Annotated in this window: 50 protein-coding genes (2 of these 50 cut by a window edge); 18 read left to right on the forward strand and 32 right to left on the reverse strand. The window is 64.4% G+C overall.

Annotated features, from left to right (window positions below):
• On the reverse strand, positions 1-375 hold the 5' portion of the coding sequence (gene guaB / locus BN2476_RS17070) for an IMP dehydrogenase (protein WP_087735350.1). Its footprint begins 1,086 nt before the window's first position; only the first 375 of its 1,461 coding nucleotides appear in the window; its start codon is at positions 373-375; its stop codon lies beyond the left edge, outside the window.
• Positions 376-660: 285 nt separating this feature from the next.
• On the opposite strand from guaB, the gene BN2476_RS17075 reads away from it, so the two are divergent.
• Positions 661-1,647, forward strand: coding sequence for a DMT family transporter (locus BN2476_RS17075; RefSeq protein ID WP_087735351.1), 987 nt, complete (start codon positions 661-663; stop codon positions 1,645-1,647).
• Positions 1,648-1,777: 130 nt separating this feature from the next.
• Here the strand turns inward: BN2476_RS17075 and BN2476_RS17080 are convergent, their stop codons facing one another.
• Positions 1,778-2,110, reverse strand: a complete 333-nt coding sequence (locus BN2476_RS17080) for an RnfH family protein (protein ID WP_087735352.1) — start codon at positions 2,108-2,110, stop codon at positions 1,778-1,780.
• Positions 2,107-2,544: a type II toxin-antitoxin system RatA family toxin gene (locus BN2476_RS17085; RefSeq protein WP_087735353.1), complete on the reverse strand. Its 438-nt coding sequence runs from the start codon at positions 2,542-2,544 to the stop codon at positions 2,107-2,109. Before BN2476_RS17085 ends, BN2476_RS17080 begins: the two co-directional genes overlap by 4 nt.
• Positions 2,545-2,675: 131 nt before the next feature.
• On the opposite strand from BN2476_RS17085, the gene smpB reads away from it, so the two are divergent.
• A complete protein-coding gene (gene smpB, locus BN2476_RS17090) occupies positions 2,676-3,122 on the forward strand; it encodes an SsrA-binding protein SmpB (RefSeq protein WP_087735354.1) in 447 nt (148 codons plus the stop codon).
• 114 nt (positions 3,123-3,236) lie between these two features.
• Here the strand turns inward: smpB and BN2476_RS17095 are convergent, their stop codons facing one another.
• The 3 genes from BN2476_RS17095 to ppsA form a co-directional block, all read right to left on the reverse strand.
• Positions 3,237-4,163, reverse strand: coding sequence for an SPFH domain-containing protein (locus BN2476_RS17095; RefSeq protein WP_087735355.1), 927 nt, complete (start codon positions 4,161-4,163; stop codon positions 3,237-3,239).
• A 90-nt stretch (positions 4,164-4,253) separates the two neighbouring features.
• Positions 4,254-4,703 carry an NfeD family protein gene (locus tag BN2476_RS17100; protein WP_087735520.1) on the reverse strand — a complete coding sequence of 150 codons (450 nt, stop codon included), beginning with the start codon at positions 4,701-4,703 and terminating at the stop codon, positions 4,254-4,256.
• Positions 4,704-4,821: 118 nt separating this feature from the next.
• Positions 4,822-7,227 carry a phosphoenolpyruvate synthase gene (gene ppsA / locus BN2476_RS17105; protein ID WP_087735356.1) on the reverse strand — a complete coding sequence of 802 codons (2,406 nt, stop codon included), beginning with the start codon at positions 7,225-7,227 and terminating at the stop codon, positions 4,822-4,824.
• 14 nt (positions 7,228-7,241) lie between these two features.
• Here ppsA and BN2476_RS46500 point away from each other — a divergent pair, with 14 nt between their 5' ends.
• Positions 7,242-7,385, forward strand: coding sequence for a hypothetical protein (locus BN2476_RS46500; RefSeq protein WP_160111727.1), 144 nt, complete (start codon positions 7,242-7,244; stop codon positions 7,383-7,385).
• 269 nt (positions 7,386-7,654) lie between these two features.
• On the forward strand, positions 7,655-8,470 hold the full coding sequence (ppsR, locus tag BN2476_RS17110) for a posphoenolpyruvate synthetase regulatory kinase/phosphorylase PpsR (RefSeq protein WP_087735357.1): 816 nt from the start codon (positions 7,655-7,657) through the stop codon (positions 8,468-8,470).
• A 17-nt stretch (positions 8,471-8,487) separates the two neighbouring features.
• On the opposite strand, the gene BN2476_RS17115 is transcribed toward ppsR, so the two are convergent.
• The 16 genes from BN2476_RS17115 to rpsB form a co-directional block, all read right to left on the reverse strand.
• On the reverse strand, positions 8,488-9,288 hold the full coding sequence (locus BN2476_RS17115) for a TrmH family RNA methyltransferase (protein ID WP_087735358.1): 801 nt from the start codon (positions 9,286-9,288) through the stop codon (positions 8,488-8,490).
• An 84-nt stretch (positions 9,289-9,372) separates the two neighbouring features.
• A complete protein-coding gene (gene rnhB / locus BN2476_RS17120; RefSeq protein WP_087735359.1) occupies positions 9,373-10,122 on the reverse strand; it encodes a ribonuclease HII in 750 nt (249 codons plus the stop codon).
• Positions 10,119-11,288 carry a lipid-A-disaccharide synthase gene (gene lpxB, locus BN2476_RS17125; protein WP_087735360.1) on the reverse strand — a complete coding sequence of 390 codons (1,170 nt, stop codon included), beginning with the start codon at positions 11,286-11,288 and terminating at the stop codon, positions 10,119-10,121. The genes rnhB and lpxB overlap by 4 nt, the downstream gene beginning before the upstream one ends.
• Before the next feature lie 3 nt (positions 11,289-11,291).
• Positions 11,292-12,080 carry an acyl-ACP--UDP-N-acetylglucosamine O-acyltransferase gene (gene lpxA, locus BN2476_RS17130; protein ID WP_087735361.1) on the reverse strand — a complete coding sequence of 263 codons (789 nt, stop codon included), beginning with the start codon at positions 12,078-12,080 and terminating at the stop codon, positions 11,292-11,294.
• A 204-nt stretch (positions 12,081-12,284) separates the two neighbouring features.
• Positions 12,285-12,746: a 3-hydroxyacyl-ACP dehydratase FabZ gene (gene fabZ, locus BN2476_RS17135; RefSeq protein WP_087735362.1), complete on the reverse strand. Its 462-nt coding sequence runs from the start codon at positions 12,744-12,746 to the stop codon at positions 12,285-12,287.
• A 151-nt stretch (positions 12,747-12,897) separates the two neighbouring features.
• Positions 12,898-13,974, reverse strand: coding sequence for a UDP-3-O-(3-hydroxymyristoyl)glucosamine N-acyltransferase (gene lpxD, locus BN2476_RS17140; protein WP_087735363.1), 1,077 nt, complete (start codon positions 13,972-13,974; stop codon positions 12,898-12,900).
• 127 nt (positions 13,975-14,101) lie between these two features.
• The gene (locus tag BN2476_RS17145; RefSeq protein ID WP_173819631.1) at positions 14,102-14,653 is read right to left on the reverse strand and encodes an OmpH/Skp family outer membrane protein; all 552 of its coding nucleotides are present in this window, start codon (positions 14,651-14,653) and stop codon (positions 14,102-14,104) included.
• Positions 14,654-14,694: 41 nt separating this feature from the next.
• A complete protein-coding gene (bamA, locus tag BN2476_RS17150) occupies positions 14,695-17,007 on the reverse strand; it encodes an outer membrane protein assembly factor BamA (protein WP_087735365.1) in 2,313 nt (770 codons plus the stop codon).
• 65 nt (positions 17,008-17,072) lie between these two features.
• Positions 17,073-18,464, reverse strand: a complete 1,392-nt coding sequence (rseP, locus tag BN2476_RS17155; protein WP_087735366.1) for an RIP metalloprotease RseP — start codon at positions 18,462-18,464, stop codon at positions 17,073-17,075.
• A gap of 7 nt (positions 18,465-18,471) precedes the next feature.
• A complete protein-coding gene (locus BN2476_RS17160) occupies positions 18,472-19,677 on the reverse strand; it encodes a 1-deoxy-D-xylulose-5-phosphate reductoisomerase (RefSeq protein ID WP_087735367.1) in 1,206 nt (401 codons plus the stop codon).
• Between the two features lie 22 nt (positions 19,678-19,699).
• Positions 19,700-20,521 carry a phosphatidate cytidylyltransferase gene (locus tag BN2476_RS17165; RefSeq protein WP_087735368.1) on the reverse strand — a complete coding sequence of 274 codons (822 nt, stop codon included), beginning with the start codon at positions 20,519-20,521 and terminating at the stop codon, positions 19,700-19,702.
• Complete coding sequence (gene uppS, locus BN2476_RS17170) at positions 20,515-21,297, reverse strand: polyprenyl diphosphate synthase (RefSeq protein WP_087735369.1); 783 nt, start codon at positions 21,295-21,297, stop codon at positions 20,515-20,517. Before uppS ends, BN2476_RS17165 begins: the two co-directional genes overlap by 7 nt.
• Before the next feature lie 73 nt (positions 21,298-21,370).
• Positions 21,371-21,931, reverse strand: coding sequence for a ribosome recycling factor (gene frr / locus BN2476_RS17175; protein ID WP_087735370.1), 561 nt, complete (start codon positions 21,929-21,931; stop codon positions 21,371-21,373).
• A gap of 96 nt (positions 21,932-22,027) precedes the next feature.
• Entirely contained in the window at positions 22,028-22,741 is a 714-nt protein-coding gene (pyrH, locus tag BN2476_RS17180) for a UMP kinase (RefSeq protein WP_087735371.1), read from the reverse strand.
• A 250-nt stretch (positions 22,742-22,991) separates the two neighbouring features.
• Positions 22,992-23,873, reverse strand: a complete 882-nt coding sequence (gene tsf / locus BN2476_RS17185) for a translation elongation factor Ts (protein ID WP_087735372.1) — start codon at positions 23,871-23,873, stop codon at positions 22,992-22,994.
• Positions 23,874-24,064: 191 nt separating this feature from the next.
• Positions 24,065-24,817 (reverse strand): 30S ribosomal protein S2, encoded by a 753-nt coding sequence (gene rpsB / locus BN2476_RS17190; RefSeq protein WP_087735373.1) that lies wholly within the window; start codon positions 24,815-24,817, stop codon positions 24,065-24,067.
• A 425-nt stretch (positions 24,818-25,242) separates the two neighbouring features.
• On the opposite strand from rpsB, the gene map reads away from it, so the two are divergent.
• Genes map through BN2476_RS47225 form a run of 3 tightly spaced genes read left to right on the forward strand, consistent with a single transcriptional unit; the run spans position 25,243 to position 30,532 of the window.
• On the forward strand, positions 25,243-26,055 hold the full coding sequence (gene map / locus BN2476_RS17195; protein ID WP_087735374.1) for a type I methionyl aminopeptidase: 813 nt from the start codon (positions 25,243-25,245) through the stop codon (positions 26,053-26,055).
• Positions 26,056-26,074: 19 nt separating this feature from the next.
• A complete protein-coding gene (locus BN2476_RS17200) occupies positions 26,075-28,654 on the forward strand; it encodes a [protein-PII] uridylyltransferase (RefSeq protein WP_087735375.1) in 2,580 nt (859 codons plus the stop codon).
• A gap of 6 nt (positions 28,655-28,660) precedes the next feature.
• Positions 28,661-30,532 (forward strand): pseudouridine synthase, encoded by a 1,872-nt coding sequence (locus BN2476_RS47225; RefSeq protein WP_162849256.1) that lies wholly within the window; start codon positions 28,661-28,663, stop codon positions 30,530-30,532.
• A gap of 104 nt (positions 30,533-30,636) precedes the next feature.
• Here the strand turns inward: BN2476_RS47225 and def are convergent, their stop codons facing one another.
• Together def and ligA are read right to left on the reverse strand one after the other, a co-directional pair.
• Positions 30,637-31,170, reverse strand: a complete 534-nt coding sequence (gene def / locus BN2476_RS17210) for a peptide deformylase (protein ID WP_087735376.1) — start codon at positions 31,168-31,170, stop codon at positions 30,637-30,639.
• On the reverse strand, positions 31,167-33,218 hold the full coding sequence (gene ligA, locus BN2476_RS17215; RefSeq protein ID WP_087735377.1) for an NAD-dependent DNA ligase LigA: 2,052 nt from the start codon (positions 33,216-33,218) through the stop codon (positions 31,167-31,169). Before ligA ends, def begins: the two co-directional genes overlap by 4 nt.
• Positions 33,219-33,427: 209 nt before the next feature.
• Here ligA and BN2476_RS17220 point away from each other — a divergent pair, with 209 nt between their 5' ends.
• Complete coding sequence (locus tag BN2476_RS17220; protein ID WP_087735378.1) at positions 33,428-34,258, forward strand: hypothetical protein; 831 nt, start codon at positions 33,428-33,430, stop codon at positions 34,256-34,258.
• 190 nt (positions 34,259-34,448) lie between these two features.
• Here BN2476_RS17220 and BN2476_RS17225 read toward each other — a convergent pair whose 3' ends face one another.
• From BN2476_RS17225 to BN2476_RS17235, 3 genes are all read right to left on the reverse strand, one after another.
• Entirely contained in the window at positions 34,449-35,684 is a 1,236-nt protein-coding gene (locus BN2476_RS17225; RefSeq protein ID WP_087735379.1) for a cell division protein ZipA C-terminal FtsZ-binding domain-containing protein, read from the reverse strand.
• Between the two features lie 161 nt (positions 35,685-35,845).
• The gene (smc, locus tag BN2476_RS17230; protein WP_087735380.1) at positions 35,846-39,364 is read right to left on the reverse strand and encodes a chromosome segregation protein SMC; all 3,519 of its coding nucleotides are present in this window, start codon (positions 39,362-39,364) and stop codon (positions 35,846-35,848) included.
• Positions 39,365-39,534: 170 nt separating this feature from the next.
• Positions 39,535-40,500 carry a DMT family transporter gene (locus tag BN2476_RS17235; protein ID WP_087735381.1) on the reverse strand — a complete coding sequence of 322 codons (966 nt, stop codon included), beginning with the start codon at positions 40,498-40,500 and terminating at the stop codon, positions 39,535-39,537.
• Positions 40,501-41,008: 508 nt separating this feature from the next.
• Here BN2476_RS17235 and dapC point away from each other — a divergent pair.
• The 6 genes from dapC to BN2476_RS17270 all read left to right on the forward strand — a co-directional run bounded on the left by dapC (position 41,009) and on the right by BN2476_RS17270 (position 47,626).
• Positions 41,009-42,223 carry a succinyldiaminopimelate transaminase gene (gene dapC, locus BN2476_RS17245; protein WP_087735383.1) on the forward strand — a complete coding sequence of 405 codons (1,215 nt, stop codon included), beginning with the start codon at positions 41,009-41,011 and terminating at the stop codon, positions 42,221-42,223.
• Between the two features lie 103 nt (positions 42,224-42,326).
• Positions 42,327-43,154 (forward strand): 2,3,4,5-tetrahydropyridine-2,6-dicarboxylate N-succinyltransferase, encoded by an 828-nt coding sequence (gene dapD / locus BN2476_RS17250; RefSeq protein ID WP_087735384.1) that lies wholly within the window; start codon positions 42,327-42,329, stop codon positions 43,152-43,154.
• Positions 43,154-43,525: an ArsC family reductase gene (locus tag BN2476_RS17255; RefSeq protein ID WP_087735385.1), complete on the forward strand. Its 372-nt coding sequence runs from the start codon at positions 43,154-43,156 to the stop codon at positions 43,523-43,525. The genes dapD and BN2476_RS17255 overlap by 1 nt, the downstream gene beginning before the upstream one ends.
• 192 nt (positions 43,526-43,717) lie before the next feature.
• A complete protein-coding gene (gene dapE, locus BN2476_RS17260; RefSeq protein ID WP_087735386.1) occupies positions 43,718-44,857 on the forward strand; it encodes a succinyl-diaminopimelate desuccinylase in 1,140 nt (379 codons plus the stop codon).
• 15 nt (positions 44,858-44,872) lie between these two features.
• Positions 44,873-45,757 (forward strand): 50S ribosomal protein L3 N(5)-glutamine methyltransferase, encoded by an 885-nt coding sequence (gene prmB, locus BN2476_RS17265; protein WP_087735387.1) that lies wholly within the window; start codon positions 44,873-44,875, stop codon positions 45,755-45,757.
• Positions 45,758-46,093: 336 nt separating this feature from the next.
• Entirely contained in the window at positions 46,094-47,626 is a 1,533-nt protein-coding gene (locus BN2476_RS17270; RefSeq protein WP_087735388.1) for a cardiolipin synthase, read from the forward strand.
• A 74-nt stretch (positions 47,627-47,700) separates the two neighbouring features.
• On the opposite strand, the gene BN2476_RS17275 is transcribed toward BN2476_RS17270, so the two are convergent.
• A complete protein-coding gene (locus BN2476_RS17275; protein WP_087735389.1) occupies positions 47,701-48,192 on the reverse strand; it encodes a glutathione peroxidase in 492 nt (163 codons plus the stop codon).
• 127 nt (positions 48,193-48,319) lie between these two features.
• On the opposite strand from BN2476_RS17275, the gene BN2476_RS17280 reads away from it, so the two are divergent.
• Together BN2476_RS17280 and BN2476_RS17285 are read left to right on the forward strand one after the other, a co-directional pair.
• On the forward strand, positions 48,320-50,272 hold the full coding sequence (locus tag BN2476_RS17280; RefSeq protein WP_087735390.1) for an ATP-binding cassette domain-containing protein: 1,953 nt from the start codon (positions 48,320-48,322) through the stop codon (positions 50,270-50,272).
• 89 nt (positions 50,273-50,361) lie between these two features.
• The gene (locus BN2476_RS17285; protein WP_087735522.1) at positions 50,362-51,414 is read left to right on the forward strand and encodes a CaiB/BaiF CoA transferase family protein; all 1,053 of its coding nucleotides are present in this window, start codon (positions 50,362-50,364) and stop codon (positions 51,412-51,414) included.
• A gap of 100 nt (positions 51,415-51,514) precedes the next feature.
• Here the strand turns inward: BN2476_RS17285 and BN2476_RS17290 are convergent, their stop codons facing one another.
• The 3 genes from BN2476_RS17290 to alr form a co-directional block, all read right to left on the reverse strand.
• A complete protein-coding gene (locus tag BN2476_RS17290) occupies positions 51,515-51,778 on the reverse strand; it encodes a DUF2866 domain-containing protein (RefSeq protein ID WP_087735391.1) in 264 nt (87 codons plus the stop codon).
• Between the two features lie 140 nt (positions 51,779-51,918).
• Entirely contained in the window at positions 51,919-53,295 is a 1,377-nt protein-coding gene (gene radA, locus BN2476_RS17295; RefSeq protein ID WP_087735392.1) for a DNA repair protein RadA, read from the reverse strand.
• Between the two features lie 60 nt (positions 53,296-53,355).
• Positions 53,356-54,426, reverse strand: a complete 1,071-nt coding sequence (alr, locus tag BN2476_RS17300) for an alanine racemase (RefSeq protein ID WP_087735393.1) — start codon at positions 54,424-54,426, stop codon at positions 53,356-53,358.
• Positions 54,427-54,645: 219 nt separating this feature from the next.
• On the opposite strand from alr, the gene lplT reads away from it, so the two are divergent.
• Both lplT and thiD read left to right on the forward strand, forming a co-directional pair.
• Positions 54,646-55,953: a lysophospholipid transporter LplT gene (lplT, locus tag BN2476_RS17305; RefSeq protein ID WP_087735394.1), complete on the forward strand. Its 1,308-nt coding sequence runs from the start codon at positions 54,646-54,648 to the stop codon at positions 55,951-55,953.
• Positions 55,954-56,091: 138 nt separating this feature from the next.
• Entirely contained in the window at positions 56,092-56,898 is an 807-nt protein-coding gene (thiD, locus tag BN2476_RS17310; protein WP_087735395.1) for a bifunctional hydroxymethylpyrimidine kinase/phosphomethylpyrimidine kinase, read from the forward strand.
• A 40-nt stretch (positions 56,899-56,938) separates the two neighbouring features.
• On the opposite strand, the gene BN2476_RS17315 is transcribed toward thiD, so the two are convergent.
• Positions 56,939-57,503, reverse strand: the 3' portion of a protein-coding gene (locus BN2476_RS17315; RefSeq protein WP_087735396.1) for a DUF1853 family protein. The gene runs 419 nt beyond the window's last position; the window shows 565 of its 984 coding nt (coding positions 420-984); its start codon lies off the right edge, out of view; the stop codon is at positions 56,939-56,941.

A 57,503-nucleotide genomic window follows, 5' to 3' on the forward strand; every position in this document is an offset into this window, starting at 1 on the left:
CCCTTCGACGACCGGGAAGCCCGAAATGCCATGCTGGCGCGACAAGGCGATCACGTCGCTCACCTTCATCTGCGGCGGAATCGTGATCGGATCGCGCACGACGCCCGATTCGAAACGCTTGACCTTTGCGACTTCGCGAGCCTGCTCGGCCGCCGTGAGATTCTTGTGGATGATGCCGACGCCGCCCATCTGCGCCATCGCGATGGCGAGGCGCGCTTCCGTGACGGTGTCCATCGCGGCGGACACGAGCGGCATATTGAGGGATATCTTGCGGGTCAGCCGGGTTTTCAGGCTGGTGTCGCGCGGCAGAACATCGGAGAAGGCCGGGACGAGGAGCACGTCATCGAACGTGAGTGCTTTTTGGATCAGACGCATGGCAAATCCTATAGGCGCAAAAGCGAATTATACGCGATACATCCCCGGTTTTCACTGCGCGAACAGTCAGTTAGCGAAATTGTTCAACGTTTTTTCGCATCGAGCGGCGGCCGAATTTCGCTTCCGCGTTCGGCTCGCGTTCAATCGGGTTTCGTTTGCTCATTCGAGCGCGCGGGCTTTCATCAGCATAGTCGCCATGCCCGCAAAGTGCAGAATCGAACAAGACGCAGACGCTTGCGGCCCGTTATGCTTCGCACACTTTCAGTTTTCGATTCGAGGCAGGCAATGCAGCGCGGCGTGGCGTACGGGATGTTGGCGGGAGCGTTATGGGGCATGGTCTTTCTGGTGCCGCGCCTGCTGCCTGATTTTTCGCCCGTGCTGCTGAGCGCCGGCCGATACGTGATGTATGGCGTGGTGTCGCTCGTCGCCGCGTTGCCGTCGGCGCGCTCGCTGCTGCGCCGGCTCACCCGCGAAGACCTGCACGCGCTCGTCAAGCTCGCGCTTGCGGGCAATCTGCTCTACTACCTGCTGCTGACGGGCGCGGTTCACCTCGTCGGCATTGCGCCGTCTTCGTTGATCGTCGGCGTGCTGCCCGTCACGGTGACGCTGCTCGGCCGGCGCGATCACGGCGCAGTGCCGCTCACGCGGCTCGTGTGGCCGCTCGCGCTCGTCGTCGCGGGCATCGCGTGCATCAATGTCGACGTGTTCAGCGCGTCGGGCACGACGCCGGGGGCCGGTTCGATGTCGATCGTGACGAAGCTGGTGGGGATTGCCTGCGCGGTCGGCGCGCTCGTCTGCTGGACGTGGTTTGCCGTCGAAAACGCGCGCTATCTGCAGCGTCAGACGCATTTCAGCGGCAACGAATGGTCGGTGCTGTGGGGCGTCGTGACGGGCCTGCTCGGCGCGCTGCTGTGGCTCGTCGTCGCGCTGCTGCCGTCGGCGGCCGTCGATACATCGCACGTCGATACGCGCTGGCATCTGTTCTGGCTGCTGAATCTGGGCCTTGCGATCGGCGCGTCGTGGCTCGGCAACGGCCTGTGGAACGCGGCGTCCAAGCGTCTGCCGCTCACGCTGTCGGGTCAGTTGATCGTGTTCGAGACGCTGTTCGCACTGCTCTACGCGTTCATCTACGACCATCGCATGCCGCGTCCGCTCGAACTGGCGGCGATCGTGCTGCTGGTCGCGGGCGTCAGCTGGTCGGTGCGCCAGCATGCCGGCGACGATTCGGACCGCTCGACGCTCGAAGAAAAGGCCCAGGCGGCTGTGCACTGAACACGGCGCGCGGCACTCAGTCTTCGGCTTGGCACAAAAACGGCGCCCGGCGGTCGACGAGACAAAAAACGGCGCACCGTGTCATGCGGTGCGCCGTTCGACGTTCTTTCGCTGCGTCGATGGCTTTGTGTCAGCGCGAATCCTTGGGCAGCCATTTGCGGCCCTCGACCGACCCTTCCCTGCGCGACTTCTCGACGCGCCGCTGCCGCGACACCTTCGGATCGACGATCAGCGGCCGGTAGATCTCGACGCGATCATGATCCTCCAGCACGGCGTCGAGCGGCTTGAGCCTGCCGAACACGCCCGTCTTCTGCTTCGTCAGATCGATATCGGGATGCCGCGCGAGGATGCCGCTCGCGTCGATGGCCTGACGCAGCGTCGCGCCTTGCGGCAGTTCGAGCTGGATCAGCGTCTGCTCGTGAGGCAGTGCGTAGCAGACTTCGATGGTCAGATTCACGCTCATGCCTTGCCGTAGCGCTGATCGGCGCGCTTCACGAACGATTCGACGAAAGTGTTCGCGATATGATTGAACACCGGCCCGATGATCTTTTCCAGCAGGACGCTCGTGAACTCATAGTGCAGCGCGAATTCGATCTTGCATGCGTCCGCGCGCAGCGGCGTGAAGCGCCAGTAGCCGGTGAACTTGCGAAACGGACCGTCGGCGAACTCCATGTCGATGCGCGTGGGACGCTCCTGCGTGTTGTGCGTCGCGAAGTGCTGCTTGATGCCCTTGAAATTGATGTCGATCTTCGCCTCCATCAGATTATCTTCCTGGCGGCGGATCTCGACGCCGCCGCACCACGGAAGAAAATTGGGGTAGTCGGCGACATCGGTGACGAGGTCGAACATCTGTTCCGCCGAATGGCGTATCAACACGGTTTTCTGGACATCTGCCATAAATTGAACAGCGCGTGGCAACGGTGATTGGGAAATAGCGAACGCGTGACAACTGAGTGACACGGCGACGGGTTTTCGGCGGCCCGCTTTGCTAAAATCGTGATTTTAAACGAGTTGGGCCGTTTCCATTCATGAGCATCATCGACAACAGAAAAGCGTTCTTCGATTATTCGGTCGAGGAGCGTTACGAGGCGGGGCTCGTGCTGGAGGGCTGGGAAGTCAAGGCGCTGCGCGCCGGGCGCGGCCAGATCAAGGAAGGCTACGTGGTGATCAGGAACGCCGAGCTGTTTCTGATCGGCACGCACATCAGCCCGCTGCCCGAAGCGTCGACGCACATCAAGCCGGACCCCGTCCGCACGCGCAAGCTGCTGCTGCGCGCGGAAGAAATCAGCAAGCTGATCGGCAAGGTCGAGCAGCGCGGCTATACGCTCGTGCCGCTGAACTTTCACTACAAGAACGGTCGCGTCAAATGCGAGATCGGCCTCGCGAAAGGCAAGAAGCTGCACGACAAGCGCGAGACCGAGAAGAAGCGCGATTGGGAACGCGAAAAAGCGCGGCTGATGCGCACGCCGACCTGAGCCGGCACGCTCTTTTCAATCACCGGATAGACAATGGCCCGCAGTAACATGCGGGCTATTTTTTCCTCGTCGTGCTCTTGCGAAACGCGCGCTCATGTCGCGCTCGCCAAACGTTCAGGCAGTCGTCTTGCCCTGCTTCACGATCGTTAGCGCCGACGCGATCATCGAGCTCATGTCCGACATGTTGCCCGGCACGATCAGCGTATTGCCCGCCTTCGCCAGATTCGCAAACGCATTCACGTACTGCTCGGCGACCTTCAGATTCACGGCTTCCATGCCGCCCGTCGATTGAATCGCGGCCGCAATCTTCTGAATTGCCTGAGAGTTGGCCTCGGCGACAGCCAGAATCGCCGCCGCCTGACCTTGCGCCTGGTTGATCGCCGCCTGACGCTCGCCTTCGGACTTCTGAATGGCCGCCTCGCGTCCGCCCGACGCGATATTGATCTGCTCCTGCTTGCGCCCTTCCGACGCTGCGATCAGCGCGCGCTTCTCCCGTTCGGCCGTGATCTGCGCCTGCATCGCGTGGAGGATTTCCTTCGGTGGCGTCAGATCCTTGATCTCGTAGCGCAGTACCTTGACGCCCCAGTTCGAAGCCGCTTCGTCGAGCGCCGACACGATCGAATGGTTGATGAAGTCGCGCTCCTCGAAGGTTTTGTCCAGTTCGAGCTTGCCGATCACCGAACGCAGCGTGGTCTGCGACAGTTGCGTGATCGCGAACACGAAATTGCTCGATCCGTATGACGCCTTCATTGGATCGGTGACCTGAAAATACAGCACGCCGTCGACCTGCAACTGTGTGTTGTCGCGCGTGATGCAGACCTGGCTCGGGACGTCGAGCGGAATTTCCTTGAGCACGTGCTTGTACGCGATCCGGTCGATGAACGGCAGCACGAACGTCAGGCCTGGCGTCAACGTCGCGTGATAGCGCCCGAGCCGCTCCAGCACCCACGCGTGCTGCTGCGGCACGATCTTGATCGTCTTCGCGGCAGTCACGATCACGACGATCAGCAACACGAGCCCAACGATGCTCGACGGTTCCATTCCCGCACCCCCAATCTGTTTTTGAATTGTTGTGCGCATCCTGATGCGCGTGAGTTGCGTCCGAACGACGCTTGAATCAGATCCCGTTATTCAAGTTCGAGCCGCGTGCTTTCTTGCGACAACGACCAGGCAGTTGCCACGCAGCGCAGTGATTTCGTAGAGGTTCGCGTCTTCCGGCTCGCCGGGTGAGAGTTCGACTTCCCATGACGCGCCGCGATAGCTGGTCCGAGCGCGCCCGTCGTGCCACGCGGGCACGGTCAGTGTCGAGCCGATGTCGAGATTGACGTCGGGATTGCGCGCGGCCTCGGCGCGCGTTTTCGTCTTGCGTCCATAGCGCGACTTGCGCAGAACGATCACCGCGCCAAGCGCGACAACGGCTGCAACGCCGAACTGCAACGGCAAGTCGGCGCCTGCCAGACGCGCAAGGGCCGCCGCGATAAAACCCAGCGCCACCATCAGCAGATAGAACGTGCCGTGCATCAGTTCGAGCACGATCAGCACGCCTGCGCCAATCCACCAGAACAGCCCGCTATGCATCACGTTGGCCTCCACAAAGCAAAACACCCCGGATCTACCGGGGTGTTTATAGCATGAAGCGTCGACGTTTTATCGTTCGCTGAAGTACGTTTTACATACCTCTACAAACGATGCGCAATGCTTACTTCGCCATCGTTTTCGCCAGCGCCTGCCACGTATCGATGATCGTGTCCGGGTTCAGCGAGATCGACGCAATGCCTTCGTCCGTCAGCCATTGCGCGAAATCCGGATGATCCGACGGGCCCTGGCCGCAGATGCCGACGTACTTGTTCAGGCGCAGGCACGTGTCGATCGCGCGCTTCAACATGAACTTGACGGCGGGATCGCGCTCGTCGAAGTCGACGGCGAGCAGTTCCATGCCCGAGTCGCGGTCGAGGCCGAGCGTGAGCTGCGTCAGGTCGTTCGAGCCGATCGAGAAGCCGTCGAAGAACTGCAGGAACTCTTCGGCGAGGATCGCGTTCGACGGCACTTCGCACATCATGATCAGGCGCAGGCCGTTTTCGCCGCGCTTCAGGCCGTACTTCGCGAGCAGGTTCACCACGCGCTCCGCCTGCTTCAGCGTACGCACGAACGGCACCATGATCTCGACATTGTCGAGGCCCATCTCTTCGCGCACGCGCTTGAGCGCCATGCATTCCATTTCGAACGCCTGCGCGAAGTCTTCGGCGATATAACGCGATGCGCCGCGGAAGCCCAGCATCGGGTTTTCCTCGTCCGGCTCATAGCGCGAGCCGCCGATCAGCTTCTTGTACTCGTTCGACTTGAAGTCCGACAGACGCACGATCACGGGCTTCGGATAGAACGCCGCGCCGATCGTCGCGATGCCTTCCGTCAGCTTGTCGACGTAGAACGCACGCGGCGATGCATGACCGCGCGCGACGCTTTCGACGGCCTTCTTCAGGTCCTGATCGACGTTCGGATACTCGAGAATCGCCTTCGGATGAACGCCGATGTTGTTGTTGATGATGAATTCCAGCCGTGCGAGACCCACGCCCTTGTTCGGCAGTTGCGCGAAGTCGAACGCGAGCTGCGGATTGCCGACGTTCATCATGATCTTCACGGGGATTTCCGGCAGTTCGCCACGCTGGATTTCCGTCACCTCCGTTTCGAGCAGACCGTCGTAGATCTTGCCTTCGTCGCCTTCCGAGCACGACACCGTAACGAGCGAGCCGTCCTTCAGCACGTCGGTCGCATCGCCGCAGCCCACTACGGCGGGCACGCCCAGCTCGCGCGCGATGATCGCCGCATGGCAGGTGCGGCCGCCACGGTTCGTGACGATGGCCGCCGCGCGCTTCATCACCGGCTCCCAGTTCGGATCGGTCATGTCCGCGACCAGCACGTCGCCCGGCTGCACGCGCTCCATCTCCGACGGATCATGGATCACGCGCACAGGACCCGCGCCGATCTTCTGGCCGATCGCGCGGCCCGTCGCCAGCACCTGCGACTGGCCCTTCAGCTTGAAGCGCTGCTCAGCCTTGTTGTGACCCTGGCTCTTCACCGTTTCAGGACGCGCCTGCAGGATGAAGATCTTGCCGTCGCGACCGTCCTTGCCCCACTCGATGTCCATCGGACGCTCGTAGTGCTTCTCGATGATAACCGCGTATTTCGCGAGCTCAATCACGTCGTCGTCGGTGATCGAGAAACGGTTGCGCTGCTCGTGCGACACGTCGACGGTCTTCACGCGGCCTTCTTCGCCTGCCTTCGTGAACTCCATCTTGATGAGCTTCGAGCCGATCGAGCGGCGGATGATCGGGTATTTGTTCTGCGCGAGCGTGGTCTTGAAGACGTAGAACTCGTCCGGATTCACCGCGCCTTGCACGACGGTTTCACCCAAGCCGTAGCTCGACGTGATGAAGACGGCGTCCTTGAAGCCCGATTCGGTGTCGAGCGTGAACATCACGCCCGCTGCGCCGACGTCCGAGCGCACCATGCGCTGCACGCCCGCCGACAACGCGACTTCCGCGTGCGTAAAGCCCTTGTGAACGCGATAGGAGATGGCGCGGTCGTTGTACAGCGACGCGAACACGTGCTTCATGCGATCGAGCACGTCTTCGATGCCGACCACGTTCAGGTAGCTTTCCTGCTGGCCCGCGAACGATGCGTCCGGCAGGTCTTCCGCCGTTGCCGACGAACGGACCGCGAACGACAGTTCCTCAGGCGAGCTCTTCGAGAGCGTTTCGAACGCCGCGCGAATTTCCTGCTCGAGACGCGGCTGCATCGGGGCGTCGACGATCCATTGACGGATCTCCTTGCCCGCAGCGGCAAGCGCCTTCACGTCGTCGACGTCGAGCGTCTCCAGACGTTGCGCGATGCGTTCGGTCAGGTTGTTGTGATGCAGGAACTCGCGGAATGCGAGCGCCGTCGTCGCAAAGCCGGTCGGCACGCGCACACCTGCTTCCGCGAGCTGACTGATCATCTCGCCGAGCGATGCATTCTTGCCGCCGACGATGTCCACGTCGGTCATTCGCAACTGCTCGAATGGAACTACATACGCCTGATCCTTAGCAACGTTAACTGCGTTAGTCATACAAGCCCCTAAGTGTGAAAAAAATGCTCGATTGCGCAAGTGGGCTTGAACACGAGGCGCTCATTGGAAGCGTGGCTCGTGCCTTGCGCAACCTGTTGGAAAAGCAATCGCTGAAGAACCAGACGTTCGACACGAAGCCCGACGAAGCAGGAGATTGAACGAACTTGCGGCGTAGCCGTGCAAGATACGAACAAATCGCGACGCAATCCAAGTGCGATAACAGATAGTTACGCGATTTGGCTGCAATTGCTTATCCAACAGGTTGCCGCTATTCTACCGTGCCGACTCTCGAAATGTGACGGTCGGACAAGAATTGCGCCTCGAGCGGCGCCGCTGCAAGGTTTCCGGCCAGCCACCGGGCAGCGGGTGCCACGCGGCGATGTCTCATTTGAGCGGATTTTGACGCTCGCGTTCCCTGTCCCCACTGATGCCGCCCACCGTATTCATCGTCTCCGACGGTACCGGGATTACTGCCGAAACCTTCGCGCATTCGATCCTCTCCCAGTTCGACCAGAAATTTCGCCTGGTCCGTGTGCCATTCGTCGATTCGACGGAAAAGGCGTACGCCACGCTCGAAAAGATCAACGAATCCGCCCATCACGAAGGCCGTCGCCCGATCGTCTTCACGACGCTCGTGAACAGCGCGTCGAACCAGATCGTGAAGGACTCGAACGCGCTCGTGCTGGACATGTTCCAGACCTTCGTCGAGCCGCTCGAACAGGAACTGGAGCTGAAGTCGAGCCACGCGATGGGCCGCGGCCACCAGAACGCCGATACCGAGGAGTACAAGAACCGGATCGAGGCGATCAACTTCTCGCTCGCCCACGACGACGGACAATCGAATCGCAATCTCGAAGAAGCGGACGTGATCCTCGTCGGCGTGTCGCGCAGCGGCAAGACGCCGACGAGCCTTTATCTGGCGATGCAGTACGGCGTGAAGGCCGCGAACTATCCGCTGATTCCCGAAGACTTCGAGCGCGGCAAGCTGCCGACGCCGCTGCTCGCGCATCGCACGAAGATGTTCGGGCTGTCGATCGATCCGCAACGGCTTTCGGAGATTCGAAACGAGCGGCGCCCCGGCAGCAAGTACGCCGCGCTGGAAAACTGCCGGTACGAAATCAACGAAGCCGAGACGATGATGCGGCGCGAAGGCATCAAGTGGCTGTCGTCGACGCACAAGTCGATCGAGGAAATCGCGACGACCATCCTGCAGGAAATCAGGCTCGACCGGTCGTCGTATTGATGCAGCCGGCGTGAAGGTTAGCTGGAAGCGCGCGGCTCGTGCCCGCGCTGCTGCCGGCACTGCTCGAAAAGACACACGGCCGCGGCCGCCGCGACATTCAGCGATTCCATCCCGCCCGGCTGCGGAATCGTCACGCGATACGTCACCGCGTCGCGCCATGCCCGCGACACGCCCGCCCCTTCGTTGCCGAACACCCACACGACCGGGCCCGACAAATCGGTGTCGTAAATCGCCTGCGCGCCGTGCGAGTCGGTGATCGCGACGGGCACGTCGAGCCGCTCGATTAGCGTCTGCGGTTCGACATCCTCATGAATGCGCAGCAGGAAATGCGCGCCCATGCCGGAGCGCAGCACTTTCGACGACCACGCGTACGCGGTGCCCGGCGCGCAGAACACATGGCCGATGCCCGCCGCCGCCGCGCTGCGCAGAATCGAGCCGACATTGCCCGCGTCTTGCACGCCATCGAGCACGATGCAGCCTTGCGTCACGCGATCCGGCAGCGCCTCGTCGAGCTTCTCGACGAGCAGCAGCATGCCCACGCCGTTCACGACATTCGACAGTTGCCCGAAGAGCGTATCGGGCAGCGTGACGATGCGCCGCTCATCGATGCGCGCGACGATGGCCTGCGCTTCGTCGTGGCGCAGCGCGCCTTCCGTGACGACGCACGTCTCGGGCTGCCCCGCGACATCGAGATAGGCGCCCGCCAGATGAAACCCTTCGAGCAGCGCATGGCCGCTCCTGCGCTGTTGATGCGTCGAGCCGGCCAATGCCTTCAGACGTTTGTAGAGCGGATTGTCCCGCGAGGTAATGGCTTTCACTGGCAGCGAAGACCGTATCGGTACGATAAGAAAAGCGGTGAAAAGAAAAGCGCCCGAAGGCGCTTGAGTCGTTTCCGTGAGACGTCAGAACGGAGCGCTGTCGTCGGCGATGAGCACGTCGTCGTCTGCGACGGGCGGCACGATTACGACGTTCTCAGGCAAATCGACAGCCATGCCGAGCCGCAGATACGCGTCGCGCACGGGCGCAAACGAGCGCCGGTGATGCTCGCACGGACCATGATCGCGTAGCGCCAGCAGATGCTGCGGCGTGCCGTAGCCCGCGTGCGCGTCGAAGCCGTACATCGGGAACGTCTGATGCAGTTCGAGCAGCATCCGGTCGCGTGTGACCTTCGCGAGAATCGACGCCGCCGAGATGCACGGCACGAGCGCATCGCCGCTGACGATCGCCTCGCTGCGAATGCTCAGCGTCGGGCAACGGTTGCCGTCGATCTTCGCGAGCGTCGGCGCGACGTTCAGCCCTTCGACGGCGCGCTTCATCGCGAGCATCGTCGCGTGCAGGATGTTCAGCGTGTCGATCTCTTCCACCGACGCCGACGCGACGCAATACGCAAGCGACCGTTCGATGATCTTGTCGTACAGCTCTTCGCGCTTTTTCGCCGTCAGCGCCTTCGAATCGCCGAGTCCACGGATGCGCGGTTTCGTCGGATCGAGAATGACGGCGGCGGCCACCACGGGGCCCGCGAGCGGACCGCGCCCTGCTTCGTCGACGCCGCAAATGACGTCTTCCGGCGATGAAAAATCGAGGCCGGCCTGTTTCGCGATCGTCGCAGGCGCCTTGCGGCGCGGCGCGGCCTTGCCCGTCGCGCCCGTCATGGACGCCCCCGGCGCGCTTCGATGACGCCGACGACCGCTTCCGCGGCACGCTGCGCTGTGTTCTGCTTCAGCACGTGATGCATCTCGGTGAAGATTTCCGTCAGCGTGCGCCGGTTTGCATCGTCGCGCAACTGAGTCAGCGTGGCGTCGGCCAACGCTTCGGGCGTCGCGAAGTGCTGCAGGATTTCGGGCACGACGAAACGCCCGGCCAGAATGTTCGGCAGGCCCACGTACGGCAAATACCCCTGACGGCGCATGATCTGCCCCGTCAGCCAGGGCACCTTGTACGAAATCACCATCGGCTTCTTCAGCAGCGCCGCTTCCAGCGTGACCGTGCCGCTTTTCACGAGAATCGCGTCAGCGGCCGTCATCGCAAGCTGAGCGTTGCCGTCCGTCAGCGTCAGCGGCAGCTTCGGGTGCGCGTCGACGAACGGCTTCAGCAGTTCGCGCAGCGCAGGCGTCGCTGCCGGCATCACGAAGCGCACGCCCGGCTCGCGCTGCAACATCAGTTCCATCGCGTCGAAGAACGTCGGTCCGATCAGCGAGATTTCCGAGCGGCGGCTGCCCGGCAGCACGGCGATCACTGGGCCGCTTTCGGGCAGCCCGAGCACGCGGCGCGCGCCCGCCATGTCCGGTTCGAGCGGGATTTCATCGGCGAGCGGATGCCCGACATAGGTCGCCGCGACGCCCGATTTCTCGAGCAGCACCTTTTCGAACGGGAATACGCACAGCATGTGATCGACGGCCTTGACGATCTTCTTGATCCGGCCGCCGCGCCATGCCCAGATCGACGGACAGACGAAGTGAATGGTCGGAATGCCCGCGTCGCGCAACGCATGCTCGAGGCCGAAGTTGAAGTCCGGCGCATCGACGCCGATGAACGCCGAAGGCGGCTCCGCCAGCAACTGGCGCTTCAGCTCGTTGCGGATGCCGAGAATCTCGGGAATATGCTTCAGCGCTTCGACGTAGCCGCGCACCGACAGCTTTTCCATCGGAAAGTGCGCGTCGAAGCCCTTCGCGGTCATGCGCGGGCCGCCGATGCCGAAGTACTGCGTCCCTTGCGGCAGACGGGCCGCGAGCCCGTCCAGCAGCGACGCCGCAAGCAGGTCGCCCGACGGCTCGCCGGCCACCAATGCGAGCCGCAGCGGACTGGTAGGCAACGGCATCGGTTAGCGGATGATGCCGCGCTGCGACTGCTCGACGAATTCGACGAGCGCGCTCACGGGCTCGTCGCCGTCGCCGCCCGCCGTCGCGAGTTCGCGCAATTGCACCTTCGCTTCTTCGAGCGACAGGCTGTTCTTGTACAGCAGCCGATAGGCCGAGCGCAGCGCCGAAATGGCGTCCGCCGAGAAGCCGCGGCGGCGCAGCCCTTCGACGTTGATGCCGTGCGGCTCGGCCTTGTTGCCCGCTGCGATCACGAACGGCGGGATGTCCTGCACGAGCGCTGACGCGCCGCCCAGCATCGAATGCGCGCCGATGCGCACGAACTGGTGCACGCCCGACATGCCGCCGACAATCGCGTAATCGCCGATGATCACGTGGCCCGCCATCTGCGCATTGCTCGACAGGATCACGTTGCTGCCGATCTGGCAGTCGTGGCCGATATGCACGTAGGCCATGATCCAGTTGTCGTCGCCGAGCGTCGTGATGCCCTGGTCCTGCACGGTGCCCGTGTGGATCGTCGTGAATTCGCGGATCGTGTTGCGGTTGCCGATCACGAGCTTCGTGGGCTCGTCCCTGTACTTCATGTCCTGCGGCCGGCCGCCGACCGATGCGTAATGGCCGATGCGGTTGTCTTCGCCGATCGTCGTATGTCCTTCGATCACGCTGTGCGAACCGACCGTGGTGCGCGCACCGATCGTGACGTTCGCGCCGACGATTGCGTACGGTCCGATCTCGACCGATTCGTCGAGCTGCGCGCCCGATTCGATGATCGCAGTAGGATGAATCCTGCTCATGCGCCCTCGCTGTATTTCCCGCTGTATTTCAGTTACACGGCGCGGATGACGCTGCTGCGCCATCCAGCGCGTTCAAGCCGTCACGATGCAATCCATCTTGTGACAGCCCGAGGTTTCGATCGTTCTGCCGCCGGCGTTACGGGACGTGACGGGGCATGAGCCCCGTCCGTCCGCTGTCCGCCCGTCACGGCCAGTTGCTTTCCGTCACTCGCTGTCCGTCTGGCGCACGGCGCACATCAGATCGGCTTCGGCCGCCACCTGGCCGTCCACTTCGGCGCGCGCCTTGAACTTCCAGATGCCGCGCATATGACGCTCGAACGTGGCGTTCAGGATCAGCTGGTCGCCCGGTTCGACGACGCGCTTGAAGCGCGCGTTGTCAATGCCGACGAACAGGTACAGCGTGTTGTCGGGATCATGTGGCTCTTCCGAGAACGTCAGGAGCGCAGCCGTCTGCGCGAGCGCTTCCAGAATCAGCACGCCCGGCATCACGGGGCGCTTCGGGAAGTGGCCCATGAAGAACGGTTCGTTGACCGTCACGTTCTTCAGCGCCTTGATGCTCTTGTGCGGCTCGAGTTCGAGCACCCGATCGACGAGGAGGATCGGATAGCGATGCGGCAGCAGCGTGAGGATCTTGTGAATGTCGAGATTGATTTTTTCGGTGCTCATGGTGTTTCTGCTCACGCATTGGTTGCGCGATGATGACTGCGAATGCTGGGTGCTGGCGCATGGAAGACGAACCGCGCCCTGCCGCCCGTTCCTGTGCCGGTCGCGCGCCGCCTGTCGGCCGCGCGCGCCGGCGCTTCCCGCCGGCCGGCGCTTACGCCTTGTCTCCGGAGGCGCTGGCGACGGCGGCTTCGAGTGCCTTGATACGGTCTCGCAGCTTGTCGAGATTGCGCATCAACGCGGCGCTTTTGTTCCAGTCGGCGTGATTCACGGCCGGGAACGCGCTCGTGTACATGCCGGGTTTCAACAGCGACTTCGACACGCCCGACTGGGCCGTGACGATCACGTAGTCGGCCAGGGTGACGTGGCCGGCAATGCCGACCGCGCCGCCGATCATGCAGTGACGGCCGATCGTCGTGCTGCCAGCGACGCCTGCGCAACCCGCGATCACCGTATAGGCGCCGATCTTGCAGTTATGGCCGATCTGCACGAGGTTGTCGATTTTCACGCATTCTTCGATCACGGTATCGGCCATTGCGCCGCGGTCGATCGTCGTATTTGCGCCGATTTCGACGTCGGGCCCGATCGATACGCCGCCGACTTGCGGAATCTTCACCCAGCTGCCCGTACGGGCGTCGCCTTCGCCGACGAAGTCCGGTGCAAAGCCGAAGCCGTCCGAGCCGATCACGGCGCCTGCATGAATGATCACGCGCTCGCCGACAGTGCAGCCGTGATAGACGGCGACGTTCGGGTACAGATGCGAGCCTGCGCCGATTTTCGTGCCGCGCCCGATGAACACATTCGCGTCGAGCCGCACGTTATCGCCGATCACGACGCCCGCTTCGACCGTCACGTTCGGGCCGATCACGGCGCTCGCGGCGATCTGCGCGGAGGGGTCGATGGCCGCGCTGGCGTGCGCGCCCGGCTGCACCTTTGGCGCGGCCATGTCGATGAAGGCCTGCGCGAGACGCGCGAAATAAGCGTAGGGATTCGGCGTGACGATGAAGTTACGGCCGTCGCGCGAAGCGAGCTTCGCGAGATCAGCCGCGTTGATCAGTACCGCGCCCGCGCGCGTCGTTTCGACCTGCGCCAGATACTTCGGGTTGGCGAGGAACGCCAGTTGATCCGGGCCAGCCTGGTCGAGCGGCGCCAGATTGCCGACGCGGTGCGCGCGATCGCCGACGACTTCGCCGCCAAACCGCTGCACGATCTCCTCGAGCGTGAATGCCATGCGTGTACTGCTCCTGCTGTTCAGTTGCCTGCCTTGCACGCGAACCGCGCGCCGGTAGTGTTTCGCGGGACGGTCTTACGCCGCGTTTTCACCGCGTTCGCGCTGTGCTTATGCGCCCCTGCGCTTATCAGTTGCCGCTGCCGCCGTTGCCCGCCGATGCCAGCGCCTTCAGCACCTGGTCGGTGATATCGATGCGCGGGCTGACGTAGACCGCTTCCTGCACGATCAGGTCGTAGTGCTGCTGCTCGGCGATCTGCTTGATCACCTTGTTCGCGCGGTCGAGCACGGCTGCAAGCTCTTCGTTGCGGCGCTGGTTCAGGTCTTCGCGGAACTCGCGCTGCTTGCGCTGGAAGTCCGTGTCGAGCTGCGACAGGTCGCGCTGCTTCTGCGCGCGATCGACGGGCGACATCGACGCGCCGTTCTTGTCGAGCGAGTCGGACATCGACTTGAGACGCTGCGCCATGTCCTGCAGATCCTTGTCGCGCTTCGCGAACTCCGCTTCCAGCTTGGTCTGCGCCGCCTTCGCCGCCGACGACTCACGCAGGATGCGATCCGAATTCACCGCGGCGATCCGCGCTTCCTGCGCCTGCGCGGCATTCGCCCCGCCTACGCCGAGCGTCATGGCCAGGGCCATTGCGCACGCCACACGTTTCGAAAACATACCAGTTAGCAAAGTCATCCTCTCGATGCTGTAAGGGGTTCCGGTTCTCGAGCGCGCGATCAGAACGCCGTCCCGATCTGGAACTGGAACTTCTGATACTGGTCGCCCGCGTGTTTCTGCAACGGGAAGCCCAACGACAGCTTGAGCGGCCCGATCGGCGAAATCCACGCGAGACCGACACCGTAACCGTAGCGCAAGCCGTTCGAACCGACCGTCGTATTGCCGCCCTGACGCGAATCGCCCCACACGTTACCGGCGTCGAGGAACGTGAACACCCGCAGCGTACGGTCATAGCCCGTGCCCGGCAGCGGGAACGTGAGTTCGACGTTGGTCACGAACATCTTGTTGCCGCCGATCGGGTCATGCGTAACCGTGTCGCGCGGACCCAGAGAGCTCGGTTCATAGCCGCGGACCGAGCCGATACCGCCCGCGTAGTAGTTCTTGAAGATCGGGTACGGGTTGCCGATGCCGTTGCCGTAGCCGCCCTGGATGTTGAAACCCAGCACGAAGCCGCGAGCAAACGAATAATAGTACTGCGCCTGCAAGTCGGCCTTGTAATACTCGGTGCCGCCGATCGGCGTGCCGTATTCGGCATTCGCCTGCGTGAAGTAGCCGCGGCTCGGCACCAGCGCGCTGTCACGCGCGTCGCGCGACCAGCCGACCGTCAACGGCACGTTGTTCGACACGCGGCCGAAGTCCTGCACGTAGTTCTTGTAGGCCTGCGGCGTATTTGCGTCGACGTCCAGCGTGTTCTGCTCGAAGCCCGCGCCGAAGTACACCGTATCCACTTCCGAGAACGGGATGCCGAACTTCAGGTCGCCGCCCATCGTGACGATGCGGAAGCTCGAATCGGTCGAGTAGTACAGCGGCTCGTACGTGCGGTAGTAGACGTCGGTAATGCGCTTGATGCCGTCGACCGTGAAGTACGGGTCGACCTGCGAGACCGTCAGCGTACGGTACGTCTTCGCGGTGTTCACGTTCACCGAAAGGCTCGTGCCCGAACCGAACACGTTGTCCTGCGACACGCCCGCCGACAGCACCACCTTGTCCGTCGACGAAAAACCCGCGCCCAGCGTGATCGCGCCCGTCGGCTTTTCGGCGACCTTCACGTCGACGTCCACCTGGTCCGGCGTGCCTTCGACGGGCACCGTCGTCACGTCGACATCCGTGAAGTAGCCGAGACGGTTGATGCGGTCCTTCGACAGCGCGAGGCGGTTCGAATCGAACCACGAGCTTTCGAGCTGGCGCATCTCGCGGCGCACCACTTCGTCGCGCGTGCGCGTGTTGCCGTTCACGTTGATACGGCGCACGTACACACGGCGGCTCGGATCGACCTGCAGCGTCAGGTCGACCTTGTGATGCTCCTGGTCGATTTGCGGCAGCGCGTTCACGGTCGCGAACGCGTAGCCGTATTCGCCGAGCTTGTCGACGATCGACTTCGTCGTGGCCTGCAGCTTTTCCGCCGAGAAACGGTCGCCCGGCTTGATCTTGATCAGCTTGTTCAGTTCGGCTTCGCGGTCGAGCAGATTGCCCGCGAGCTTGATGCTGTTGATCGTGTACGGCTCGCCTTCGTGCAGCGTCACCGTCAGATACATGTCCTTCTTGTCCGGCGTGATCGACACCTGGGTCGACTCGATGTTGAACTCGAGGTAGCCGCGGTTCAAGTAATACGAGCGGACGTTCTCGAGGTCGCCGGTGAGCTTTTCCTTCGAATACAGATCGTTCTTCGTGTACCAGGAGAACCAGTTCGGCGTGGACAGCTGCATTTCGTCGCGCAGCGTGCCCGTGCTGAACGCCTTGTTGCCGATGAAGTTGATCTGGCGGATCTTCGCGCTGGGACCTTCGATCACGGCGAACAGGACCGCAACACGGTTGCGATCGATCGGCGTGATCGTAGTCGTGACTTCGGCGGCGTAGAAGCCGCGCGTCAGATACTGGCGCTTCAGTTCCTGCTCGGCCTTGTCGACGAGTGCCTTGTCGTAATACCGGCCCTGCGACAGACCGACCGCGCGCAGCGCCTTGACCAGGTTGTCCTTCTCAAATTCATGCAGGCCGGAGAAATCAATCGTGCCGATGGCGGGACGCTCCAGCACCTGCACCACCACGACGTCGCCTTCCGTGGCGATCTTCACGTCGTTGAAGAAGCCCGTCGCGTACAGCGCGCGGATGGCTTCGGAAGCCTTTTCGTCGGAAAACGTATCGCCTTGCTTGATGGGGAGATAGGAGAACACCGTGCCGGGTTCTACCCGTTGCAGCCCTTCGATCCGAATGTCTTTCACCACGAAGGGTGTCGTCGCATGAGCTACCAGCCCATGCGCGGCGAATGCCGCGGCTACAACCGTCTTTGGAACAAAGCGATGAGGTTTAAACAACGTGCTTCCCCAGTGTGTATAGCTGCATCAGGTCAGGCGGGCGCCATCGTACGCCGCCAGACACTTTAAAAATGGATTAAACGAGCAAGATCGTTGAACAGCGCAATCGCCGACAAGGCGACGATACAAGCCAGTCCCGCTCTTTGAAGAACGAGCTGCCAGCGATCCGATACGGCTTTGCCGGTAACAGCTTCAACCAGATAATATAACAGATGCCCCCCGTCCAATACCGGTATTGGTAAAAGGTTGAGGACGCCGAGGCTTATGCTGACAAGCGCGAGGAACGACAGGAATGCTGATGGACCGAGTCGCGCGCTCTTGCCCGCGTAGTCCGCGATGGTCACGGGACCGGACAGATTTTTGAGCGAAGCCTCGCCGACGATCATCCGGCCAAACATCCGCACCGAGTACACAGCAAGGTCCCATGTGCGACGCGCGCCCAGGCGCACGCTCTCGACGGGACCGTAGCGCACATCGATCGAAGGCACTTGCGTCGCGAGCTCGGCGCCGATGCGGCCGACCTGCTGGCCCGTCATCTCGTCGCGCTGCACGCCCGGCACGATGGTCAGATTCTGCAACGCCCCTGGCTGCGGGTTCTTCGCGCCGCGCTCGACTTGCAGCACGACAGGCTTGCCCGCGTGCGACTTGATGTAGTTGATGAAGGTCGTGGCGTTATCGGCGGGACGTCCGTCGACGGCGCGGATCCGGTCGCCCGCGAGCAGGCCCGCGCGCAACGCCGCGCTGCCCGGCTGCACGCCCGCCACCGACAACGTGCCGCCGCCGGGCTCGAAGCCGAGCCGCGACATGAAGTCGTCGTCGACTTCCTTGTCGCTGAGACCTTGCAAATCGAGCGGGAAATCGAAGGTGCCGTGCCCGCCGTCCTTCGCGCTCAATATGACGCGCTTGTGATCGAACGCGGCGCCCAGGAGCTTCCAGCGCAAATCCGACCACGAGCGAACGCGCTCGGAGTCGCCGCCGTCAGCGTCACGCACGCCGACCACGGTCTCGCCGCCCTCGAAGCCGGCGCGCGCCGCGACGGTATCGGCAACGGGCGCTGCGACGATTGCGGCCGGCTCGGTGACGCCCGTCGCGAACACAGCCGCGAACAGCACGATGGCCAGAATGAAGTTGGCGATGGGGCCCGCTGCGACGATCGCGATGCGCTTGCCGACCGACTGGCGGTTGAACGCGCGCGGCAGATCGGCGGGAGGAATCGGCGCGCCCTCTTCGCGCTCGTCGAGCATCTTCACGTAGCCACCGAGCGGCAGCGACGCGATGGTCCACTCGGTGCCCGTCTTCGCGCTGACCCAGCGCGCAAGGGGCTTGCCGAAGCCGATCGAAAATCGCAGTACCTTGACGCCGCACAGGCGCGCGATGCTGTAGTGGCCAAACTCATGGACGACCACCAGTACGCCGATCGCGACTGCGAAGGCGACCAGTTCGATCAGCACGTTCATAAACGCCTCACTGGACGGCGCGTTCCGTGCGGCGAGCGCCCGCCGGCAGACCGTCGATCAAAGCGTGGGCGGCGCGGCGCGCAGCGGCGTCCGCGTCGACCACGTCCGCGAGGCTCGACGCCTCGCGATTGGGCAATGTGTTCAGCACGGCTTCGACGACCTGGGCAATCGCCATGAAGCCGATGCGGCGCGACAGGAACGCCTCGACGGCGATCTCGTTCGCCGCGTTCAGCGCGGCGCTGGCGACGCCGCCTTCGGCCAGCGCCTGCATCGCGAGCGCGAGGCACGGGAAGCGCGTGTAATCGGGCTTCTCGAACGACAGCGACGCGATCTGCGCGAGATCGAGCTGCGCGACGCCTGAATCGACACGATCCGGGAAAGCCAGCGCGTGCGCGATCGGCGTGCGCATGTCCGGGTTGCCTAGTTGCGCGAGCACCGATCCGTCCGCGTACGACACGAGCGAGTGAATCACGCTCTGCGGGTGAATCAGCACATCGATGCGCTCGCCGGGCAGGCCGAACAGCCAATGGGCCTCGATGACTTCGAGGCCCTTGTTCATCATCGTTGCGGAGTCGACGGAAATCTTGCGGCCCATCACCCAGTTCGGATGCTTGCACGCTTCTTCCGGCGTGACGTCGACGAGCGTCGACGGCTCGCGCGTGCGGAACGGGCCGCCCGACGCCGTCAGAATGATCTTCGACACGCCGCCATGCAGCGCTGATTCGCGCGGCAGGCACTGGAAGATCGCGTTGTGCTCGCTGTCGACGGGCAGCAGGATCGCGCCGTTATCACGCACCGCGTCCATGAAGATCGCGCCCGACATCACGAGCGCCTCCTTGTTCGCGAGCAGAATGCGCTTGCCGGCGCGCGCCGCAGCAAGGCTCGGCTCGAGACCCGCCGCGCCGACGATCGCCGCGACAACAGTGTCGCAGCCGTCGCTCTTCGATACATCGACGAGCGCCTGCGGACCGTACGCGACTTCCGTCCTGCAACCCGCGGCGCGCAGTTTCGCGGCGACGCTCGCGGCCGTGTCGGCATCGCCGACGACGGCCACTTCGGGTTTGAAGCGCAGGCATTGGTCGACGAGCTTGTCGCCGTTGCGATGCGCGGTCAGCGCATACACCGAGAAACGCTCGGGATGACGCGCGACGACGTCGAGCGTGCTGTCTCCGATCGAGCCCGTGGAACCGAGCAAAGTGAGTCGTTTTTGCATATCTCTTTCTCTAGCCGATGGGCTACGACAATACGAGCATCGCGAGCGGCAGCACCGGCAACAAGGCGTCGATGCGGTCGAGCACGCCGCCATGTCCGGGCAGCAGGTTGCTCGAATCCTTCACGCCGGCCTGGCGCTTGAGCATCGACTCGAACAGGTCGCCCACCACGCTGAACACGACCAGCAGCGTCAGCGTGGCAAACGCGCGCGCGGCGCCGAGATGGTCGAGCAGCGCGGAAAACAGGGTCGGCGCGAACGCGTGAGTAACGACGGCGACTGCCGCGACGATCATCACCGCGAGCCAGCCGCCGACGGCCCCCTCCCAGGTCTTGCCGGGGCTGATCGACGGCGCGAGTTTGTGTTTTCCGAAGGCCTTCCCCGTAAAGTATGCGCCGATATCGGCCAACCAGACCACGAGGAGCAGGGAAAGCACGAACGGCACGCCCTCGATGCGGGCCGCGACGAGGGCATGCCAGCAGGCCGCGAACATGACGATGCCCGCCAGCAGCAGGAACGGCCGCCACGCGCCCTGCGCGAGCGCCGGCTTGCGCAACAGCACGAACGGCCCCGCGAATACCCAGAAGATCGACGAAGCCTGGAAGAGCGGCCGTGGCGCCGCGAAGCCCGTGCCGAGCTTCGTGCTGGCGACCAGCGCCAGCGCGGCAATAATCGCGTAGATCACGGGACCGGCGCCCGGAAGCTTCAGGAGCCGCGCCCATTCCCATGCGGCGAACACGACGACGAACGCGATCAGCGCGCCGAAGCCGCCGATCGGCGCCCACAGCGTGACGGGGAGAAGAATGGCCAGCAGGACGATCGCCGTGATGACACGGGTTTTTAGCATGGAAGCGAATCGGCGTTTTGCGATTGCGGCTCGAGCTGGGCGCTCGTGCGGCCGAAGCGGCGCTCGCGCTCGGTGTACGACTCGATCGCGCGGCCGAGCGCGTCGGCGTCGAAATCCGGCCAGTAGGTGTCGGTGAAATAGAACTCTGTGTACGCGAGCTGCCACAGCAGGAAGTTGCTGATGCGCTGCTCGCCGCCTGTGCGGATGAAAAGATCCGGCTCAGGCGCGTAAGCCATGGCAAGGTGTTGGGCGAACGAGTCTTCGTTGACCTCGACGGGATGGCCCGCCGCCGCCGACTGCTCGACCAGCTTGCGCGTGGCCTGCATGATGTCCCAGCGTCCGCCGTAGTTCGCGGCGATGGTCAGCGTGAGACGCGTGTTCTTCGCCGTCTTGGTTTCGGCACGGGTGATCAGATCCTGGATCTTCTTGTCGAACATCGACAGGTCGCCGACCACGCGCAAACGGATGCCGTTTGCGTGCAGCTTGCCGATCTCGCGCTCGAGCGCGGTGACGAACAGGCGCATCAGGAACGACACCTCGTCGATCGGGCGGCGCCAGTTTTCGGAACTGAATGCGAACAGCGTCAGATACTGGACGCCGCGTCGAGCGCAGGCGTCGACGGCCGCGCGCACGGCGTCGAGGCCACGCGTATGGCCCGCCACGCGCGGCAGGCGGCGTTGAGTCGCCCAACGGCCATTGCCGTCCATGATGATCGCGATGTGACGCGGTACGGCTGAGACGTCAGGGACGCGAACGGTTGAGCTTGTATAGGTCATGGCCGTCGGGTAAAGCAGCAAATAAAGAAGGAATGATCAGTGAAAGTTCTCGTGTCTGGTGTGCGCCAGACCATCAAACCGTCATGATCTCGCCTTCCTTGGTTTGCACGAGCTTGTCGATTTCCGCGACGAACTTGTCCGTCAGCTTCTGAACATCGTCGCCGGCGCGGCGCTCGTCGTCTTCGGAGATTTCCTTGTCCTTCACGAGCTTCTTCAGTTGCTCGTTCGCGTCGCGGCGCAGGTTGCGCACGGCCACCTTCGCCGTCTCGCCTTCGCTCTTGACGACCTTCGTCAACTCGCGGCGGCGCTCTTCCGTCAGCGGGGGCATCGGCACACGGATCAGATCGCCGTGCGTGGCCGGGTTCAGGCCCAGATCCGATTCGCGGATCGCCTTTTCGATCACGGCGACCATCTTCTTTTCCCACGGCTGCACGCCGATCGTGCGGGCATCGACGAGCGTCAGGTTTGCGACCTGCGAGATCGGCACGGGCGAGCCGTAGTAGTCGACCTGGATGTGATCGAGCAGGCCCGTGTGCGCACGGCCCGTGCGGATTTTCGACAGATCGTTCTTGAACGCGTCGAGCGAGCGCTGCATTTTTTGCTCAGCGCCTTTCTTGATGTCAGCCACAGACATGATTAAACCTCCGAACCTTCAAAACGATGCGGGCCCGACAGCGCGCGCGAGGCGGCGCCCAAGCCCGCGTTCAAGCCCACAGACGTGAAAGAGAGTTTACACGTGGACGAGGGTGCCTTCGTCCTCGCCCTGCACGATGCGCTTCAGCGCGCCCGGCTTCACGATCGAAAACACGCGGATCGGCAGCTTCTGGTCGCGGCACAGCGCAAACGCGGTGGCGTCCATCACCTGCAGGTTGCGGCCGATCGCCTCGTCGAAACTGATCGTCGAATAGCGCGTCGCAGACGGGTCCTTCTTCGGATCGGCCGAATAGACGCCGTCCACCTTGGTCGCCTTCAGCACGACTTCGGCGCCGACCTCCGAGCCGCGCAGCGCAGCCGCCGTGTCGGTCGTGAAGAACGGGTTGCCCGTGCCGGCCGCGAAGATCACCACCTTGCCCTCTTCCAGCTGACGGATGGCGCGGGGACGGATGTACGGCTCGACGACCTGATCCATGCGCAGCGCCGACTGCACGCGCGCTTCGATACCGGCGTGGCGCATCGCGTCCTGCAACGCCAGTGCGTTCATCATCGTAGCCAGCATGCCCATGTAGTCGGCCGTCGCACGGTCCATACCCGCCGCGCCGCCCGCCACACCGCGAAAAATGTTGCCGCCGCCGATCACCACCGCCAGTTGCGTACCGAGCCGCACCACCTCGGCCACATCCGCCACCATTCTTTCGATCGTTGCACGATTGATGCCGAATGCATCATCGCCCATCAGGGCTTCGCCAGAGAGTTTGAGGAGGACGCGTTTATAGGCAGAGGGCATAGAGATATCCAGATTGCGCTGAGCAGGGCCAAAAAGCCGCCAAACAACACGGAACTAACTGTAGGGGTGAAATACGAATTCGGGCAAGCGCCGCCAAATTGATGCTGATGCGCCTCAACAACCGACCGAGGCGAGTCGACATCCGGCCACCGTGCGCCTTGCGCACGCGCAACCCCGGCGGCGCTGCCGGCCGCGGCGAGGTCCAGCCCCGCCGCGGGTCAAACGGTACAGCGTAAAACTTAAACGAAGCTTATTGCTGCTTCGCAGCAGCAACTTGCGCCGCGACTTCAGCCGCGAAGTCGTCCTGGCGCTTTTCGATGCCCTCGCCCACGACGAACAGCGCAAACTTCTGCACGCTCGAGCTCGCAGCCTTCAGCATCTGTTCGATCGTCTGCTTGTCGTTCTTCACGAACGGCTGGTTCAGCAGCGACACTTCCTTCAGGTACTTCTGCACCGAGCCGTCGACCATCTTCGCGACGATCTCAGCCGGCTTGCCCGATTCGGCCGCCTTCTGCTCGGCGATGCTGCGCTCCTTGGCGATCAGGTCGGCGGGAACGTCGTCCGACGACAGCGAGACCGGCTTCATCGCCGCGATGTGCATCGCGACGTCCTTGCCGACCTGCTCGTCCGCGCCCGTGTACTCGACCAGCACGCCGATGCGGGTGCCGTGCAGGTATGCAGCCAGCTTGTTCGACGTTTCGAAGCGCGCGAAACGGCGGATCGACAGGTTTTCGCCGATCTTGCCGACCAGCGCCGAACGCACTGCGTCGACCGTCGAGCCGTCCAGCGGCAGCGCCGACAGAGCAGCGACGTCAGCGGGGTTCTGCTTGACGACGAGCTCGGCAACCTTCTTCGAGAAGCCGATGAAATCGTCGTTCTTCGAAACGAAGTCGGTTTCGCAGTTCAGCTCGACGATCGCGCCGACGCCGCCTTCGATGAACGATGCGATCACGCCTTCAGCCGTGACGCGCGACGCCGCCTTCGACGCCTTGTTGCCGAGCTTAACGCGCAGCAGCTCTTCGGCGCGCGCCATATCGCCGTCAGCTTCCGTCAGCGCCTTCTTGCATTCCATCATCGGCGCGTCGGTCTTCGCGCGCAGTTCTGCCACCATGCTTGCGGTAATTGCCGCCATCATTCGCTCCTTGAGTCTGTCTGTCACACGCCGCCCGCATTCGATGCCGGCGGCAGAATTTCGTTTCCGCGCAGCGCACATTTATTTCCGGCGCTGCCGCGTGCGAGTTGCCGCACGCTCACTGCAGATCGTCGCGGCTTAAAAAAAGGGGGCCTATCGAGAGCCCCCTTTTTTGCCGGACACAGGGTGCTTTACGCTTCCCCGTTGACCTCGACGAACTCGTCGCCGTCGCCGCCGCGAGCTGCCTGCACGACTTCGTTGACCGCGTTCGCGCGACCTTCGAGGATCGCGTCAGCCACGCCTTGTGCGTACAGCGTGACGGCCTTGCTCGCGTCGTCGTTGCCCGGGATCACGTAGTCCACACCTTCCGGCGAGTGGTTCGTATCGACCACGGCGATGACGGGCACGCCCAGCTTGTTCGCTTCCGTGACGGCAATCTTGTGGTAGCCGACGTCGACCACGAAGATCGCATCCGGAATGCCGCCCATGTCCTTCACGCCGCCGATCGACTTTTGCAGCTTGGCGATTTCGCGTTCGAACAGCAGCGCTTCCTTCTTGCTCATCTTCTCGAGCTCGCCTGCCTCGACCGCCGCTTCCATGTCCTTCAGGCGCTTGATCGAAACCTTCAGCGTCTTGAAGTTGGTCAGCATGCCGCCGAGCCAGCGTGCGTTGACATACGGCATGCCAGCGCGCTGAGCCGCTTCAGCGATCGTGTCACGCGACTGACGCTTCGTGCCGACGAACAGGATCGTGCCGCGGTTCGCTGCCAGTTGACGCACGTACTTCAGCGCGTCGTTGTACATCGGCAGCGTCTTTTCGAGGTTGATGATGTGAATCTTGTTGCGATGGCCGAAAATGAAGGGGGCCATCTTCGGGTTCCAGAAGCGCGTCTGGTGACCGAAGTGGACACCGGCTTCCAGCATTTGACGCATGGTAACTGCCATGAATATCTCCGCTAGGGTTGGGTCTTAAGCCGGCTGCCGTATCCGCCGCGCCGCCTTCCGCGCTCTTCGGGAAGACCTGACGCCGCGAACACCCTGGGTGCGCCGGCTTGCGAATCTCGCGAATTGCGCCATAGGGGTCTTGCACCTTATGGCCAGCTCGCGAGGAAAGTCCGCCGCCGATATGAATATTCTGAATATTCGAACTGGCGACTGACTTAGCCGAAGAGTATAGCACGCGAGCATTGCAGGACTCAACCTACGCGGTAGCACGTGCGATTGCCGCGGGTTGCACCCGCCGCCGGGCAGCACGTCACGGACATGCGCTGCGGCGCGCGCCGCACGTGGCCATTCCGACCAGCAAAAGCCAGCGATCACGGAGATAAGGTGCGATAATTACGCGATACACCGCTTTTCAGGCCCGACTCATGGCTATTACGCTCAAAAACGAAGACGATATCGCCCAGATGCGCGTCGCTGGACGGCTCGGGAGCGAAGTCCTCGACTACATCACGCCGTTCGTGAAGCCCGGCGTCACGACGGGCGAGCTCGACCGCCTCTGTCACGAATACATGACGAACGTGCAAGGCACGATTCCGGCGCCGCTGAACTATCAGCCGCCCGGCTATCCGCCGTTTCCGAAGGCCGTCTGCACGTCCGTGAACGACGTGATCTGCCACGGCATTCCCGGCGACAAGACGCTGAAAAACGGCGACGTGCTCAATATCGACGTCACCGTGATCAAGAACGGCTACTACGGCGACACGAGCCGCATGTTCATCGTCGGCGAGGGCTCGATCATGGCGAGGCGCCTCATCCAGACGACCTACGAATGCATGTGGCTCGGCATCGAGCAGGTGCGCCCGGGCGCGCATCTCGGCGACATCGGCTACGCGATCCAGAAGCACGCGGAAGGCCAGGGCTACAGCGTGGTGCGCGAATATTGCGGCCACGGCATCGGCCAGGTTTTCCACGACGAGCCGCAAGTCCTGCACTACGGCCGTCCCGGCACGGGCATCGAATTGCAGCCCGGCATGATCTTCACGATCGAGCCGATGATCAATGCCGGCCGCCGCGAGATCCGCACGATGCCCGACCAGTGGACCGTCAAGACGAAGGACCGTAGCCTGTCCGCGCAGTGGGAGCACACGATTCTCGTCACGCCGACGGGCTACGAAGTGCTGACCGTCTCGGCCGGCACGCCCGCGCGCCCGCAAATCGTGGCCGCCGCCACTGCCTGATTTCCTCGTTCCTTCGCCTATGAGCAGCGTTTCCGCCGTCGCCCTTTCCGATGCCACGTCGCTCAAGGCGGACTACAAGGTGGCCAAGACCCCGCTGATCGATCGCTTCCGGACGGCATCCAATGTCGACACGCTGATGCGCTCGCTCGCGCGCATCACCGACGATGCGCTGCGCGGCGCGTGGGCCACGTGCGATCTGCCCGCGTCGCTGGCGCTGCTCGCCGTCGGCGGCTATGGGCGCGGAGAACTGGCCCCGCATTCCGACATCGACATTCTCGTTCTGCTGCCCGACGAGCCTGTCCCGCACCTCGAAGCCAGCATCGAGCGCTTTATCGGACTGGCGTGGGATCTGGGGCTGGAACTCGGTAGCAGCGTGCGCACGGTGTCGCAGTGCATCGAAGAAGCCGCGAACGACGTAACCGTGCAGACGTCGCTGCTCGAAGCGCGGCGCATTGTCGGCAGCACGACGCTGTTCGAAAGCTTTTCGCTGCGCTACCGCGACGCGCTCGATCCGCGCGCGTTCTTCCAGGCGAAAGTGCTGGAAATGCGCCAGCGGCATGCGAAGTTCCAGGACACGCCTTACGCGCTCGAACCCAACATCAAGGAAAGCCCAGGCGGATTGCGCGATCTCCAGCTGATTCTGTGGGTCACGCAGGCGGCCGGATTCGGCAGTAGCTGGCGCGAACTGGACACGCGCGGCCTCATCACCGATCGCGAAGCGCGCGAACTGCGCCGCAACGAAGGTTTTCTGAAGACGTTGCGCGCACGCCTGCACGTGCTCGCGGGGCGCCGCCAGGACATTCTTGTCTTCGATCTGCAGACTCCGCTCGCAGAGAGCTTCGGCTTCAAGGCCACAGCCACGCGCCGCGCCAGCGAGCAGCTGATGCGCCGTTACTACTGGGCCGCCAAAGCCGTCACGCAGCTCTCGACCATTCTGATCCAGAACATCGAAGCCCAGCTCTTTCCGAACACGAGCGGCATCACGCGCGTTTTGTCCGATCGTTTCGTCGAAAAACAGGGCATGCTGGAAATCGCCAGCGACGACGTGTTCGAACGCGAGCCGAATGCGATCCTCGAAGCGTTCCTGTTGTACGAAAAAACGCCAGGCGTCAAAGGGCTGTCGGCGCGCACGCTGCGCGCGCTCTACAACGCGCGCGACAAGATGGACCACCGCTGGCGCCGCGATCCGGAAAACCGCCGGCTTTTCCTGGAAATTCTGAAGCAGCCGCAAGGCATCACGCATGCACTGCGTCTGATGAACCAGACGAGCGTGCTGGGGCGTTATCTGCTGAACTTCCGCCGTATCGTCGGACAGATGCAGCACGATCTGTATCACGTCTATACCGTCGATCAGCACATCCTGATGGTGCTGCGGAACATGCGGCGTTTCGCCGTCGCCGAGCATGCGCACGAATACCCGTTCTGCAGCCAGCTGATCGCGAACTTCGAGCGTCCGTATCTGCTGTACGTGGCCGCCCTCTTTCACGACATCGCCAAGGGCCGCGGCGGCGATCACTCGACGCTCGGCATGGCCGACGCCCGACGCTTCTGCCGCGAGCACGGCATTTCTGCCGACGACGCGGCGCTCGTCGTATGGCTGGTCCAGCATCACCTGACGATGAGCCAGGTCGCGCAGAAGCAGGACACGAGCGACCCGGAGGTGATCAAGCGTTTCGCCGATCTGGTCGGCACCGAGCGGCGCCTGACGGCGCTGTATCTGCTGACGGTCGCCGATATTCGCGGCACCAGCCCGAAAGTCTGGAACACGTGGAAGGGCAAGCTGCTCGAAGACCTGTACCGTGCGACGCTTGCCGTGCTCGGCGGCGCCCGTCCCGACGCGCATTCTGAACTGAAGCAGCGTCAGGAGGAGGCGCTCGCGCTGCTGCGGCTCGAGACCGTGCCCGAGAACGCACACTGCGCGCTGTGGGACAAGCTCGACGTCGGCTACTTCCTGCGGCACGACGCCGCCGATATCGCCTGGCAGACACGCGTGCTGTACCGGCACGTCGAGACCGCGACCCCGATCGTGCGCGCGCGTCCGTCACCCATCGGCGAGGCGCTGCAGGTGCTGGTCTACGTGAAGGACCGCCCCGATCTGTTCGCGGGCATCTGCGCGTACTTCGACCGCAACGCGCTGTCCGTGCTGGATGCGCGCGTGAGCACCACGAAGCACGGCTACGCACTCGACAACTTCCTCGTCGCGCATACCGAGCGAGATGTCCACTATCGCGATATCGCCAACCTCGTCGAGCAGGAACTGGCGGAGCGCCTCGCGGCTGAAGGCACGCTGCTGCCGGAGCCGTCGAAGGGCCGTCTGTCGCGCCTGTCACGTACGTTCCCCGTCACGCCGCGCGTCGACCTGCGGGCCGACGAGCGCGGCCAATACTACATCCTGTCCGTGTCGGCAAACGACCGGCCGGGTCTTCTTTATTCGATCGCGCGCGTGCTGGCCGAGCACCGGGTCGGCGTCCACGCGGCGCGGATCAATACGCTCGGCGAACGCGTCGAGGACGTGTTCCTACTCGATGGACACGGCCTCTCGGACAACCGACGACAAATCCAGGTCGAAACCGAGCTGCTGCGCGCGATCGCAGTGTGAGATTTCATGCGAGTCAAACTGACAGCCAAGCATCCGCGGCCGGCTTCGTCCGAACGCGCCCCCGTCCGTCCGGGCAGCACAACTGCGCGCAAGCCGGCACGGCCGGCCGCGCCAGCGGCCAAGGCCGCTCCGTCCAAGGGGCCGCGCGGCGGCTCCGGTTCTTCGACGTCGGCGGCCGCGCGCCGCAGCGAGACAGGTTCGCCGACGCCCGAGAAGCGCTCGTTCGGCAAGACAGCGGGCGCGGCGGGTGAACGCCGCAACTCGTCCACGGCGACGCGGAGCGGCGCCGGCGCGCGCTCCGGCGACCGTCCCGCGCGTGCGACGGACGCACCGGCACGCGGACGCAGCGAATCCGGCTCATTTGAACGTCGCTCGACGGGCGACTGGCCCGCGCGGCCGACGGGCGCACCGACGCGCGCACGAGGCGAATCCGGCTCATTTGAACGTCGCTCGACGGGCGACCGGCCGGCGCGTGCGACGCGCGCACGAGGCGAATCCGGCTCATTTGAACGCCGTTCCGCGGACGACCGGCCGCCGCGCAAGCAAGGCGCGTCCGCAAGCGGTGGTTTCCGCCGTAATGCGGAGGCGCCCGCCGATCGACGCTTTTCGTCTGATCGCCCGTCGCGCGGCGCCTCAGCGGGCGAACGCGCGCCGCGCTTTTCGCGCGACGATGACGCACCCCGCGCGCGTCGCGCTCCACGCGACAACGACGAGCGCCGCAGCGCGCCGCGTACGGCCCGCGCTTCGGATAGCGAATCGCCGCGCGAACGCACCTATGCACGGCCCATCAAAGCCGTCTATGAAGGTCGCGACGCGTCGCAAGATCGCCGCCCTCGGAGCGAAGGCCCCGCACGCCGTGCAAGCGGCGACGAAACCTCGGCCCGCAGCGAACGCACCTACGCAAAACCCGTCAAGAGCGCCTATGCGGACCGCGGCGAAGTCGCGCCGCCCAAGCCGGCACCCGCGCCACGCACCAACAAGGCAAAGCGCGACATCCGCTCGATCGAAGACAGCTTCGACCGTCCCGCGATGTTCGATCGCCCCGCCGCGAAACCGGCGCGCAAACCGCGCCCTGTCGTAGAGCCGCGCCGCCGCGACGAGGGCGAGTACAACGACGTACCGGGCAATCTGCGCCTGTCGAAGCTGATGTCCGAGCTTGGCCTGTGCTCGCGCCGCGAAGCCGACGAGTGGATCGAAAAAGGCTGGGTGACGGTCGACGGCGTCGTCGTCGATACGCTCGGCACGAAGGTCCGCCCCGACGCCGACATCCAGATCGACCCCGCCGCCCAGGCCGCGCAGCTCAAGCAGGTTACGATCCTCGTGCACAAGCCGGTGGGCTACGTCTCGGGCCAGGCGGAAGAAGGCTATGAACCCGCTGTGACGCTCGTCAAGCCCGAAAACCGCTGGGACGGCGATCGCACCGACATCCGCTTCTCGGCCGCGCATCTGCGTCAGCTCGCGCCGGCAGGCCGCCTCGATATCGATTCGACCGGGCTGCTGGTGCTGACCCAGGACGGGCGCGTCGCCAAACAGCTGATCGGCGGGAATTCACAGATCGACAAGGAATATCTCGTGCGCGTCACGTACGGCGACGTCGAAACGGATGTCGAGCACCATTTCCCCGCGGAGAGCCTCGCGAAGCTGCGCCACGGGCTCGAACTCGACGGCGTGCCGCTCAAGCCTGCGATGGTCAGCTGGCAGAACGGCGAACAATTGCGCTTCGTGCTGCGTGAAGGCAAGAAGCGCCAGATTCGCCGCATGTGCGAACTGGTCGGCCTGCATGTCGTGGGCCTGAAGCGTGTGCGGATGGGCCACGTGATGCTCGGCGCACTGCCGCCCGGACAATGGCGCTATTTGGGCCCTGACGAGTCGTTCTGAGGCCCGCCGCTCGCTATCGTCTGTATGAAAAAACCCGCGCATGCGGGTTTTTTCTTTTCCGGCAACGGGCCAAAGCTACTGCTCGCTGTGGCCCTGTCGTCCGCTCATTCGTCGGATTCCGGATCGAGGTCGGGAAACAGCACCTCGGTATAGCCGAACTTGGCGAAATCCGTAATCCGCATCGGATACAGCTTGCCGATCAGGTGATCGCACTCGTGCTGAACCACACGCGCGTGAAAGCCTTCCGCGACGCGATCGATCGGTTTGCCGAACTGATCGAAGCCGTGATAGCGGATCATCGACAGGCGGGTCACGGCGCCGCGCAGCCCCGGCACGGAGAGACACCCTTCCCACCCCTCCTCCGTATCCAGCGACACGGGCGTGATCGTCGGGTTGATCAGCACCGTCTCCGGCACGGACGGCGCGTCCGGATAGCGCTCGTTATGGCCGAACCCGAAAATCACGACCTGCAGATCGACGCCGATCTGCGGCGCGGCGAGCCCTGCGCCGTTCGCATCGTGCATCGTCTCGAACATGTCCCGGACGAGGTCATGCAACTCGGGCGTGTCGAAGTGATCGACGGGCTTGGCGATGCGCAACAGACGCGGATCGCCCATCTTGAGGATTTCGTGAATCATGTTGTGTGCCCCTCCAGGAGCTTACGCATACCATCTTCGTCGAGCACGGGGATGCCGAGTTCCTCGGCTTTCGCAAGCTTGCTGCCCGCTTCCGCACCGGCCACCACGTAATCGGTCTTCTTCGACACCGAACCGGCCACCTTCGCGCCGGCCGCCTCCAGCAACTCCTTCGCGTCGTCGCGGCCCATGTTCGGCAGCGTGCCCGTCAGCACGACCGTCTTGCCCGCCAGCACGCCCTGCGGCGCTTTCGGCGCGGGCGGGCCTTCCGTCCATGTCACCTTGCCGGGCGCGCGCAACTGATCGATGACCGTGCGGTTGTGCTCCTCGGCGAAGAACTGATGAATCGCTTCGGCGACGATGGGCCCGACGTCGTTGACCTCCAGCAGCTCTTCGACGGTCGCGTTCATGATGGGCTCGAGCGAGCCGAAATGTTTGGCCAGGTCCTTCGCCGTCGATTCGCCAACGTGCCGGATGCCGAGTGCGTAAATGAAGCGAGCGAGCGTCGTGTGCTTGGCTTTTTCGAGCGAGTCGAGCAGGTTCTGCGCGGACTTTTCCGCGAAGCGGTCGAGCTCGGCGAGCGTCGCGAAACCCAGATTGAAGAGATCCGCGGGCGTGCGCACGAGATTCAGTTCGACCAGTTGATCGATGATCTTTTCGCCCAGGCCGTCGATGTCCAGCGCGCGGCGTTGTGCGAAATGCCACAACGCCTGCTTGCGCTGCGCCGGACAGAAGAGGCCGCCCGTGCAGCGCGCAATCGCTTCGTCCGGCAGACGTTCGATGGCCGAGCCGCACACGGGGCACTCGGTCGGCATCACGAACTCGCGCACGTCGGCTGGCCTGCGATCGAGCATCGCGCTCACCACTTCGGGGATCACGTCGCCCGCGCGCCGCACGACCACTGTATCGCCGATGCGGATGTCCTTGCGGCGAATCTCGTCCTCGTTGTGCAGCGTCGCATTCGTCACCGTCGCACCGCCGACGAACACGGGCTCGAGCCGCGCGACAGGCGTGATCGCGCCCGTGCGGCCGACCTGAACGTCGATGGCGACGAGCTTCGTGAGCGCTTCCTGCGCCGGGAACTTGTGCGCGAGCGCAAAGCGCGGCGCGCGCGAAACAAAGCCCAACGTGTCCTGCTGATCGCGCCGGTCGACCTTGTAGACGACGCCGTCGATGTCGTACGGCAGCTTCTCCCGCTTCTCGCCGACCTTATGGAAGAAGCCGAGCAGCCCTTCGGCGCCCTGAACGACGGCCCGCTCGCTGTTCACGGGCAAGCCCATCTCGTGATACCAGTCGAGCAATTCGCTGTGCGTCGCCGGCATCTCGACGCCATCGAGCACGCCGATGCCATACGCGAAGAACGACAGCGGACGCTGTGCGGTCATCTTCGGATCGAGCTGCCGCAAGCTGCCCGCCGCCGCGTTGCGCGGGTTCGCAAACTCGCGCTGGCCCGCGTCGCGCTGACGCTGGTTCAGGCGATCGAAGTCGCGCTTGAACATCAGCACTTCGCCGCGCACGTCGATGAGCCTCGGCACACGCTTGCCTTTCAGCTTGAGCGGAATCGAGCGGATGGTGCGGACGTTTTCGGTGACGTCCTCGCCCGTTGCGCCGTCGCCGCGCGTGGCCGCCTGCGTGAACTTGCCGTCCTCGTAGCGCAAGGAGATCGCAAGGCCGTCGAACTTCAGTTCACACGCGTAATCGACGGGCGAATGATGCAGCGTGTCCGATATGCGCTTGTCGAAGGCCGCGATGTCCTCGTCCGAAAAGCCGTTGTTCAGCGACAGCATCGGCATGTCGTGCACGACGGGCCTGAAGCCGCTCGCTGCTTCGCCACCGACCCGCTGCGTAGGAGAATCCGGCGTGATCAGATCCGGATGCTCGCTTTCGATCTGCTGCAGTTCCTTGAACAGCTTGTCGTACTCCGCGTCGGGCAGATCCGGCTGGTCGAGCACGTAGTACGCGTGGTTCGCGCGTTCGAGTTCGGCGCGCAGCCACAAGGCCCGCTCGGCGGGTGCGCTGGTTGCAGGATCAGGGACTTTGGTTCGGGCCATGCTGTCGGCGTTTCGGCGTATGTAATGGATGTCAGATTATCTCAGGAAGCGCTTCCCGTGGCATCGGCCGAATGGCCAGTTTGGTGCGCGCGCAAACCCAACATGGGCCTGCCGATCCTGGCCGATCGGCCAATCGATGCGCAAGCCGTTGACAGCGCGCCAGCCGCAATGCGAACTTGTCGCGTGCCGTTCATCGCGTAACCGTCAACATGCCTGCATCCATTGCCCGCCTCATACGCTGTCTCTTCATCGTGCTGGCCACGCTCGCCGCATGCCATGCGCGCGGCGCGATGGCGAGCGAACAGGTGGTCGACGTGCCGCTCGGTCAAGGCGCATCGATCTCCTATCTGCTGACCCAACAGGACGGCAGCCAGCCGCAGTGGGTGCTCGTGATGTTTCCGGGCAGCGAAGGCGATCTCAAGCTCTCGCAGCAGCCGGGCGGCACGATCCATATACGCGAGAAGAACAACTTCCTGATCCGTGCGCGCAACCTGTTCGTGGATTCGTTGTTCGCGACGGCCATTGTCGATGCGCCGTCGGATCAGCCGGGCGGTTATCCGGATGCGTTTCGTGCGTCGCCGCGTTCCGCGCAGGATCTCGCACAGGTCGCGGCGAACCTGCGTGCGCGCTTTCCACTGGCGAAGCTCGTGCTGGTGGGCACGAGCCGCGGCACGATATCGTCGGCTTACGTGGGACGCGCCTTGCCCGATGTATGGAACGCCGTCGTGCATATGTCGACGCTCAGCAGTCCCGCGCGCGGCCAGGCCACGCCGTTGATCGGCTTCGACTACGGTGCGATTCGTGCGCGCCAGCTGTTCGTCCAGCACGCGGACGACGGCTGCTATCTTTGTTCCTATGAAGCGCTAAAGCGCATCGCCGACAGCGGTCAATTTGCTCTGGTCACCGTGCACGGCGGCGACGCGCGCAGCAAGCCCTGCGAGGCGATGTCGCATCACGGGTTCTATGGAAGGGAAGAGGCCGTCGTCGCCGCGGTCAAGGCATGGATCAGCGGACGACCGTGGCCGGATGACGTGGGATGAACGGGCACGGCATCCGCGTCGTCGATCGGTGCTGGCGCCTGGCGAACGCTATGACTCTTCCGGCGCGGCTCCGGATGAAAAGGAAAACGCGCGGCCCAAATGAAAACCGCCCGAAGCATTCCCATTCATCAGGCGGGCTCATCGACGGCAGCATAAGCCGTCGCATCGTGCGCAAAGCCGCGTCGCGTGCCTACTGGCTGAACAGACGCCGCGTCGCAGGCGAGCCGGCCGGAATGCCAGCCTGTTCGAGCTTCGCGTACAGCGTCATCAGTTGCTTCTCGATCGCGAGCAGCGCGCTTTCCGGCAACGGCCGGCGGCCATCGTCGACCACGCGCCCGCCAATACGCTCGGCGAGCGACTTCGCGTAGTCGCACATCAGGCGGAACGGCAGGATGTCTTCGTCGGCGACGGGCACGTCGAGCACCAGCGTGATCATCTGGCCGCCCTTGTACGTGAGATCGTCGCGCAGGAAGTTGGTGTCGCCGAACTGCAGCATGAACACGGGGCTCTGCTTTGCGTCGAGCTTGACGAAGCGCGTGCCGTCGCGCGACAGCAGCAGCCCGTCCTGCGAAGCGACTGCCTGCACGTAGTTCGCGGACCAGGGCGCGCCGTCGGACAGCACGTTGATCGACAGTTGCGCGTCGCACTGCGCGGCAAAGCCGTCGAGTTCGCGCGCCATCGATACGGTTTCCATCATGTCCGGAAACTCGGGTGAAGCATCGAGCGCGTCGGCGAACTGCTGAACGCCCGTCACGAATTCGGAGAACTCCAGTTCGTTGAGCGGGCCGCTGCGGTTCGCGAGTTGCGCGGCCGCGCGCAACTCTTCGTAGCGCACGCCGCTTTGCAGCAGTTCCCACGCGCCGCCGCCTTCCGGCTTGCCTTCGATATGCACCGGCTTGCTGCCCGCGCGGCGCAGACGCTGCGCGAGCGGCAGCACCTTGTCGCCCGCGACAGGCGCGGAAAGCCTGATGGGGACGATGCAGTCGATGCGCCGGTCGACGATCGCCGGCGGCGCCGACGAAATCGTCGTGGCAGCGGGCATGATCGGCTCGTTGCGCTCGTCGTCGGCCTCGCGCTCGGCCGGCTGCTCGCGTTCCTCGTCTTCGGGGAAACCGTTCGGCGACGTGTTTTCGGCCTGGATGTCGGCGGGCGTGTCGAGGGGAGCGACGCCGCCGAAGGTCGGCTCGACACGCGCGGGTTCGACATGCTCGCCCGATGTGGATTCGCGGCGCGTCGTCGGGCGCGCCGGTTCGATGAATGGGCTCTGCTCGACGTGCTCGTCTCGAGCCGTGGGTTCCGCCGTGTCGGCGGGCATCGGCCGCGGCATCCTGCGACGCACCTTCGCGCCCTGCCACGCGTTGTAGACCACCACGCCCCCGACCACCACGGCGCCCGCGCCGATCAAACCGAGTGTCAACTCGTCCATGCACGCTCCATCTGCAATTCTTTTCGCCGCTGCGCGCCGCGCCTGGCTCGCGCGGCCAGCACGCACTGCGTGCCGCCGCTGCGGGCGCCGGCGCGCAGCGAATTCGATTCTGTGTTCAGCAACACCCGCGCGCGGCCCGAAGGCCACGCGCGGGTGGACGTTTAAACGATATTCTGGACAAATCCCGCAGCCGTTTCCATGTCGACGGCAACGATTCGCGACACGCCCTGCTCCTGCATCGTCACGCCGATCAGTTGCTGCGCCATTTCCATCGCGATCTTGTTGTGGGAAATGAACAGGAACTGTGTTTTGTCCGACATCGCGCGCACGAGGTTCGCGAAACGCTCGGTGTTCGCGTCGTCGAGCGGCGCGTCCACTTCGTCGAGCAGACAGAACGGCGCCGGATTCAGCTGGAACATCGCGAACACGAGCGCCGTCGCCGTCAGCGCCTTTTCGCCGCCCGATAGCAGGTGGATCGTCGAATTCTTCTTGCCGGGCGGCTGCGCCATCACCTGCACGCCCGCGTCGAGAATCTCGTCGCCCGTCATGATGAGCTTCGCCTGGCCGCCGCCGAAAAGACGCGGGAACAGCTCGCCGAAATGACGGTTCACCTCGTCGAACGTGCCTTGCAGCAGCGTGCGCGTTTCCTGGTCGATCTTGCGGATCGCGTCTTCGAGCGTTTCGATCGCGCGCGTCAGGTCGGCCGACTGCGCGTCGAGGAAAGTCTTGCGTTCCGTCGCCGCCTTCAGCTCGTCGAGCGCGGCCATGTTGACGGGGCCGAGCGCCGTGATCGCGTTGTTGATGCGCGTCACTTCGCCCTGCAGGTACGACGGCTTCATGTCCGGTGTGAGCTTGGCCTGCAATTCGGCTTCGTCGACGCCCGCCGCCGTCAGTTGCTCGATGAACTGCTCGGCGTTCAGACGCGCCGCCTGCTCCTTCAGCTGCAATTCGGTGATGCGGTCGCGCAGCGGCTGCAGCGCGCGCTCGCTGGTCAGGCGCAACTCGTCGGACTGGCGCAGCTTCGCCGTCAGATCGTCGAGTTCGAGACGCGCGGCATGCAGCGCCTCTTCCTTGACGCGGCGAATGTCGAGCGCATCCTGCAAGCCCGTATGCGCTGTCTGCTCGTTGATCGTTTCGAGTTCGGCGCGCGCGTCTTCGAGCGAGCCCGCGACGCGTTCGCTCTGCTCGTGCGCGACCTGAATGGTGCGCTTCAGTTCGTCGATGCGATTCGCCATGTTGCGCGCGGCAAAGCGCGCATCGGTGGCGGCGCGGTCGAGATCGCGCGATTCGTTGCGCGCGTTGCCCAGTTCTTCGTCGAGCGCTTCGAACGCGAGCTGGTTGTCTTCGAAGCGCGCCTGCAGTTCGGCGAGCTCGCCGTCGTGCCGCTCGAAGTTCGCTTCCGATTCGGCACGCAGCGCGCGCTGCTCTTCGACCTGCGCGGTGATTTCCTCGAGTTCCTCGCTGATCTGCGTGCTGCGCTGCGTGTAGCGCTCATGTGCCTGCGTGAGCTTGAGCACGTCCATCTGCAGCGCGTGCACACGCTGGGTCGCGCGCTCGGTCTGCTGACGCACTTCCGTCAGTGCGTTCGATGCCTGCGTATGCGCGGCCTCGGCACGAATCGCCGCAGCCTTGGCTTCTTCGGCGAGCAGCGCCTGCGCGCGCACCTGGCGCGTCAGATTTTCGATTTCCTGTTGACGCGCGAGCATGCCCGCCTGTTCGGAGTCGGCCGCGTACAACTGCACACCGACGCGCGTCACCACATGGCCCGCCTTCACGACGAACGCGCCGCCTTCCGGCAATTGCGAGCGCATCGAGAGCGCCTGGGGCAGATCGTCGGCGACGAACGCGTTGCCGAGCCAGTCGTTGAGCACGGCGCGAATGCCTGCATCGTCGATGCGCACGAGCGACAGCAGCGGACGCAGCGACGGCGGCGCGGCCACCGGCTGACCGGCGGCGGGCGGCGCGTAGAACGCGAGCTTCGCGGGCGGCGCGTCGCTGACGAAGTGCTTCACCCAGTCGAGATTCGACACTTCGAGCGCGGCAAGACGCTCTCGCAGCAACGATTCGAGCGCGGTTTCCCAACCAGCTTCGACATGCAGCTTCTTCCACAGACGCGGCAGCGCGCCCAGCTCGTGCTTGTCGAGCCACGGCTGGATCTTGCCTTCCGTCTGCACGTTCTCCTGCAGCTGACGCAGCGCGGCAAGCCGCGCTTCGAGCTGGTGGATCTGCGCGCTTTCCGCCTGGACGCGCTCCTGCGCGGCGCGGCGCTCGGCGTCGAGGCGCGGAAGCGTGTCCTGGACGTCGGCGAGACGCTCTTGCGCGTCGCGCAGAATTTCTTCGTGCTCGGCCAGCTGCATGCGCAGTTCTTCGAGCTGCGCTTCGTCCGGTACATCGAGGCCGCCCGCTTCCGTCTTCAGACGTTCCTGACGCTGCTGAAGCTGCTGCAACTGCTGGTCGGCGTTGCGCTGATGCGCGGCTTCGAGCTTGAGCGCCTGCTCGGTCTGCGCGATCCCGGCGCGTTCGTCGCTCAGTTGCGCCTGCGCGTCGCGCCAGCGCGCCTCGAGCGCGGGCATCGCGTCGTGCTTCGCGGCGGCCGCCTCTTCGGCGATCACGGCTTTCTCGTCGCCCGCCGCGAGTTGCTCTTCGGCGTCTTCGAGATCGTCCTGTGCCTTTTGCGCCTGCGCGAGCCACTGCTCGCGCTGAGCGGTCAGCGCGGCGATCTGCGCCTGCACGCGGTTGCGCGACTCGACGATGAACTTGATCTCGGCTTCGAGGCGGCTCACCTCGGCATTCGCTTCGTACAGCGCGCCTTGCGCGCCCTGCATCGCGTCGCTGGCCGAATAGTGCGCGACGCGCAGAGTTTCGAGTTGCGCCTCGACTTCACGCAGCTTCGCCGTGTGCGCTTCGAGGTCGATCTGCGCCTGTTCGATCGCGCGCTTCTGCTTGTCCTGCTCGGTGCCCGCTTCGTTCTTGCGCAGCAGCCACAACAGGCGCTGTTTCTCTTCGCCTTCGGCTTGCAGATCCTTGAACTTCGTCGCGACGACCGCCTGCGCTTCGAGCTTCTCCAGATTCGCCATCAATTCGCGGACGATATCTTCGACGCGCGTCAGATTCTCGCGCGTGTCATGCAGACGGTTCTCGGTTTCGCGGCGGCGTTCCTTGTACTTCGAGACGCCTGCGGCTTCTTCCAGGAACACGCGCAGTTCTTCGGGCTTGGCCTCAATGATCCGCGCGATCATGCCCTGTCCGATGATCGCGTACGCGCGCGGGCCGAGACCCGTGCCGAGGAAGATGTCCTGGATGTCGCGGCGGCGCGCGGGCAGATTGTTGATGTAGTAGCTCGACGTGCCGTCGCGCGTCAGCACGCGCTTGACGGCGATTTCGGCATACTGGCCCCACTGGCCGGCCGCGCGGCCGTCGGCGTTGTCGAACACGAGTTCGACGCTGGCGCGGCTGCCCGGCTTGCGCGCCGTGGAGCCGTTGAAGATCACGTCCTGCATCGACTCGCCGCGCAGCTCGGAGGCGCGCGATTCGCCGAGCACCCAGCGCACGGCGTCGATGATGTTGGACTTGCCGCAACCGTTGGGACCGACCACGCCGACAAGCTGGCCCGGAACCTGGAAATGCGTGGGATCGACGAATGACTTGAAGCCAGCGAGTTTAATCGAGGTCAGACGCACGGCGATATCGCTGTTTGAAAGTGATTTGTGGAAACGGAACGCGCGGTGCGTGTTCGTATGTGGACCGCATCAGGGTGCAAAGCCCGCGAGCGGCACAACGGAGCGCGAGCCCGCTGCGATTCCGGCGCCGCGGCGCGCCCTACGCTGCACCGCCGGCCAATGAGGGGCAATCATACCATCGCGCGTGGGCGATTCTTACCGTTGTCATCCGCGTTCCCGTCGTTGCCGGCGCTCGCATCTTCATTGGGCTTCGCCCGATGCACCCAGCTCGACAGCGCCGAGGCCAGCACGATGCACGCGCCGCCCGCCCACTCGCGCGGACCGGGCACTTCGCCGGCGAAAAGCCAGGCCGTCAGCGCCGTCACGACGATCTCGAACAGCATGATGATCGACGCGCGGTTCGCGGGCACGCGCGCGAGCCCATATTGGACGAGCATGTTGTTGGTCGCGAGCACGAAGCCGATCGCGAGCACGAGCAGCGCCGCCGTGCCCAGATGAGCGCCCGTCGGCGGCGTCGGCATCGCCTCGAAAAGCGACGCGCATCCGCCGAAGATCGCCGCGCCGCCGAAGATGATCGCCGTGCGCATTTCTGCCTTCATGTCGGGCAGTTCGCGGCTCGTCTTCAGGATCAGCACGTTGCTCATCGCGAAGCTCATCCCGGCCGCGAGCCCCGCCCATTCGGCGAGGCTGCCCGGCACGGGAAGCCCGAGCTGCGGCGACCACAGCATCATCATCGCGCCCGCCAGCGACAGTGCGGCGAGCCCCGCGCCCGCCCACGTCAGCCGCTCGTGCAGGATGAAGTGCGCAAAGAGCGCGGTCCAGGCGGGCGTCAGATAGAACAGCAGCAACACGCGCATCACCTGGCCGTGGATCGCGCCCCACACGAAACCGAGATTGGTGATGCCCGCGAACAACGCGAGCGCGGGCAACAGCCAGTGCCAGCGGACGGTCTTGATCGCGTTGCGCCGGACCAGCAGCACGAACAGACAGCCGGCGCCGCTCGTCAGCGCGCTCGCCGCCGTGCCCGTCACGCCGAGCGCGTTGAGCATCCGCAGCGGACACCACACCATGCCCCACACCGACGCGCCCATCATGATCGCGAGCGTCGGCCACGTGTTGCGAAGCGAGAGGTTCATCGCGGGCCGCTCCCCGCGAGGTCCAACATGTCCGGCTTGTGCTGCATGCCCTGTCTGCCTTGTCTGCTTTGTTCGTTTCGGGCGACGGCGGCGCGTGATCGCTCCCCTCCGTTGCCGTTGAATCCTTTGCCGCCGCGTCGGGATACCGCCCGCGTTGCGTCTCCGTTTTTCATCGTTGCGTTCTCCGCTGCGTTCTTCATTGCGTCGCGCACATCATCTGCATCGCGTCTGCCGCGCCAAGCGTAGCGCGCCGCGATGCCTTGTCCGATCGGACGATGCGCCGTTCCGCTGCCCGCCGACACGCTATAATCGATCGCTCGTCGCCGGCGCTGCGCCGATGCCTGTCCGCCGGACGCCCCGCTGCCGTTGCCGTGTCCGATCGGCACGGCCCGCGGCCGCTTCCGGGCCTTTCGGATTAGCCGCCTGGCAAGCATAGCTGCCGCCGCGCGCCGCCTTCACCTGTGTCAGTCCGTCCCGCAACACGCCGAACACACGCCCGAACCGCCAAGTGAATCCGCTACTCGACTCCCTCCAGCCCTATCCCTTCGAAAAGCTGCGCGCGCTCTTCAAGGACGTCACGCCGCCCGCCGCCCTCGCGCACATCAGCTTCGGGATCGGCGAGCCGAAACACCCGACGCCGGACCTGATCCGCGACGCCGTGATTGACTCGCTCGGCGGTCTCGCGTCGTATCCCGCCACGGTCGGCACGCCGGCGCTGCGCGAAGCGATCGCGAAGTGGATCACGAAGCGCTATGGCCTGCCCGTCGATGCCGCCACCCAGGTGCTGCCCGTTTCGGGTTCGCGCGAGGCGCTGTTCGCGCTCGCGCAGACGGTGATCGACCCGAAGAAGAACGCGCAGGGCGAGCCTGCGATCGTACTCTGTCCGAACCCGTTCTACCAAATCTACGAAGGCGCGGCGCTGCTCGCGGGCGCGCAGCCGTATTTCGCCAACAGCGACCCGAAGCGCAACTTCGCGTGCGACTACCCGGCCATTCCCGAAGACGTCTGGGCGCGCACGCAACTGCTGTATGTCTGCTCGCCCGGCAACCCGACGGGCGCCGTGCTCACGCTCGACGACTGGCGCGAGCTGTTCGAGCTGTCGGATCGCCACGGCTTCGTGATCGCATCCGATGAGTGCTACTCCGAGATCTACTTCGACGAAGCGCGCCCGCCCCTCGGCGCACTGGAAGCGGCGCACCGGCTGGGGCGCGGCTTCGAGCGGCTGGTGATGCTGTCGAGCCTGTCGAAGCGCTCGAGCGTGCCGGGCATGCGCTCGGGCTTCGTCGCAGGCGACGCGTCGATCCTCAAGCAGTTCCTGCTCTACCGCACCTATCACGGCGCGGCGCTGTCGACGGTCTATCAGGCCGCGAGCATCGCCGCGTGGAGCGACGAGACGCATGTGCGCGAGAACCGCGCGAAGTACGTGCAGAAGTTTTCGACCGTCACGCCGATGCTCGCCGACGTGCTCGACGTCAAGCTGCCCGACGCCGCGTTCTACCTGTGGGCGAACGTCGCGCGCACGGGCCTGTCGGATACCGAGTTCGCCCGCCGCCTGTACGCCGACTATAATGTGACGGTTCTGCCCGGCTCGTATCTCGCGCGCACCGCTCACGACACGAACCCGGGCCGCGATTTCGTCCGCCTCGCGCTCGTCGCCGGCGTCGATGAATGCACGGAGGGCGCTCAGCGCATCGTCGATTTCTGCCGTTCCCTGAAGGGCTAGCTTCGGGGGTGATTCCGGCCGATTCACGCGCCGCACGAAAGCACCGCCGCTGCGCCCTCATCCGCTTTCCGATTTCAAACCTTTCTCTTCTGACACCACGAACATGTCGCAACAACTTCAGCAGATCATCGATACCGCCTGGGACAACCGCGCCGACCTGTCGCCGAAGGCCGCGCCCGCCGAAGTGCGTGAAGCCGTCGCGCACGCGATCGAGCAACTGGACAAGGGCGCGCTGCGCGTCGCCGAAAAGAAGGACGGCGACTGGGTCGTCAATCAGTGGCTGAAGAAGGCCGTGCTGCTGTCGTTCCGCCTGGAGGACAACGCGCCGATGCCGGCGGGCGGTTACTCCCAGTTCTACGACAAGGTGCCGTCGAAGTTCGCGAGCTACACGGCTGAAGACTTCGCCGCGGGTGGCTTCCGCGTCGTGCCGCCCGCCATCGCGCGCCGTGGCTCGTTCATCGCGAAGAACGTCGTGCTGATGCCGTCGTACACGAACATCGGCGCCTACGTCGACGAAGGCACGATGGTCGACACGTGGGCCACTGTCGGCTCGTGCGCGCAGATCGGCAAGAACGTGCACCTGTCGGGCGGCGTGGGCATCGGCGGCGTGCTGGAGCCGCTGCAGGCAAACCCCGTCATCATCGAAGACAACTGCTTCATCGGCGCGCGCTCGGAAGTCGTGGAAGGCGTGATCGTCGAGGAGAACTCGGTGATTTCGATGGGCGTGTACCTCGGCCAGAGCACGAAGATCTATGACCGCGAAACGGGCGAAGTGTCGTACGGCCGCATTCCGGCAGGCTCTGTGGTGGTCGCGGGCAACCTGCCGTCGAAGGACGGCACGCACAGCCTCTACTGCGCGGTGATCGTCAAGAAGGTGGACGCGAAGACGCGCGCGAAGGTCGGCCTGAACGAACTGCTGCGAGGCGACTAATGGCGCGCGCCGCGGCGAAGACGACCGTCGTCTATGGCATTCCGAACTGCGACACCGTGAAGAAGGCTCGCGTGTGGCTCGAAGCGCATGGCGTCGAGTTCGAGTTTCACGACTTCAAGAAGGCAGGCGTGAACGCGCCGCTCGTGAAGGGCTGGCTGAAGGACGTGCCGCTCGATGTGCTCCTGAACCGGCGGGGCACGACTTGGCGCGGCCTCGACGACGACGTGAAAGCCTCCGCCGACAGCGAAGCCGGCGCGATTGCGCTGATGATCGAGAAGCCCTCCGTCATCAAGCGGCCTGTCGTGGTGGTTGACGGGCGCGTGAAGACGCTCGGCTTTTCGGCCGATCAGTACGCGTCGCTGTTCGACTGAGCGTCCGAGTTTCTCGCGCCGCGCCGCCACGCGTCGCATGGCATCGCAACGCGAGAACGCGGAAAGCGCACCGAGCGCGTAGATTTGCATGCTGTTGCCGGCCCACTCAGGCCGGCATTTTTTCACCTGGGTTTCAAGCGCGGACACGGTCTGCGCATCTCATCTGCCAGCTGGTTGGAAGGAACTGAATCGATGTCCGGCACTCTTGCCCTTACCGAAGCCCTGATCGCGCGCGCGTCCGTGACGCCCGACGATCAGAACTGCCAGCGCCTCCTCGTCGAGCGCCTGGCCGCAATCGGCTTCGAATGCGAAACGATCGAATCGAACGGCGTCACCAATCTGTGGGCCGTGAAGCGCGGCACAATGGGCACGGACGGCAAGCTGCTCGCGTTCGCGGGCCATACCGACGTCGTGCCGACGGGCCCGCTCGATCAATGGTCGTCGGCGCCGTTCGAGCCGGCTCATCGCGACGGCAAGCTCTATGGCCGGGGCGCCGCCGATATGAAGGCATCGATTGCCGGCTTCGTGGTGGCGAGCGAAGAATTCGTCGCCGCGCATCCGCAGCATCGCGGCTCGCTGGCGTTCCTCATCACGAGCGACGAAGAAGGTCCCGCGACGGACGGCACCGTGAAAGTGGTCGAAGCGCTGCAGGCGCGCGGCGAGCGACTCGACTATTGCGTCGTCGGCGAGCCGACGTCGGGCACGCAGTTCGGCGACACGGTGAAGAACGGCCGGCGCGGCTCGATGTCGGGCAAGCTGATCGTCAAGGGCGTGCAGGGGCATATCGCGTATCCGCATCTGGCGAAGAACCCCGTCCATCTGCTCGCGCCGGCGCTCGCCGATCTCGTCGCCGAACGCTGGGACGACGGCAACGAGTACTTCCCGCCCACCACATGGCAGGTGTCGAACCTGCACAGCGGCACGGGCGCAACCAACGTAATTCCGGGCCACGCGGATGTGATGTTCAACTTCCGCTTCTCGACGGCGAGCACGGTCGAAGGGCTGCAAAAGCGCGTGCGCGATATCCTCGACAGGCACGGCCTCGACTACGATCTGACGTGGACCGTGAGCGGGCTGCCCTTCCTCACGCCGCGCGGCGAGCTGTCGAACGCGCTCGAAAAGGCGATCCGCGACGAGACGGGCATCGCGACGGAACTGTCGACCACGGGCGGCACGTCCGATGGCCGCTTCATCGCGTGCATCTGCAAGCAGGTCGTCGAGTTCGGGCCGTTGAATGCGAGCATCCACAAGATCGACGAACATATCGAAGTCGCACACATCGAGCCGCTGAAGAATATCTATCGCCGCGTGCTCGAACAACTGATCGCCTGACGGAGGGCCTCCATCATGACTCATCCGTTTTCCACGGTTCGCGATGTGCTGCGCTACGCAGTGTCGCGCTTTAACCAGGCCGGGCTGTCGTTCGGTCACGGCTCGTCGAACGCTTACGACGAAGCCGCCTACCTCGTGCTGCACACACTGCATCTGCCCATCGATCTGCTTGATCCGTTTCTCGACGCACACCTCACGTCCGAAGAAATCGACGCAGTGCTGAAGGTGATCGAGCGGCGCGCGACGGATCGCGTGCCCGCCGCCTACATCACGCAGGAAGCGTGGATGCACGGCTACCGCTTTCATGTCGACGAGCGCGTGATCGTGCCGCGCTCGTTCATCGGCGAACTGCTGCAGGATGGTCTGCAGCCGTATGTCGAGGACCCCGAACAGGTCGCCGCCGTGCTCGAACTGTGCACGGGCTCCGGGTGCCTGGCGATTCTCGCGGCGCATGCCTTCCCGAATGCCGACGTCGATGCCGTCGATCTGTCGCCCACCGCGCTCGAAGTGGCGACGCGCAATGTCCACGACTACCATCTCGACGATCGCATCGCGCTCTTCGAAGGCGATCTGTACACACCGCTGCCCGAGCGCCGCTACGACGTGATCATCACGAATCCGCCGTACGTGAACACGGAATCGATGAAGGCGCTGCCGGCCGAATACCGGCACGAGCCGGAAATGGCGCTGGCGGGCGGCGCGGACGGCATGGACATCGTGCGCCGCATCATCGGCGATGCGCGCAACTGGTTGACCGACGACGGCGTGCTCGTCGTCGAAATCGGCAACGAACGCGCGCATGTCGAAGCGGCGTTCGGCGGTCTCGATCTCGTGTGGATGTCCACGAGCGCCGGCGACGACAACGTCTTCCTGATCCAGGCGAACGATCTGCCCGCCTGATCCGACACACGCGCCCGGGCCTTGCCGCACGCGCCTGCTCGTCGCATCGCACAACGCACGCTGTCCAGCGGGACGCCGTGCGTTGTGCGCTTTTCAGCCCGCCTATGCCGTGCGCCTCGGCTCGTTGTATCGTCATCGGACATGCAAAATCCGCAGCGGATTGCCGACGGGCAGACCGCGACGCGAACGCGTTCGGTAATATGAGCGACCGCGCTGCCGCATCCAAAACGGAACATTACGCAACACCAGGCAAGACCAGGCGACCTCAGGCAACATGAGGTAGCGCTCACGACGAATTCAACCACGCGCAGCGCGACGATCATCGTTCGCAAGCTTATGCAATTCGATCTGCTTCATGTCGGCCCGCTTGTGTTTCTCGCTCATATGCTGGGCGTGATCGCCGCGTGCCATGCCATTCTGCACACCCGCACGTCGCAGGGCGCGATTGCGTGGGCGGTGTCGCTCGTCGCGATGCCCTATCTGACGCTGGTCCCTTATCTCTTTCTCGGGCGCAGCAAGTTCGCCGGCTATGCGGATGCGCGCCGCATCGAAAACGAAATGCTGCGCACACGCGCGCATCCGCCGGAATGGGATAGCGCGGCGTCATCGCCGGGCCGGCCGACGGAGGCGCTCGGACAACAGTTCGTGCGTTCGCTCACGCGCCTGGGCGGCATGCCCTTTCTGCCTGGCAACAGCGTGCGCACGCTCGTGAACGGCGAGGCGACCTTCGCCGCGATTCTCGACGCGATCGAAAACGCGAAGCGCTATGTGATCGTGCAGTTCTTCATCGTGCGCGCCGATGCGCTCGGCGAGATGCTCAAGGACCTGCTGATCGCGAAGGCCGCGCAAGGCGTGCGCGTATACGTGCTGTACGACAGCATTGGCAGCTTCGATCTGCCGCATCGCTACGTCGCTTCGATGCTGGCGGGCGGCGTGCAGATGCATCCGTTCGCGACGAACCGCAGGTTCGTCAACCGCTTCCAGCTCAACTTTCGCAATCACCGCAAGATCGTCGTGGTGGACGGCGAGCGCGCATTCGTCGGCGGGCACAACGTGGGCGTCGAGTACCTGGGCGGCAAGCCCCCCCTCTCGCCGTGGCGCGACACGCATATCGAAGTGCGCGGACCCGCCGTCGCGAGCATCCAGTTCGTGTTCACGGAAGACTGGTACTGGGCCACGCAGCAACTGCCGGAATTCGATCCGGCGCCCGATTCGTTGTCTGTCTCGCCAGCCGCCTCGCCGCCTGCTTCACCGTCCGTTTCGGAGTCCGTTTCACTGTCCGTTTCGCCGTCTGTTTCGCCGTCTGTCGCAGCGGGCGACGGCATGCACTGTCTCGTCATTCCGACAGGCCCCGCGGACAAGCAGGAAACCTGTTCGCTCTTCTTCGTCGAAGCGATCAACGCAGCACGCGAGCGCATCTGGATCACCACGCCCTACCTCGTCCCCGACGAGGCCGTGTTCGCCGCGCTGCGGCTCGCGGCGCTGCGCGGCGTAGACGTGCGCATCATGATCCCGAGCCGGCGCGATCATCGCGTCGTGTTCGAGGCGTCGAAGCTGTACGCATACGACTCGATCCGCGCGGGCGTGCGCATCTTCCGCTATCGGCCGGGCTTTCTGCACCAGAAGGTCGTGCTGATCGACGATATTGCCGCCGCCGTGGGCAGCGCGAATCTCGACAACCGCTCGTTCCGCCTGAACTTCGAGATCATGGTGCTGACCGTCGATGGCAACTTCGCCGCCGAGGTCGAAGCGATGCTGCTGCGCGACTTCGGCGAATCGTTCGAGATCGACCGCAGCGAATATCGCAATGCGCCTGCGCTAAGGCGCGTCGTGATGCATGTCGCCCGGCTTTTCGCGCCGATTCTGTGACACGCGGGGCGCGGCTGCTTGAGGCGCTACGTAACGTGGACGCGTAAGCCGCGTCACGCTGCCGGGTCGCCGCGCTACAGCAGCGCTTCGATATCGTCCGCGATCGTTTCGGGCTTCGTGGTCGGCGCGTAGCGCTTCACGACTTTGCCGTCGCGGTCGATCAGAAACTTCGTGAAGTTCCACTTGATCGCTTCGAGCCCGAGCAGGCCAGGCGCCTCGTCTTTCAGATACTTGAAAAGCGGATGCGCATCCGCGCCGTTGACCTCGATCTTGTCGAACATCTGGAACGTGACGCCGTAGTTCTTCTCGCAGAACACGCCGATCTGCGTGGCGTCGCCGGGCTCCTGCTTGCCGAACTGGTTGCACGGAAAGCCCAGCACCTGCAGGCCGCGCACGCCGAACTGCTCGTGCAGCTTCTGCAAGCCCGCGTATTGCGGCGTGAACCCGCACTCGCTCGCCGTATTGACGATCAGCATGACCTTGCCGTCGTAGAGGCCGAGGCTGATCGGCTCGCCGTCCAGCGAGCGCGCCGAAAAGGAATAGATAGAAGACTTGTCCGCTGCCATGTTTTTGCTCTCCAGGAATATCGCCAGTCTACGGACTCGAGCGCCGCGCGCCACCTGGCCGATCGGCCAATGCCTGAGCTTGCGCTGCGCAGTCTAAAATAGCGTTTTTCTTCAAGCCGGCCTCGTTGTGATCCGCTTCAATCAGTTCAGTCTCGCGCGCGGCACGAAGCCGCTTTTCGAACAGACCACCTTCACGCTCAATCCCGGCGAGAAGGCAGGCCTCGTGGGCGCTAACGGCGCGGGCAAATCGACCCTGTTCTCCGTGCTGCTCGGCGAACTGCACGCCGACGGAGGCGATTTCTCGATGCCGCCGTCGTGGCAGATCGCGCACGTCGCGCAAGAGACGCCCGCCGTCGATAAAACCGCGCTCGACTATACGCTCGATGGCGACGCGGCGTTGCGCGCGATCGAAGCGCGCATCGCGACCGCTTCGGCGACGCATGACGGCGCCGCCGAAGCCGAAGCGCACGCCACGTTCGCCGATGCCGACGGCTACACGGCGCCCGCGCGCGCCGAAGCGCTGCTGCTCGGCCTCGGCTTCACGCTCGAGCAGACACGCGCGAGCGTGGGCAGTTTCTCGGGCGGCTGGCGCATGCGCCTGAATCTCGCGCAGGCGCTGATGTGCCGCTCGGATCTGCTGCTGCTCGACGAACCGACCAATCACCTGGACCTCGATGCGATCGTCTGGCTCGAAGACTGGCTGCATCGCTATCCGGGCACGCTGATCGTGATCTCGCACGACCGCGAATTTCTCGATTCGGTCTGCAATGTTACGCTGCATCTGGAAAACCAGCAGATCAAGCGGTACGGCGGCAACTACTCGCAGTTCGAAGTGCAGCGCGCGCAACAACTGGCGCTGCAACAGAGCGCCTACGAGAAGCAGCGCAAGACCATCGAGCATCTGCAAAGCTTCGTCGATCGTTTCAAGGCGAAGGCGACCAAGGCGCGCCAGGCGCAAAGCCGGATGAAGGCGCTCGAAAAGATGGAACTGATTGCGCCCGCACACATCGCGTCGCCGTTCACGTTCGAGTTCCGCGCGCCGGACTCCGCGCCAAATCCGATGATGGTGATGGAAGACGTTCGGTGCGGCTATCGCGCGGCGGACGGCGGCGAGATACCGATTGTCCAGCGCGTCGCGCTGTCGATCCAGAACGGGCAGCGCATCGGCCTGCTCGGCGCGAACGGCCAGGGCAAGTCGACGCTCATCAAGACGCTCGCGGGCACGCTCGAGCCGCTCGGCGGCCACGTGCGCGAAGGCAAGGGGTTGAAGATCGGCTACTTCGCGCAGCATCAGCTCGAAACGCTGCGTCCCGACGATTCGCCGCTGCAGCACCTGTCGCGCCTCGCGCCCGACACGCGCGAGCAGGAGTTGCGCGACTTCCTCGGCAGCTTCAACTTCTCGGGCGATATGGCGACCACGGCCATCGCGCCCTTCTCGGGCGGCGAAAAGGCGCGGCTCGCGCTGGCGCTGATCATCTGGCAGAAGCCGAACCTGCTGCTGCTCGACGAGCCGACCAACCACCTCGACCTCGAAACGCGCCACGCGCTGACCATGGCGCTCGCGCAGTTCGAAGGCACGCTGATTCTCGTCTCGCACGACCGCCACTTGCTGCGCGCGACCACGGACCAGTTCATGCTCGTCGCGAAGCACAAGTTGCAACCGTTCGACGGCGATCTCGACGACTATCGCGACTGGCTCTTGCAACACGCCGCCGAGCAGCGCGCTGCGCTGAAGGCTGCATCGGACGCGACGACAGCGAACGGCGGCAATGCGAATGGCGCGGATGCGTCGGTGAACCGCAAGGAGCAGCGCCGCCAGGAAGCGGAAACAAGGCAGAAGCTCGCGCATCTGAAGAAGCCATTGCAGACGCGCATCGCGAAGATCGAAAAGGAAATGGACGCGCTCAACGCGGAAAAGGCGACCCTGGATGAATTTGTCGCCGATCCCGCCAGCTATGGCGCCGAGCAGAAAACCAGGCTGACGGAAACGATACGCCGTCAGGCGGAGGTCAACGCACGCCTCGAAACGCTCGAAGCCGAATGGCTCGAAGCGCACGAGGAACTCGAACAAATCGGCTAGCGGCCCCTTCGCGTCGCGAAGGAAGACATGAGGAAAGCGAGGCCGCGCCAGCATCCACGGAGGGCTGGGCATTGTCGTCTACTGCCGCACTGAAGGGCTTGCGCGTGCTCGATCTGACACGCCTGTTGCCCGGTCCCGTCGCGACGCTCCGGCTCGCGGAAATGGGCGCCGACGTGTTGAAGATCGAAGCGCCCGGCGCCGGCGACGCGTCGCGCGTGATGATGCAAAGCAGCGCCGACCGCGTCGCGGGGCGTCCCGGCGCGTTCTACCGCCAGCTGAATCGCGGCAAGCGCGAAACGCGCCTCGATCTGAAGTCCGAAGGCGGACGCACCGTGCTGATGGCGCTCGCACGCGAAGCAGACGTGCTGATCGAGAGCTTCCGGCCTGGCGTGATGGATCGGCTCGGCCTCGGCTACGACGTGCTGCGCGTGATCAATCCGAAGCTCGTCTATTGCGCGATTTCGGGCTTTGGCGCGCAAGGGCCGTATTCGCAACTGGCCGGACACGATCTGAACTACATCGGCTACGCGGGCGTGCTCGACCAGCTCGCCGCGCGCGACGGCACGCCGATCCTCCCCAACTTCCAGATCGCCGATCTGCTGGGCGGCGCGCTGTCGGCCGTCAATCAGATACTCGCGGCATTGTGGGCCGTGGCGCGCGGCGGCGACGGGCGCTTCGTCGACGTGTCGATGGCGCATTGCACGTACGCGCACAACGTCGTCGCGCAAGTCGCGCTGGCCAACGACGGCACGGCGCCCGTCGCGGGCAGCAGCCTGCTGAACGGCGGCGTGCCCTGCTACAACCTGTATCGCACGCTCGACGAACGATGGCTCGCTGTCGGCGCGCTCGAACTCAAGTTCTGGGAGACGCTGTGCATGGCGCTCGATCGCCCGGACTGGGCGACGCGCCACTGGAGTCTCGGCCAGGCGATCGCCGGGCCGGATGCCGCGCAGTTGATCAAGGACATGGCCGAGCTGATCGCTACGCGGCCACTTGCGGAATGGGTCGAACTGCTGGTGCCGCTGGATTGCTGCGTGTCGCCCGTGCTGACGGCGGCGGAAGCGGCCGAGCACCCGTTGTTCAATGCTGCCGCGCGCGAGGCGCTGATCGCGCAGCAGGCAGGTGATGAAAACGCGGAGTGAATGACGAGCGGCGTGTGACGTGTTGCTGGACGTCGCGGCGCGCGTGGATTGCCCGGCTCGCCGCGCTTGTCGCCTGTCCCGCCTGGTCCGAACGATGTTTTTAACGCCGCGGCAAGGTCTGCCGCGGTTCCCGTTCGTCGTCGACCAGCCGGTGCTTGCGCCCTTCGACGTGATGGCGGATCGTCTCCCTGACCTCGTCGGCCGTGACGTTTTCCGCGACGACGCGCCGTGAAATCTGGCCCGCCGTATCGATCCATTCGACGATCCGGCAGCCGCCGCCCCAAAGCCCGTGAATCGGCGCCGAGACGCGACAGCCGCGCAGATTCGACAGAAGCTCGTCCGACGTTTGATGAGACTGTTTCAAGACGTCTTCCTTTTCCAGTCGTGACAGTGCATCTCACGAGGATAGGGAAAACGAAAGGCGCCTGGGTTACAGACTCGGCCGAGAAATTTACAGCGCATTACGCCGGAAAGCGGGCGCGTTCCGGCGGCGTCTGGCGCCAATTATTCGAGCGTGCGGATGCGGTCGATGGCCTGCTCGATGCGCTCGACGGCGATCACCTGCAGTCCGTCGATGGCTTGCTTCGGCGCGTTGGCCTTCGGAATCAGCGCAATCGAAAAGCCGAGCTTCGCGGCTTCCTTCAGACGTTCCTGGCCGCGCGGCGAAGGACGGATCTCGCCTGCCAGCCCCACTTCGCCGAACACGATCAGTCCCTTCGGCAGCGGCTTGTTGCGCATCGACGAGTGAATCGCGAGCAGCACGGCAAGGTCGGCGGCGGGCTCGCTGATCTTTACGCCGCCCACCGCGTTCAGGAACACGTCCTGATCGAAGCAGGCGATGCCCGCGTGCCGATGCAGCACGGCCAGCAGCATGGCGAGCCGGTTCTGTTCGAGGCCGACGGCAAGCCGGCGCGGATTCGGCACGTTCGCCGTATCGACGAGCGCCTGCACCTCGACGAGCAGCGGTCGCGTGCCTTCCTGCGTGACGAGCACGCACGAGCCCGGCACGATCTGTTCGTGCTGCGACAGAAACAGCGCCGACGGATTCGCGACGCCGCGCAGACCGCGCTCCGTCATCGCGAACACGCCCAGTTCGTTGACGGCGCCGAAGCGGTTCTTGAACGCACGCACGAGCCGGAACGACGAGTGCGTATCGCCTTCGAAATACAGCACGGTATCGACGATATGCTCGAGCACGCGCGGGCCCGCGAGGTTGCCCTCTTTCGTCACGTGGCCGACCATGATGATGGCCGTGCCCGACTGCTTGGCGACGCGCGTCAATTGCGCCGCGCACTCGCGCACCTGCGCGACGGAACCCGGCGCGGACGTGAGCGCTTCCGAGTAGATGGTCTGGATGGAGTCGATGACGGCGACGTCCGGCTTTTCGTCGGCGATGGTCGCCTGGATTTTTTCGAGCTGGATTTCGGCGAGCAGCTTCAGCTCGCTTGCGTGCGAGCCCGGCTCGAGCAGCGACAGCCGTTGCGCGCGCAACGCAATCTGCGCGGCCGATTCCTCGCCGCTCACGTAGAGCGCGCGCCGCTCGCTGGCGATCTGCGCAAGCGATTGCAAAAGCAGCGTCGATTTGCCGATGCCCGGATCGCCGCCGATCAGCACGACGCCGCCCGCCACCAGCCCGCCGCCCAACACGCGGTCGAACTCGCCGACGCCCGTCGAGAAGCGTGGCACGTCCGACGCCTCGATATCCGCGAGCCGCTGCACGGGCTGGCTTTTCGCGAGCGACTGGAAGCGATGCGCGGACGGCGATTCCGCAACCGTTTCGACGAGCGTATTCCACGCGTGACACGCCGGGCACTGGCCCTGCCACTTCGGCGCCTGCCCGCCGCATTCCGAGCAGGTGTACAACGTTTTCTGTTTAGCCAACTTGTTTGGTCACGCGTGGTTATTCGTTACGTCTCGTTATGTCGCGAGTCCCCGCGCCCGTCATTCGGCGCGCACGGGCACGCGCTGCGCGACGGCGCACATCAGCTCGTAGCCGATCGTGCCGCATGACTGCGCGACGTCGTCGATGGGCAGTTGCGCACCCCACAGTTCGACGCGCGAGCCGACGTTCGCCTGCGGGCACGGCGAGAGGTCGACGGTGATCATGTCCATCGACACGCGTCCGACGATCCGCGTGCGGATGCCGTCGACGATGATGGGCGTGCCTTCGGGCGCGATGCGCGGATAGCCGTCCGCATAGCCGCACGCGACGACGCCGATGCGCATGCCTTCGCGCGCCGTATAGATCGAGCCATAGCCGATCGTGCTGCCTTCCGTCAGCGTCTGCACGGCGATCAACTCGGAGGCGAGCGTCATCGCGGGCTGCAGGCCCGTGTCCTTGATCGCGGAACTGACGCCCGACGGCGACGCGCCGTACAGCATCACGCCCGGCCGCACCCAGTCGAAATGCGCTTCCGGATACCACAGCGTCGCCGCCGAATTGGCGAGGCTGCGCGCGCCCGCGATGCCCTGCGCGCCGCGCTCGAACGCTTCCATCTGATGCGTGATGCCGCGCTCGCTGTCCGCGTCCGAGAAATGGGTCATCAGCGTGATCTGGCCGACGCCCTGGCACGCCCGAGCGCGCTCCCACGCGGCGCGGAACTTGTCGGGCATATAGCCGAGGCGGTTCATGCCGCTGTTCATTTTCAGCTGGATATTGACGGGCTTCGACAGGCGCGCCATTTCGAGCATGCGCAATTGCTCGTCCGAATGCAGCGCCGTCGTGAGGCTGTAGCGGTCGATGACGTCGACATCCGTCGGCCGGAAAAAGCCCTCGAGCAACAAAATCGGGCCGGCCCAGCCCAATTCGCGCAACTTCACCGCTTCTTCGAGGTCGAGCAAACCAAAGCCATCGGTTGCGCGCAGCCCCGGAAAGGCGCGGGCGAGACCGTGACCGTAGGCGTTGGCCTTGACGACGGCCCAGATCTTGGACTTTGGCGCATATCGGCGTGCAACTGCGAGGTTATTGGCGAGGGCGGCGGTATGAATAGTGGCTGAGACTGGGCGCGGCATGGGATTTTTTCGTAAAGACACTGTCGAATCAGGAGCTTACAGTGCGTTTTCAACACTTCGGAGGCTGACGTGACAATGCGATCAAGGATACTGCTAGTCGGGATTCGTCTATTTTCGTGATATAAAGCCGTGCGCACAACCCATTTCGAACGGAATAAGCCCGGACGCGCCACTGACGGCCGGGGCGGACGGACCGCAGCGAGGACAGCATCGCATCAGATGAAAAAAGGTTTTTACACCATCATGGCCGCGCAGTTTTTTTCCTCGCTGGCCGACAATGCGCTTCTGATCGCTGCTATTGCACTGCTGAAAGATCTTCACGCCCCGAACTGGATGACGCCGCTGCTCAAGCTGTTTTTTGTGCTGTCGTACGTCGTGCTCGCGGCTTTTGTCGGCGCCTTCGCGGATTCTCGTCCGAAGGGCCGCGTGATGTTCGTGACCAATACGATCAAGGTGGTCGGCTGCGTGGCGATGCTGGTCGGCGCGCATCCCCTCTTCGCGTATGGCATCGTTGGCTTCGGCGCGGCCGCGTATTCGCCCGCCAAGTACGGCATTCTCACCGAACTGCTGCCGCCTGACCGCCTCGTCGCCGCAAATGGCTGGATCGAGGGCACGACGGTGGGCTCGATCATTCTTGGCACCGTGCTCGGCGGTGCGCTGATCAGCCCGCACATCGCATCGCACATCATCAGGCACACGCCCCACGCGATCCATACGCCCGCCGAAGCGGCGATGCTCATCATCATCCTGATCTACGTGATCGCGGCGCTCTTCAATCTGCGCATTCCCGACACGGGCGCGCGCTATCCGCGCCAGGAGCACGGGCCGATCAAGCTCGTCACCGATTTCGCCGACTGCTTTCTCGTCCTCTGGCGCGACAAGCTCGGACAGATTTCGCTCGCCGTCACGACGCTCTTCTGGGGAGCAGGAGCGACGCTGCAGTTCATCGTGCTGAAATGGGCCGAAGTGTCGCTCGGCATGTCGCTGTCGGAGGGCGCGATCCTGCAGGCGGTGGTCGCCGTCGGCGTCGCGGCGGGCGCAATGATCGCCGCCGCGCGCGTGCCGCTGAAGAAGTCGCTGACGGTGCTGCCCGTCGGCGTCATCATGGGGATCGCCGTGATGCTGATGGCCTTCTATACGAAGCATCTGTTTCCGGCTCACTGGGGCGTGTACTACGGCAGGATGCACATCCCCGGCTATCTGATCTTCGCGTATGTATTCCTGATGGTCGTCGGCGCGCTGTCGGGCTTCTTCGTCGTGCCGATGAATGCGCTGCTCCAGCATCGCGGACACGTGCTGCTGTCGGCGGGCCACTCGATCGCCGTGCAGAATTTCAACGAGAACCTGTCCGTGCTCGTGATGCTGTGTCTCTACGCCGTGCTCGTGTGGCTCGACGTGCCCGTCGCGGTCGTGATCGTGCTGTTCGGCACCTTCGTCTGCGTGATGATGTGGCTCGTGATGCGGCGCCATCAGGCCAACCAGCGTGCGTTCGATTCGGTATCGCTGATCGGCGAAGCGCATCACTGAGATCCATTCGCAGATCCGCTGCTTATTCTTTGCGTGCGCTTCGACTGCGCTTTGACTCGACGTCGACTACGCTTTGACTGAGCATCGTCCGAGGGCGCGCCACGCGCCCTTCGCTTTTCAGGCTTTCCAGGTTTTTCCATGACCCGACCGACTCCCAACGTCCTGACGATCGCCGGCTCCGATTCCGGCGGCGGCGCCGGCATTCAGGCCGATCTCAAGGCTTTCTCGGCGCTCGGCGCGTATGGCGCGAGCGTGATCACCGCGCTGACGGCGCAGAACACGCGCGGCGTGACGGCGATTCACACGCCCGATCCCGCGTTCGTCGTCGCGCAGCTGGACGCCGTGTTCGACGACATCCGCATCGATGCCGTGAAGATCGGCATGCTGGCCAACGCGTCGATCGTGCGCGCCGTCGCCGACGCGCTGCGCCGCCACAAGCCGAAGCATGTCGTGCTCGACACCGTGATGATCTCGAAGAGCAATCACGCGTTGCTCGCGCCCGAAGCCGTCGATGCGGTGCGCGACGAACTGCTGCCGCTCGCCGATCTGCTGACGCCGAATCTGCCGGAAGCGGCCGCGCTGCTTCGCACGCCGAGCGCCACGGACGAGGCCGCGATGGTCGATCAGGGCGAAGCGCTGCGCAAGCTCGGGGCGCGCGCGGTGCTGATGAAGGGCGGCCATCTCGCAGCCGCCGACAGCCCCGACTGGCTCATCCAGGACAGCGGCACGATGCGTCTTGCCGGCCCGCGCGTGCCCGTGAAGAACACGCACGGGACGGGCTGCACGCTGTCGTCGGCGATCGCGGCATTGATTCCGCAGCGCGACGACCTCGCAAGCGCCGTCGCCGATGCGAAGGCCTATCTGACGGGCGCGCTCGAGCAGAGCAACCGGCTCGACGTCGGTCATGGCGTCGGACCGGTGCATCACTTCTATCGCTGGTGGTAGCGGCGAGACGTAACTGCGCGGTGTCGCGCGTCGCGTTGCGTCACGCCTGACGCGTCGGCCGCCGCGCAAACGCCTGTGCCCGCTCGGGCCAGTCATCGGGCACGATGAAGCCGCGCGAACGCTCGACCCAATGTCCTTCTGCATTCCCGACGAATGCGGCCACCATCGTCGGCGCCGTCTGCTGCATCAGCTGCTGCGCGAGCGCGTCCGCTGAAACGAAGCTCGACGCGTGCTGGCTGTCGTGGATGCGCGGCGAAAGCCATTCGAGCCTCGGCAGCACGATCCACGCGTCCGCATGACCGCTGGAAAACGACGGCCAGTCGGCTTGCGTCGACCACCAGCCACGCGCGTGCGCCGGATCGATTTCGGCGGGATCGCGCTCGTTCATACCGTTGCGATAGAAGAGCCAGCCCTTGACGAACATCTGCGGGTCCCAAGGCCCGCGATGGCCCAGCGACGCAAACTCCTCGCGCGCGCTCAGCCGCAGTTGATGGTCGAGCAGATGCGCGAGCTTCAGATCGAAGCGGTCCTGCAGATTCGGGCCCACGTAATCCGCCAGTTCGCCCCGGCCGTCGCCCGCGTGCAGATAGCATTTGACGGCCAGT

This window comes from Paraburkholderia piptadeniae, from assembly GCF_900007165.1.
Lineage (GTDB): Bacteria > Pseudomonadota > Gammaproteobacteria > Burkholderiales > Burkholderiaceae > Paraburkholderia > Paraburkholderia piptadeniae.

Excerpts from the sequence above, each read along its gene's own strand:
- BN2476_RS17075 (WP_087735351.1), top strand. The coding sequence starts at position 661 with ATGCAGCGCGGCGTGGCGTACGGGATGTTGGCGGGAGCGTTATGGGGC.
- BN2476_RS17080 (WP_087735352.1), bottom strand. The coding sequence starts at position 2,110 with ATGAGCGTGAATCTGACCATCGAAGTCTGCTACGCACTGCCTCACGAG.
- BN2476_RS17085 (WP_087735353.1), bottom strand. The coding sequence starts at position 2,544 with ATGGCAGATGTCCAGAAAACCGTGTTGATACGCCATTCGGCGGAACAG.
- smpB (WP_087735354.1), top strand. The coding sequence starts at position 2,676 with ATGAGCATCATCGACAACAGAAAAGCGTTCTTCGATTATTCGGTCGAG.
- BN2476_RS17095 (WP_087735355.1), bottom strand. The coding sequence starts at position 4,163 with ATGGAACCGTCGAGCATCGTTGGGCTCGTGTTGCTGATCGTCGTGATC.
- ppsA (WP_087735356.1), bottom strand. The coding sequence starts at position 7,227 with ATGACTAACGCAGTTAACGTTGCTAAGGATCAGGCGTATGTAGTTCCA.
- ppsR (WP_087735357.1), top strand. The coding sequence starts at position 7,655 with ATGCCGCCCACCGTATTCATCGTCTCCGACGGTACCGGGATTACTGCC.
- rnhB (WP_087735359.1), bottom strand. The coding sequence starts at position 10,122 with ATGACGGGCGCGACGGGCAAGGCCGCGCCGCGCCGCAAGGCGCCTGCG.
- lpxB (WP_087735360.1), bottom strand. The coding sequence starts at position 11,288 with ATGCCGTTGCCTACCAGTCCGCTGCGGCTCGCATTGGTGGCCGGCGAG.
- lpxA (WP_087735361.1), bottom strand. The coding sequence starts at position 12,080 with ATGAGCAGGATTCATCCTACTGCGATCATCGAATCGGGCGCGCAGCTC.
- fabZ (WP_087735362.1), bottom strand. The coding sequence starts at position 12,746 with ATGAGCACCGAAAAAATCAATCTCGACATTCACAAGATCCTCACGCTG.
- lpxD (WP_087735363.1), bottom strand. The coding sequence starts at position 13,974 with ATGGCATTCACGCTCGAGGAGATCGTGCAGCGGTTTGGCGGCGAAGTC.
- BN2476_RS17145 (WP_173819631.1), bottom strand. The coding sequence starts at position 14,653 with ATGACTTTGCTAACTGGTATGTTTTCGAAACGTGTGGCGTGCGCAATG.
- rseP (WP_087735366.1), bottom strand. The coding sequence starts at position 18,464 with ATGAACGTGCTGATCGAACTGGTCGCCTTCGCAGTCGCGATCGGCGTA.
- BN2476_RS17160 (WP_087735367.1), bottom strand. The coding sequence starts at position 19,677 with ATGCAAAAACGACTCACTTTGCTCGGTTCCACGGGCTCGATCGGAGAC.
- BN2476_RS17165 (WP_087735368.1), bottom strand. The coding sequence starts at position 20,521 with ATGCTAAAAACCCGTGTCATCACGGCGATCGTCCTGCTGGCCATTCTT.
- uppS (WP_087735369.1), bottom strand. The coding sequence starts at position 21,297 with ATGACCTATACAAGCTCAACCGTTCGCGTCCCTGACGTCTCAGCCGTA.
- frr (WP_087735370.1), bottom strand. The coding sequence starts at position 21,931 with ATGTCTGTGGCTGACATCAAGAAAGGCGCTGAGCAAAAAATGCAGCGC.
- pyrH (WP_087735371.1), bottom strand. The coding sequence starts at position 22,741 with ATGCCCTCTGCCTATAAACGCGTCCTCCTCAAACTCTCTGGCGAAGCC.
- tsf (WP_087735372.1), bottom strand. The coding sequence starts at position 23,873 with ATGGCGGCAATTACCGCAAGCATGGTGGCAGAACTGCGCGCGAAGACC.
- rpsB (WP_087735373.1), bottom strand. The coding sequence starts at position 24,817 with ATGGCAGTTACCATGCGTCAAATGCTGGAAGCCGGTGTCCACTTCGGT.
- map (WP_087735374.1), top strand. The coding sequence starts at position 25,243 with ATGGCTATTACGCTCAAAAACGAAGACGATATCGCCCAGATGCGCGTC.
- BN2476_RS17200 (WP_087735375.1), top strand. The coding sequence starts at position 26,075 with ATGAGCAGCGTTTCCGCCGTCGCCCTTTCCGATGCCACGTCGCTCAAG.
- BN2476_RS47225 (WP_162849256.1), top strand. The coding sequence starts at position 28,661 with ATGCGAGTCAAACTGACAGCCAAGCATCCGCGGCCGGCTTCGTCCGAA.
- def (WP_087735376.1), bottom strand. The coding sequence starts at position 31,170 with ATGATTCACGAAATCCTCAAGATGGGCGATCCGCGTCTGTTGCGCATC.
- ligA (WP_087735377.1), bottom strand. The coding sequence starts at position 33,218 with ATGGCCCGAACCAAAGTCCCTGATCCTGCAACCAGCGCACCCGCCGAG.
- BN2476_RS17220 (WP_087735378.1), top strand. The coding sequence starts at position 33,428 with ATGCCTGCATCCATTGCCCGCCTCATACGCTGTCTCTTCATCGTGCTG.
- BN2476_RS17225 (WP_087735379.1), bottom strand. The coding sequence starts at position 35,684 with ATGGACGAGTTGACACTCGGTTTGATCGGCGCGGGCGCCGTGGTGGTC.
- BN2476_RS17235 (WP_087735381.1), bottom strand. The coding sequence starts at position 40,500 with ATGAACCTCTCGCTTCGCAACACGTGGCCGACGCTCGCGATCATGATG.
- dapD (WP_087735384.1), top strand. The coding sequence starts at position 42,327 with ATGTCGCAACAACTTCAGCAGATCATCGATACCGCCTGGGACAACCGC.
- BN2476_RS17255 (WP_087735385.1), top strand. The coding sequence starts at position 43,154 with ATGGCGCGCGCCGCGGCGAAGACGACCGTCGTCTATGGCATTCCGAAC.
- dapE (WP_087735386.1), top strand. The coding sequence starts at position 43,718 with ATGTCCGGCACTCTTGCCCTTACCGAAGCCCTGATCGCGCGCGCGTCC.
- prmB (WP_087735387.1), top strand. The coding sequence starts at position 44,873 with ATGACTCATCCGTTTTCCACGGTTCGCGATGTGCTGCGCTACGCAGTG.
- BN2476_RS17270 (WP_087735388.1), top strand. The coding sequence starts at position 46,094 with ATGCAATTCGATCTGCTTCATGTCGGCCCGCTTGTGTTTCTCGCTCAT.
- BN2476_RS17275 (WP_087735389.1), bottom strand. The coding sequence starts at position 48,192 with ATGGCAGCGGACAAGTCTTCTATCTATTCCTTTTCGGCGCGCTCGCTG.
- alr (WP_087735393.1), bottom strand. The coding sequence starts at position 54,426 with ATGCCGCGCCCAGTCTCAGCCACTATTCATACCGCCGCCCTCGCCAAT.
- lplT (WP_087735394.1), top strand. The coding sequence starts at position 54,646 with ATGAAAAAAGGTTTTTACACCATCATGGCCGCGCAGTTTTTTTCCTCG.
- thiD (WP_087735395.1), top strand. The coding sequence starts at position 56,092 with ATGACCCGACCGACTCCCAACGTCCTGACGATCGCCGGCTCCGATTCC.